Annotated in this window: 47 protein-coding genes and 2 other RNA genes; 18 read left to right on the forward strand and 31 right to left on the reverse strand. The window is 60.7% G+C overall.

Going from position 1 to position 57,671, the window contains the following annotated elements:
- Positions 1-649: 649 nt before the first annotated feature.
- Positions 650-734: signal recognition particle sRNA small type (gene ffs, locus BN1127_RS21810), an RNA gene on the reverse strand.
- A gap of 271 nt (positions 735-1,005) precedes the next feature.
- On the opposite strand from ffs (BN1127_RS21810), the gene BN1127_RS21815 reads away from it, so the two are divergent.
- On the forward strand, positions 1,006-1,188 hold the full coding sequence (locus BN1127_RS21815; protein ID WP_082030157.1) for a hypothetical protein: 183 nt from the start codon (positions 1,006-1,008) through the stop codon (positions 1,186-1,188).
- Positions 1,189-1,466: 278 nt separating this feature from the next.
- Here BN1127_RS21815 and BN1127_RS18010 read toward each other — a convergent pair whose 3' ends face one another.
- From BN1127_RS18010 to radC, 6 genes are all read right to left on the reverse strand, one after another.
- Complete coding sequence (locus BN1127_RS18010) at positions 1,467-2,210, reverse strand: hypothetical protein (protein ID WP_042650353.1); 744 nt, start codon at positions 2,208-2,210, stop codon at positions 1,467-1,469.
- A 26-nt stretch (positions 2,211-2,236) separates the two neighbouring features.
- The gene (locus BN1127_RS18015) at positions 2,237-2,788 is read right to left on the reverse strand and encodes a recombinase family protein (protein WP_042650354.1); all 552 of its coding nucleotides are present in this window, start codon (positions 2,786-2,788) and stop codon (positions 2,237-2,239) included.
- Between the two features lie 229 nt (positions 2,789-3,017).
- Entirely contained in the window at positions 3,018-3,155 is a 138-nt protein-coding gene (locus BN1127_RS22505) for a hypothetical protein (RefSeq protein ID WP_180345022.1), read from the reverse strand.
- Positions 3,152-3,292, reverse strand: a complete 141-nt coding sequence (locus tag BN1127_RS22510) for a hypothetical protein (RefSeq protein ID WP_180345021.1) — start codon at positions 3,290-3,292, stop codon at positions 3,152-3,154. Before BN1127_RS22510 ends, BN1127_RS22505 begins: the two co-directional genes overlap by 4 nt.
- Before the next feature lie 5 nt (positions 3,293-3,297).
- Positions 3,298-3,666 (reverse strand): DUF2787 family protein, encoded by a 369-nt coding sequence (locus tag BN1127_RS18020; RefSeq protein ID WP_042650355.1) that lies wholly within the window; start codon positions 3,664-3,666, stop codon positions 3,298-3,300.
- A complete protein-coding gene (gene radC / locus BN1127_RS18025; RefSeq protein ID WP_042650356.1) occupies positions 3,663-4,130 on the reverse strand; it encodes a RadC family protein in 468 nt (155 codons plus the stop codon). The genes BN1127_RS18020 and radC overlap by 4 nt, the downstream gene beginning before the upstream one ends.
- A gap of 260 nt (positions 4,131-4,390) precedes the next feature.
- On the opposite strand from radC, the gene BN1127_RS18030 reads away from it, so the two are divergent.
- Positions 4,391-4,768, forward strand: coding sequence for a hypothetical protein (locus BN1127_RS18030; protein WP_042650357.1), 378 nt, complete (start codon positions 4,391-4,393; stop codon positions 4,766-4,768).
- Between the two features lie 264 nt (positions 4,769-5,032).
- Here BN1127_RS18030 and BN1127_RS18035 read toward each other — a convergent pair whose 3' ends face one another.
- From BN1127_RS18035 to BN1127_RS18055, 5 genes are read right to left on the reverse strand one after another with little or no spacing between them, the layout of a single operon-like run.
- Positions 5,033-8,215 (reverse strand): type I restriction endonuclease subunit R, encoded by a 3,183-nt coding sequence (locus BN1127_RS18035; protein WP_082030158.1) that lies wholly within the window; start codon positions 8,213-8,215, stop codon positions 5,033-5,035.
- Complete coding sequence (locus BN1127_RS18040) at positions 8,212-8,601, reverse strand: HI0074 family nucleotidyltransferase substrate-binding subunit (protein ID WP_042650358.1); 390 nt, start codon at positions 8,599-8,601, stop codon at positions 8,212-8,214. The genes BN1127_RS18035 and BN1127_RS18040 overlap by 4 nt, the downstream gene beginning before the upstream one ends.
- Before the next feature lie 9 nt (positions 8,602-8,610).
- The gene (locus BN1127_RS18045) at positions 8,611-8,919 is read right to left on the reverse strand and encodes a nucleotidyltransferase family protein (protein WP_042650359.1); all 309 of its coding nucleotides are present in this window, start codon (positions 8,917-8,919) and stop codon (positions 8,611-8,613) included.
- Positions 8,916-10,271, reverse strand: coding sequence for a restriction endonuclease subunit S (locus BN1127_RS21825; RefSeq protein WP_197069662.1), 1,356 nt, complete (start codon positions 10,269-10,271; stop codon positions 8,916-8,918). Before BN1127_RS21825 ends, BN1127_RS18045 begins: the two co-directional genes overlap by 4 nt.
- Positions 10,268-12,229, reverse strand: coding sequence for a type I restriction-modification system subunit M (locus tag BN1127_RS18055; protein WP_042650361.1), 1,962 nt, complete (start codon positions 12,227-12,229; stop codon positions 10,268-10,270). The genes BN1127_RS21825 and BN1127_RS18055 overlap by 4 nt, the downstream gene beginning before the upstream one ends.
- Before the next feature lie 590 nt (positions 12,230-12,819).
- Between BN1127_RS18055 and BN1127_RS18060 the strand changes: the two genes are divergently transcribed.
- Positions 12,820-15,477, forward strand: coding sequence for a phage/plasmid primase, P4 family (locus BN1127_RS18060; RefSeq protein WP_042650362.1), 2,658 nt, complete (start codon positions 12,820-12,822; stop codon positions 15,475-15,477).
- 196 nt (positions 15,478-15,673) lie between these two features.
- Here the strand turns inward: BN1127_RS18060 and BN1127_RS18065 are convergent, their stop codons facing one another.
- The 10 genes from BN1127_RS18065 to BN1127_RS18105 all read right to left on the reverse strand — a co-directional run bounded on the left by BN1127_RS18065 (position 15,674) and on the right by BN1127_RS18105 (position 26,385).
- A complete protein-coding gene (locus tag BN1127_RS18065) occupies positions 15,674-16,813 on the reverse strand; it encodes a site-specific integrase (protein WP_042650363.1) in 1,140 nt (379 codons plus the stop codon).
- Between the two features lie 84 nt (positions 16,814-16,897).
- Positions 16,898-16,994, reverse strand: an RNA gene (ffs, locus tag BN1127_RS21830) — signal recognition particle sRNA small type.
- A 102-nt stretch (positions 16,995-17,096) separates the two neighbouring features.
- A complete protein-coding gene (locus BN1127_RS18070; protein WP_042650364.1) occupies positions 17,097-17,885 on the reverse strand; it encodes a sulfite exporter TauE/SafE family protein in 789 nt (262 codons plus the stop codon).
- Positions 17,886-17,977: 92 nt separating this feature from the next.
- Positions 17,978-19,414: an arginine-ornithine antiporter gene (gene arcD, locus BN1127_RS18075; protein ID WP_042650365.1), complete on the reverse strand. Its 1,437-nt coding sequence runs from the start codon at positions 19,412-19,414 to the stop codon at positions 17,978-17,980.
- A 387-nt stretch (positions 19,415-19,801) separates the two neighbouring features.
- On the reverse strand, positions 19,802-20,563 hold the full coding sequence (locus BN1127_RS18080) for an SDR family oxidoreductase (protein WP_005324164.1): 762 nt from the start codon (positions 20,561-20,563) through the stop codon (positions 19,802-19,804).
- 61 nt (positions 20,564-20,624) lie between these two features.
- Entirely contained in the window at positions 20,625-21,545 is a 921-nt protein-coding gene (gene mmsB, locus BN1127_RS18085; RefSeq protein ID WP_042650366.1) for a 3-hydroxyisobutyrate dehydrogenase, read from the reverse strand.
- A 72-nt stretch (positions 21,546-21,617) separates the two neighbouring features.
- On the reverse strand, positions 21,618-22,730 hold the full coding sequence (locus tag BN1127_RS18090; protein ID WP_042650367.1) for an enoyl-CoA hydratase/isomerase family protein: 1,113 nt from the start codon (positions 22,728-22,730) through the stop codon (positions 21,618-21,620).
- Positions 22,723-23,520, reverse strand: coding sequence for an enoyl-CoA hydratase (locus BN1127_RS18095; RefSeq protein WP_042650368.1), 798 nt, complete (start codon positions 23,518-23,520; stop codon positions 22,723-22,725). Before BN1127_RS18095 ends, BN1127_RS18090 begins: the two co-directional genes overlap by 8 nt.
- A 115-nt stretch (positions 23,521-23,635) precedes the next feature.
- Positions 23,636-24,793 (reverse strand): acyl-CoA dehydrogenase family protein, encoded by a 1,158-nt coding sequence (locus BN1127_RS18100; protein WP_042650369.1) that lies wholly within the window; start codon positions 24,791-24,793, stop codon positions 23,636-23,638.
- 80 nt (positions 24,794-24,873) lie between these two features.
- A complete protein-coding gene (locus tag BN1127_RS18105; protein ID WP_042650370.1) occupies positions 24,874-26,385 on the reverse strand; it encodes a CoA-acylating methylmalonate-semialdehyde dehydrogenase in 1,512 nt (503 codons plus the stop codon).
- 276 nt (positions 26,386-26,661) lie between these two features.
- Here BN1127_RS18105 and BN1127_RS18110 point away from each other — a divergent pair, with 276 nt between their 5' ends.
- From BN1127_RS18110 to BN1127_RS18145, 9 genes are all read left to right on the forward strand, one after another.
- The gene (locus tag BN1127_RS18110) at positions 26,662-27,810 is read left to right on the forward strand and encodes an isovaleryl-CoA dehydrogenase (protein WP_042650371.1); all 1,149 of its coding nucleotides are present in this window, start codon (positions 26,662-26,664) and stop codon (positions 27,808-27,810) included.
- Positions 27,811-27,865: 55 nt separating this feature from the next.
- Entirely contained in the window at positions 27,866-29,500 is a 1,635-nt protein-coding gene (locus BN1127_RS18115) for a carboxyl transferase domain-containing protein (protein ID WP_042650372.1), read from the forward strand.
- A 10-nt stretch (positions 29,501-29,510) separates the two neighbouring features.
- Positions 29,511-30,365 carry an enoyl-CoA hydratase-related protein gene (locus tag BN1127_RS18120; RefSeq protein WP_042650373.1) on the forward strand — a complete coding sequence of 285 codons (855 nt, stop codon included), beginning with the start codon at positions 29,511-29,513 and terminating at the stop codon, positions 30,363-30,365.
- Positions 30,362-30,496: a hypothetical protein gene (locus BN1127_RS23005; protein WP_263685432.1), complete on the forward strand. Its 135-nt coding sequence runs from the start codon at positions 30,362-30,364 to the stop codon at positions 30,494-30,496. The genes BN1127_RS18120 and BN1127_RS23005 overlap by 4 nt, the downstream gene beginning before the upstream one ends.
- The gene (locus tag BN1127_RS18125; protein ID WP_042650374.1) at positions 30,493-32,454 is read left to right on the forward strand and encodes an ATP-binding protein; all 1,962 of its coding nucleotides are present in this window, start codon (positions 30,493-30,495) and stop codon (positions 32,452-32,454) included. Before BN1127_RS23005 ends, BN1127_RS18125 begins: the two co-directional genes overlap by 4 nt.
- Positions 32,451-33,422, forward strand: coding sequence for a hydroxymethylglutaryl-CoA lyase (locus BN1127_RS18130; protein WP_042650375.1), 972 nt, complete (start codon positions 32,451-32,453; stop codon positions 33,420-33,422). Before BN1127_RS18125 ends, BN1127_RS18130 begins: the two co-directional genes overlap by 4 nt.
- Positions 33,423-33,479: 57 nt before the next feature.
- Positions 33,480-33,908 (forward strand): MerR family transcriptional regulator, encoded by a 429-nt coding sequence (locus BN1127_RS18135; RefSeq protein ID WP_005324139.1) that lies wholly within the window; start codon positions 33,480-33,482, stop codon positions 33,906-33,908.
- Between the two features lie 272 nt (positions 33,909-34,180).
- Positions 34,181-37,084, forward strand: a complete 2,904-nt coding sequence (locus BN1127_RS18140; protein WP_171268979.1) for a DUF748 domain-containing protein — start codon at positions 34,181-34,183, stop codon at positions 37,082-37,084.
- A gap of 764 nt (positions 37,085-37,848) precedes the next feature.
- Positions 37,849-38,445, forward strand: coding sequence for an acetate uptake transporter (locus BN1127_RS18145; RefSeq protein ID WP_005315399.1), 597 nt, complete (start codon positions 37,849-37,851; stop codon positions 38,443-38,445).
- Positions 38,446-38,523: 78 nt separating this feature from the next.
- Here the strand turns inward: BN1127_RS18145 and BN1127_RS18150 are convergent, their stop codons facing one another.
- On the reverse strand, positions 38,524-39,333 hold the full coding sequence (locus BN1127_RS18150; RefSeq protein WP_042650376.1) for a M90 family metallopeptidase: 810 nt from the start codon (positions 39,331-39,333) through the stop codon (positions 38,524-38,526).
- A gap of 19 nt (positions 39,334-39,352) precedes the next feature.
- On the reverse strand, positions 39,353-39,784 hold the full coding sequence (locus BN1127_RS18155) for a GNAT family N-acetyltransferase (RefSeq protein WP_042650377.1): 432 nt from the start codon (positions 39,782-39,784) through the stop codon (positions 39,353-39,355).
- Between the two features lie 306 nt (positions 39,785-40,090).
- Here BN1127_RS18155 and BN1127_RS18160 point away from each other — a divergent pair, with 306 nt between their 5' ends.
- Entirely contained in the window at positions 40,091-41,590 is a 1,500-nt protein-coding gene (locus BN1127_RS18160) for an alanine/glycine:cation symporter family protein (protein ID WP_041205868.1), read from the forward strand.
- 69 nt (positions 41,591-41,659) lie between these two features.
- Here the strand turns inward: BN1127_RS18160 and BN1127_RS18165 are convergent, their stop codons facing one another.
- Positions 41,660-42,466 carry a crotonase/enoyl-CoA hydratase family protein gene (locus tag BN1127_RS18165; RefSeq protein ID WP_042650378.1) on the reverse strand — a complete coding sequence of 269 codons (807 nt, stop codon included), beginning with the start codon at positions 42,464-42,466 and terminating at the stop codon, positions 41,660-41,662.
- A 158-nt stretch (positions 42,467-42,624) separates the two neighbouring features.
- Between BN1127_RS18165 and BN1127_RS18170 the strand changes: the two genes are divergently transcribed.
- The 5 genes from BN1127_RS18170 to BN1127_RS18190 all read left to right on the forward strand — a co-directional run bounded on the left by BN1127_RS18170 (position 42,625) and on the right by BN1127_RS18190 (position 48,916).
- On the forward strand, positions 42,625-44,412 hold the full coding sequence (locus tag BN1127_RS18170) for a putative nucleotidyltransferase substrate binding domain-containing protein (RefSeq protein ID WP_042650379.1): 1,788 nt from the start codon (positions 42,625-42,627) through the stop codon (positions 44,410-44,412).
- Between the two features lie 2 nt (positions 44,413-44,414).
- Positions 44,415-45,041, forward strand: coding sequence for a 3'-5' exonuclease (locus BN1127_RS18175; protein WP_042650380.1), 627 nt, complete (start codon positions 44,415-44,417; stop codon positions 45,039-45,041).
- 107 nt (positions 45,042-45,148) lie between these two features.
- On the forward strand, positions 45,149-45,460 hold the full coding sequence (locus tag BN1127_RS18180) for a DUF485 domain-containing protein (protein ID WP_005324119.1): 312 nt from the start codon (positions 45,149-45,151) through the stop codon (positions 45,458-45,460).
- Positions 45,457-47,112, forward strand: coding sequence for a cation acetate symporter (locus tag BN1127_RS18185; protein ID WP_042650381.1), 1,656 nt, complete (start codon positions 45,457-45,459; stop codon positions 47,110-47,112). The genes BN1127_RS18180 and BN1127_RS18185 overlap by 4 nt, the downstream gene beginning before the upstream one ends.
- 211 nt (positions 47,113-47,323) lie before the next feature.
- Entirely contained in the window at positions 47,324-48,916 is a 1,593-nt protein-coding gene (locus BN1127_RS18190; RefSeq protein ID WP_042650382.1) for an ABC-F family ATPase, read from the forward strand.
- A 297-nt stretch (positions 48,917-49,213) separates the two neighbouring features.
- Here the strand turns inward: BN1127_RS18190 and ppiD are convergent, their stop codons facing one another.
- From ppiD to tig, 6 genes are all read right to left on the reverse strand, one after another.
- Complete coding sequence (gene ppiD, locus BN1127_RS18195) at positions 49,214-51,127, reverse strand: peptidylprolyl isomerase (protein WP_042650383.1); 1,914 nt, start codon at positions 51,125-51,127, stop codon at positions 49,214-49,216.
- 149 nt (positions 51,128-51,276) lie between these two features.
- On the reverse strand, positions 51,277-51,549 hold the full coding sequence (gene hupB / locus BN1127_RS18200; RefSeq protein ID WP_005315375.1) for a nucleoid-associated protein HU-beta: 273 nt from the start codon (positions 51,547-51,549) through the stop codon (positions 51,277-51,279).
- Between the two features lie 240 nt (positions 51,550-51,789).
- Positions 51,790-54,144 (reverse strand): endopeptidase La, encoded by a 2,355-nt coding sequence (gene lon, locus BN1127_RS18205; protein WP_005324110.1) that lies wholly within the window; start codon positions 54,142-54,144, stop codon positions 51,790-51,792.
- A 140-nt stretch (positions 54,145-54,284) separates the two neighbouring features.
- Positions 54,285-55,559 (reverse strand): ATP-dependent protease ATP-binding subunit ClpX, encoded by a 1,275-nt coding sequence (gene clpX, locus BN1127_RS18210; RefSeq protein WP_005324108.1) that lies wholly within the window; start codon positions 55,557-55,559, stop codon positions 54,285-54,287.
- Positions 55,560-55,629: 70 nt separating this feature from the next.
- A complete protein-coding gene (clpP, locus tag BN1127_RS18215; protein ID WP_005324106.1) occupies positions 55,630-56,253 on the reverse strand; it encodes an ATP-dependent Clp endopeptidase proteolytic subunit ClpP in 624 nt (207 codons plus the stop codon).
- Between the two features lie 86 nt (positions 56,254-56,339).
- Positions 56,340-57,650, reverse strand: a complete 1,311-nt coding sequence (gene tig, locus BN1127_RS18220; RefSeq protein WP_042650384.1) for a trigger factor — start codon at positions 57,648-57,650, stop codon at positions 56,340-56,342.
- Positions 57,651-57,671: the final 21 nt, after the last annotated feature.

Raw genomic sequence — 57,671 nt, forward strand, 5'->3', positions numbered from 1 at the left:
ATAACGCCTTAAATGGCGAAGAAACGGTCTAAATAGGCTGATTCAAGGCATTTACGGGAGAAAAAATCGGCTCAAACATGAAGAAATGAAATGACTGAGTCAGCCGAGAAGAATTTCCCCGCTTATTCGCACCTTCCCTAGCGACTTGATGAAGTAGCCGATGTAGTTCTTCTGATTGCTGAGTTCTTTGGGGGCCCACGAGAGCGCCTTCTCTTTCAGATAACGCTCACTGAGTTCTGAGAGTGCAGGGGATGAAATGGCAGAAGGAGTCGCAGAGACTGCCTTAGGGACAGGGTTGGCCGCTGAGGGTGTCTGTTGCGATAGCTGCTGCTGAGGCTCCGGCGAGGAGCTTGATTGAAGTTCTGGCTGGGCAGCCACAGGCTTTACCCGAGAGCGCGCGCAGGCAAGCAACTGGACCACCTTGCTTCGTGCGACCAGCTTGTCCCGAGTACGGAGAGATTTTTGATGTCTTTGCGGCGACCACAGGGGAGCACTGTCACCTTGCGGTAGTACCAGATACCTTGCGGAGAGAGCCAGAGATTCACTATGAAGACTCCTGATTCATCCACACAAAGTGGATTACCAAGAGGTCTGAAGGGGGTTGTTAGTCGTAACTTATTGATTTTCAGAAACAGGTGGTGGCCCCACCAGCCACATCCCGGCACTCGAGTCCCCCGCCTTGGCTGCTACCTTCCGGTCCTGACCAGGTTGACGAGTTATCAATGCGAGCCCAAATAAATCAGGCACTTGGGGATGGAACTGATTGCCATCACAGTGTTCTGAAACCTCAACAAGCGAGAATCCGCCGCAAGTACGGTCATCCACATCAAGTGGACATGCTTAAATGGGTAACAAACAGGGCAATCCTACCCGCCCTCCCCCGTACACTGCAAGCACCTCATTAAAGACCCCATCCCCTCCCACAGCAGCTCAACAATCAACCCAATGTTGAGCAAAATGACATCCAATGATAACTTTGGGTCTCACTTAAACCCGAGGTGACATATGGCTACGAACACAGGCAAAGGCTATCGACAAGGTTCCGTCAACGACCGTACCCAGGTAAAAAATCCGGTGACTGGAAACTGGGTGAAACGGGACGCTGAAACTGGCCGCTTTATCGACCAGAAACAAGATGGAGAGCCCTTCAAAGGGGTAGCCAAAGAAACTGACAACCGCCGTAAGTGAGATCGCCGATGACCGACCAGTGTTCTTGTGGCCAGCCACTCAATCATTCTGTTGTGTTCCATCAAAACGGGCAGAAACTCAAAAGCTGCCCAAACTGTTCAGAACAGGCTGGCGTTCATGTGTTCTATCGAGCAGGAGAGTTTGGATTCAGGCGGATGGCTGGCGTAACCAGGATACAATCATGGTGCCGTGGTTGCCGAGCAAAACACCGCTACCGACTTGATGCCTTGCATACCTGCTAAAGAAAAGGAGCTCTGATATGAGCTCCTTGAAGTCTACTAGGCCAGAATCGCCACTGCTGGAAACAGCAGAAGCAAATGAAATAGCAACAGGATCGGGGTCGGATAACCCTGCACCTTCCCCAGCTCGTCTTTTACCCCCTCTGATAACGCATCGCTATTACGGTAGCAAGGCAGTACGAAGAGCATGGCAAAACCGAGATAGACCATACCGGCACCTATCTGGCCCACAGTTTCATACTGTGACATCGCTAAATCAATCAAGGGGTTCCCAGCCATGCCATCACGTTTAAAGCGGATAAACCATCCGAACATGATGCCTGCTGTTGTCATACCAACCGACGCCAGGGCAATGACTCGCAGCTTACTCTGAGCCATCCCTATCGCCCTCAGCCGCTTTTCGAGGCAGATGAAGCTGATCAGGGCCCAGTGGAATGACCAAAAGGCCGCGACCAACAGCATGATCGGCAAGCCTGGGAAGCGATTTGACCGAAAACCTGCCATTCCCAACCCAAAGTAGAACACGATGACTACCACAGCAGTTAACCATATCCCCCACAAGTGAGCCTTCAACATTCCAGAGAGGTAGGCGTTGTAACTGCATATGCCCCCCCGCTGGTAGGGATTATTGTTGACCTCACTCGAATCTAGCTCAGGGTCTCTACGCAGCGACTGCTTCAGCCACAGACGATAACGGGCCCATTTGCTCGCCATCTGTGTCGAAAACGTCTCCCGCTGCTCGAAGAACCGGCCGGACTCTTGTTTCGTCTTCTCTTGTTCCATGTCGTTATCCTTGTTGTCAAAACCACTCATTCGCCAGACAGTCCACGCAAGATCCGCTGCACGCTGGAGAGGCTGATCCCCGTCCGACGTGCGATTTCGGCCTTGGCAAGTCCTCTTGCTGCCAGCGCCTGCACCTCATCCCCCTTCGCCATGGCTGTCGGCTTGCGGCCCTTGTAGACCCCACGCCGCCTAGCCAGCTCAATCCCTTCTGCCTGACGCTCCAGCATCAGCTCCCGCTCAAACGTGGCGATGGCACCGATCATGGTTAACATCAGTTTTCCGGTAGGTGTCGAGGTATCGATACCCAGATTCAAAATCCTCAGAGCAACCCGCTTAGCGTGCAGGTACTCCGAGATCTCCAACAGGTGGCGAGTGTTGCGAGCCAAGCGATCCAGCTTGGTCACCATCACCACGTCTCCCTCACGAACAAAATCCAGCATCAACGAGAGCTGCGGGCGATCATCCTTGGCCCCGCTCACCTTCTCCTGAAATATCTTGCTGCACTCTGCCAGTGCCTGAAGCTGGGCATCCAGGCTCTGCCCCACAGTGCTGACACGTGCATATCCCACCAGTGCCATGGTCTCCTCCTGGTCAATAGGGCAAGGTACACTGACGCGACCAGTCAAAAGGTCCAAAGGAACCCATGTGACCGGCAAAAAGTACTGCTTTCGCTCGCGTCACATGGCCTTGGTCTATTGACCGATAGAAATGAAAACGGGCCGTTCTGTGATGAAGGCCCGTTGCGGTGTTCAGCCAGTTGACCTGGCTGGGTTTGCAGGTGACCAGCTCAGGCTGGCCGGGGGGATCTCAATGACGCGTAACAGGCATCCGTAAGACTTTGGCCAGCTCCTCAGCGTGAGCCTTATCGCGAGCCAGCAGGCGGATCACCAGCGTTCCCCCTGCAATGGCAACCAGTGTCACCGAGGTCAGGATCATCTTGTTCATGGGTATTCCTCTTCGTTCATGTTGTAGAAGTGTGGCGGCATGTAGCGGGCCATCATCGCGTTGACGATGACAGACGCGAACGCCGTCAGGGCTGCCTTCAAGGCATCCAGCAGCAGGGCTTTCGTGAAGTCGTTCATGGTGATTACTCAGGGGTGATGTCCAGTCGGTAGACCTCCATCCGGTGATAGGCGAGAAAGTTCCTCTCCCACAATCGGTAGAGGTCCATGGTGGTGGCCAACGGCCGTTCTCCACACCAGAGCTGGGAGGCCAGTCCGGCGTTGAAGTCGAAGTCAAGATCCTTGACCAGCTCACCGCCGATGTAGGTGAACTCGGTGACATAGGCCATCCCCCAGTTGCCCGTCTGCTTCTCCAGACGGATTTCGACCGGACGGTAACCGCCAGTGTCAGCGGAGTAATCGGGACTGCGGAAGTTGAGGGTCAGGGCAGTGGCATCGGGGTAGCTGCCGATGATCTTGGTGAACAAAGCCTGTAGCGGTTTGGATGGGGTCATAGCAACCCCCTGTCGGCAAACGAGACGATGTCGTGCTGTCCCACCACAAAGTGGTCGAGCACTCGCACGTCTACCACCTCAAGCAGATCCTTGAGACGAACTGTGACAGCCTTGTCAGCATCCGAGGGGTCCACCATACCGGAGGGGTGGTTGTGGGCCAGAATGACCGCGGCGGCGTTTCTGTTGAGGGCCGCCTTGACCACCTCACGGGGGTGAACGGTGCCCGCATTGATGGTGCCGAAGAACAACTCCTGGTAATCGAGCAGTCGGTGTTGATTGTCGAGCAGCATGACGGCGAACACTTCCCGCTCGTACTCCCCCATCTTGAGCCGAAGGAAGTCTGCTGCCGCTTTGGGTTGAGTGAAGGCATGGCCCAGATGCCGCTGTCGGCTCTCCAGGATGGCCAATGCCTGATTGATGATGTGATCGCCCAGTCCAGGGTGATCATCGTAGTGATGTGTCATAACAGTAACCTCGCGTCGTTTGGGTACACGAGTTACTTATGCCAGGAGGTCTGGCTGTTATTGAATCCGCACGAGGCTGGTATAAGGGGGATAGGGGCCCAACGTCACCTCTGGCCCCCCTTAAAAAATTATTAGCTGGATTTCGTAGATTTTCCGATTGCGACGCGATATGTTATCCACAACCCCACTGCGAGCCCGTAACAAGCTGGGGATAACTAAATGGACGAACACAGCAAGAGTCTGCTTTTTAAGGAAAAAACATGTCATCAACTCATTTTTCACCGGCGCTGCCTGGTGAGTACGGATACATCATTGTAGAACCAAATGACAACGGAGAAACGACCGTGCAGCGTTATCCGTTGCTCGGGTACGCCATCAAGATCACAGAAGGTGGGCCAGAGGATCTAAAGATACAGACACTGCCAGTCTGTACTACCGGTGAGAGCTTCACCCCAAACTTCATCCAGCGCCATGATGGCACCTTCAGTCGAGCTGATGGTGATCATCTCTGCGACTCCCTGTCAGAAATGATGAATCTTTTTGGTTTCGAACCTGATGACCCGCAGTGGTTGCCCCCCACGAATGTTAAGGAGCTGTCCGAATACGTCTGGCGGCCCTTGCGGAATCCGCAAGACTAACATCTGCTGATTTTGGATCGGGCCCTTTTCCCCGCAACCAAGAGGAAAGGGCCCATTTCTATGCTGAAATCTGCCGAAATTTCTGCATTTTATAGAACTTTTTCTGTATGAGACTTCGTAGAAAAAGTTCTTAAATCTGCCAAAATTTCAGCAGATCGGCAGACCTCCTCGACCTAGCCTAGGATGGTGTTCCCACTTCCTTTGCTCGGTCTCGTTGCCGGGTGAAGGAGCACGTCAGCCTTGACATGCTTCTCCAGCAAACGCCTACTGGCTCTGTGTCCGTAATGACTGATGGCCAGCCAACCCCTCGAGCAACAAGTCCAGCAGCATATTTTGCAATGCCCTGGCCTTATCGGGGTGAGAGAGGTACGTCAGCGACATGCCCTGCTGGGTTTCCATTCGTCCGATGACGGCTTCATCCACTGCATTCGGGAAATCGCCATGCAGAATCGATTCCCGTGGGTTATTGCGGACCTGTTCCATCAGGGGGCCGTTTTCACTCAGCTTGGTCACCATCCCCTGCACCCAGTCGAGCTTGTCCCCATCAGTCACTTCCAGGCCAAACAGATCGTTCATCCGAGCCAGCAGCTCGGAGAGGAAATCCTTCTTTTCCTCTTTCGGCTTGGCACTGCCAAGGGATGCGATACCCTCCAGCCCATAACCGGCAGCATTCTCTTTGAGTTGCAGATCCTGGGTCCGCTTGGCCTTGAGGTGGTAGTGGCTCAGCATCACCGAGGAAAGGTCTACTTGCTCTTCATCCAACACCTCTTCCCGCAGCAGGGGCAGCAGGTGGCGTGCAAAGACACACAGCCGCTCCATGTCGTAATCGTCGAAGGGGGTGATCTGGGAGACAAACTCGTAGAACCGCACATAACCGTTGAGGTTCTTCTTGAACAGCTCCAGCACCGAACGGGCTTCCCCGGCCTCCTTGAGGCGTCGTTCGGCATTAACCTGGTCGCTACCTGAACCACCCTGTTCCATCAGCCACTTGAGCTGGGTCCGGCACTCCCGAATAGCCTCGATGGCAAGCCGGTAACGCTTGGCGAAGCGATCTCTGGCCGGAACGGCGTGCCGCAAGAAGGCATCGGCACCCCGTTTGGGGTCGAAGTAGGCATCGGTAAAGGCCACCACCTCGGGCCAGGTGAAGATCCCTTCGCCCTTGAGCTTGTGAAACAGGTCGTAGATCAGGTTGGGATCCGACACTGAGTCCAGCGTGGCGGTTTCGTAATACTTCTGGAACTCTTCCAGTACATCCTGCGGGTCGTTCACGAAGTCGAGTACATAGGTACTCTCCTTGCCCGGATAGGTGCGATTGAGCCGCGAGAGGGTCTGGATGCAGTCCACCCCGGTTAAGCGTTTGTCCACATACATGGCACACAGCTTGGGCTGATCGAACCCAGTCTGGAACTTGTTGGCCACCAGCATCACCTGATAGTCAGCCGTATCGAACGCCTTACGCATGTCCCGCCCTTTCAGCTCCGGATTCATGTTCCGCTCGTTCCACGTCAGCCCCTCGTCCTCGATGTCGCCCGAGAAAGCCACCATGGCCCGGATCGCCGGATAGCCCTGCTCTTTGACGTACTTGTCGAACGCCAGCTTGTAGCGGACCGCCTCCATCCGGCTGCTGGTTACCACCATCGCCTTGGCTTGGCCCGCCAGGAGCGGGGCGACGTGCTGGCGGAAGTGCTCGACAATTACCTGCACCTTCTGGCCAATGTTGTGCGGGTGCAGCCGCACCCACTGGGAGAGCTTGCGTTTGGCCTTCTTGCTGTCGACCTCCGCGTCCGCAGCCTCACTGTCCATCGCCAGCTTGTAGGCCAGCTTGTAGTTGGTGTAGTTACGCAGCACGTCGAGGATGAACCCCTCCTCGATCGCCTGGCGCATGGTGTAGACATGGAATGGCTCGGGTTTGTTCTCATCCGAAATGGGCAAATGGGGCTTGGGCGGGCGACCGAACAGCTCCAGCGTCTTGGCCTTCGGGGTAGCAGTGAAGGCGAAGTAGCTGATGTTCTGACTGCCGCCACGGGCAGCCAAGGTCAGGTTCATCACATCCTCGGCCGAGAGCTCTTCCTCATCATTCAACTGCTCGGCCATCAACACCTCACGCAGCTGACGGGCAGTCTTGCCGGTCTGGCTGGAATGAGCCTCGTCGGCCACCACCGCAAAGCGGCTGGCCTTCAGGCTGGAGCTCTCTTGAATGGCCTTGAGCACATGGGGGAAGGTCTGAATGGTGACGATAATGATGGGAGTGCCGCTGGTCAGTGCCTCGGCCAACTGAGCAGATTTGCTGCCATCCCCCTCTTCCCGATTAATGCGGGAGATCACCCCGGATGCGTGATCGAACTGAGCGATGGTCTCCTGCAACTGGCTATCGAGCACAGTCCGGTCGGTGACGACAATGACGGAATTGAAAAGCTTATCCCCGTCACACCGCAGCGACGCAAGCTGATGGGTCAACCAGGCGATAGAGTTCGACTTGCCAGAGCCCGCCGAGTGCTGGATGAGGTACTTCTGGCCGCTCCCTTCTTGGCTCAGCGTCGCCAGCAGCGTCTCAACCACTTTCCACTGGTGATAGCGGGGGAAAATCATCGTCTCTTTCTTCTTGAGACGGCCCAGTGCGTCCTCTTCGTGCTTCACCTGCAGATGCAGATAGCGACCCAGAATATTGAGGAAGGTCTCGGGCGCGAAAATCTCCTGCCATAGGTACTCGCTGGCATAGCCTGTCTCAGGCTGATCGTTCCCGGCCCCGCCCTTGGCGGTGCCACGGTTGAACGGCAAGAAGAAGGTATCTGCTCCGGCCAGCCGCGTGGTCATCGCCACCTCAAACTGATTGACGGCAAAGTGCACCAGCGCCCCGCGACGGAAAGCCAGCAGCGGCTCACGCTTGCCCGCCGTCACCAGTGGGCGGTCGAAGCGGTACTGCTGCTTGGCGTTCTCCAGGCTCTGTTTGAAGCAAGACTTGAGCTCCAGCGTTGCCACCGGTATGCCGTTGAGAAACAGAGTGAGATCGAGTCGGCCCTCATAGCCGTGAGGGCTGTAGACCAGCTCTGGCACCACCCGCAGCCGGTTCTTGGCATAACGCTCGACGAGCTCTGGGTTAAGGTCATGGTCAGGCTTGAAAGTAGCCACTGCCAGCCGGTGCCCTCGGTCCTCTACCTGATGACGGAGTAACCACAAGGTGCCCCGCTCATCGCTCTCAAGGGATCGAGCAACGGCGTTGAGCAGATGACGCTCTGGCTCCTCACCGTAGGTCTTGCAGTATTTCTGCCACCCCTCTGGCTGGCTCTCCTGCACATAGGCGATCACATCTTCGGGGTAGAGGGCTCTCTCTTTGTCATAGTGGGCGGACTCCCCCACCAGCCAACCGGAGGCGGCCAATTGCTCGATGATATGGTCCTGAAATGCCTTCTCCCGAGCCCTATTTTCCAAACTGAGGTCCAGGCTCATGGCTGATCCTCTCGGGCCAGCAGTACCTGATAAAGCGACTGCATCGCCGCCAGATGCCCCGGCAGACGGCTATAGATCTCGACCGCAAGAGCTTCCTTGTAGGTATGCGAGGTCAGGTTGCGATCTTTGAGCATCGACAACCAGACCGTCTCATCGGCCAGCCAGTGGGCCGCATAGGCTTGGCTCATGCACTCACGGGGGGTATTGGCCTCAATCCCTTCCGCCGCCAGCGCCTTTTTCAGGGTCTTCCAGGTCAGTTCGATACAGAACTCGAAGCGTTGGATGCTGGCATCGACCACCAGCGGTTGGCTCGCGTCATAGCTCAGGGATTCGGCGAGGCGTTTGAGGGCGTTGCCAAGGGCAACCAGATTCAGATCCAGACTCATAACACATCCTTAAGGCGTCATTCGACGGTAGAGCGGCACCCTGTCACACAGGATGGCCTGATACAGCGGGCTCTGGGGCGACTCCTCATCGAGTCGCACACAATCGATAGGGAGCAGGGTATCGGCCTCATCGATGATCGCCAACACCTGCTGCCATTGCGCCTCGCAGGCACCGGGGCACTCGATGGCGAGATCGATATCGGAACGCTCACGGTGATCGCCACGGGCCCGTGAACCAAACAGCCAGATCGCCTCGACAAACGGTAAGGCTGCCAGTTGGCTGACAAAGTCGTAGCACGCCAGCCCCGTTAGCGTCATGCGGCCACCTCTTCGGCAGGCGGCGTCCAACCACGCAGATCGATCTTGCCGGTCACTGCGGCGGAAATCAGGGCGGTGCGGCGTTCTTGCATCAAACTGATAGCTTGGAAGGCTTTTGATTCAAGTTCTGAATAATGAGCCAACGTCGTTTCAAGATATCCACTAATTGCATCTTGTTCATATAAACTTGGGAAAACCCCAAATACTTTAAGTAGATTTTGAATTGAAAGACGTCTTAAAGCAGCCCCTTTAACAAAGCTCTCTACTTGCTCCTTTGTAGCACAACTTTGAAGCAAGAAATTAAGGAAAGATGGACGAACCACACTTCGATTTGGTCGTATTATTATCAGCGAAGACGCAACCACAAACGAGATACCATCGGGAGTAACTGCTGTTTGCCCAATTGTTCCATCCTTGCTAAATAAAATATCCCCTGCAAATGGCTGACAACCAGACTTTACTAGATGCTGATAGCTTTCAGATGAAGTCAGCAACGCTCGTTCGAATTCAATTACTCCATCTTTAATATCTTTTATTGAAACAAATAATTCTTGCCCCCCCTCTGTTTCAGGTGAAGTATGGGCACCATCCGTAATATCATCACACTTATACTTTATTAAACATACATCCCAATGCTCCGGCACTTGGCCGAGCCACTCAATGCCGGAGTTTTTCATGGGGGCATTGGGGTTGAGGCCCTTGGTGACGGCGTGGGAGATCACCGCCTGCCGCTTTTCTTTAAGCAGTTCGATCAGCCGCTGCTGCTGGGCAATCAGCCGATCAATCCGGGCAGTTTCGTAGTCGAGGAAGGCCACTATGTTGGAAAGTTCCTCGCCTTGAGGCAAGGCAAATATTGTCTTCTTTATATCCTCAAGTGAGAGGTGCTTAACTGTTGTGTAATAAGTTAAGTCGTTTACCACTTTGAGACTAAAGGGAAGCGTATAGAATAACAATGTCGTTAATTCATCCGAGTAAGTTCGAACACATGCGACTCGTTGATTTAGAGCTGCTTTGCCCCCTTTCCATCGAGCAACATTGAACTCACCATCCATCCCAATCAGCACATCATTATTTTCAACAATAGCTTCTTGCGGTACATCACCGTCAAAATAAACTGCCGTAAGCTCAGTGTTAATATCACGAATTCTTATCAATGGTACACCAACGTCAGGACTAAATCTCTGAGAATCAAAAGGATATCCCCCAAAGACAACGGCAACATCTTTAACCCGAGAAAGTACCCAATGCTCTGGCACATCCCCCAACCACTCCACTCCGGAATCCTTATATTCAGGATAGGGTTGATATTTTCCTGTCAGCCCTTGCTGAGCAGCAGCAACAACTTCACTCATGAATGGACCTCCGCCAGCAGTTGCATGATCTCCTTGGCGACCGCATCGAGATCGGCATCGATAGCTGCCAAGTCGCGGGGCGGCTGGTACTGGTAGAAGTGGCGGTTAAAGGGGATCTCGTAGCCCACGATGCCCACCTGACCATCGAGTGGATCGGTCTTGCTGGTGTCGATCCAGGCATCCGGCACATGGGGCAGTACCTCGCGCTTGAGATAGTCATGGATATCCTCCCCCAGCGGCACATTTTCGTTATCCCGCAGATCCGCATTAGCCTCCTGCTCGCCCTTGGTTTTACACACTTCGGCGGCGTCGTCCTGCTCACCCAGATGGCTCACCAACAGCTTAAAGGCCGGGGCTGGCAGCTTGACCTCCCCCAGCAACTTGGTCAGCTGCTTTTTGAATTTGTCGCGAGAGAGCAACTTGGCCTCAGCGAACTGGCCCAAGGCAGTCAGGATGGCAGACTGCAGGGTGCCATCAAGCTTGACCCATCCCTTGTCGGCGGTGAGACTGGCGAGCCGCTCGGCATCCTGTGGGTAGAACGCCAGTTTCAGCGGCCGCTCCACTGTGATACGGCGATAACCGAAGGCGGTGGTGGGGAAGATCTTGGCGATCGGGCTCGCCTCGAAACGGCTGGCGAGACGCACTACTTCCTCGATGGCCTCGTCGCTCAATTGCTTACGCTTGGAGCCCAACGACTTACGCATTGGGCTGTGCATGTCGCTGGCGTTGATCAGCAGCACCTTGCCCTTACGCTCGGTCGGTTTGTGGTTCGACAGCACCCAGATATAGGTGGCGATACCGGTGTTGTAGAACATGTCGGTGGGCAGGGCCACCAGGGTATCGAGCAGGTCGTGCTCGAGGATGTAGCGGCGGATCTCGCTCTCGCCGCTACCTGCCCCACCGGTAAAGAGCGGGGAGCCGTTGAGGATGATGCCGATACGAGCACCCTCCGGCTTCATCTTGGCGATAAGATGTTGCAGGAACAAGAGTGAGCCGTCAGAGACACGGGGCAGACCCGCCCCGAAGCGGCCGCTGTGGCCCTTTAGCAGGTGTTCGTCCCTTACTTGCTTCTCGACCTTCTTCCAGTCCACCCCGAATGGTGGGTTGGAGAGGCAGTAGTCGAACTTCTCCTGCGGTAACTGATCATCGGAGAGGGTGTTGCCGAGCTTGATGTTGCTGATATCCTGCCCCTTGATCAGCATGTCGGCCTTGCAGATGGCAAACGACTCGGGGTTGAGCTCTTGCCCAAAGGTGGCAAGTCGTGCCGCCGGGTTCAGCTCGTGCAGATACTCCATGCCGCAGGAGAGGAAGCCGCCGGTGCCAGCGGTGGGATCATAGATGGTTCGCACCACGCCCGCGGTGGTCAGAGCCTCGTCATCGGCCGCAAACACCAGCGAGGTGGTGAGCCTCACGATATCACGGGGGGTGAAGTGCTCACCGGCGGTCTCGTTAGAGCTTTCGGCAAACTTGCGGATCAGCTCCTCGAACACCAGACCCATGTGGTAGTTATCGACGGTCTCGGGGGAGAGATCGACGTTGGCGAAGTTGCGAACCACCTTGTAGAGGAGATCGGCATCTTCCAGCAGATCGATGCTGGCGGCGAAGTTGAAGTGCTCGAACACCTCGAATGCCTCACGGGAAAAGCCCCGCACATAGGCATCCAGGTTGTCACCAATCTGCTTCTCGCCAAGGTTGTCGAGGGTGAGCTTAGCGGTGTTGTAGAAGCTCTGCCCGGCGGCATTGAGCAGCAGCTTATGGCGGGCCAGCTCGGGCATGGCCTTGGTGCTCTCGGCGGTGGCCAACACTTTTTCACGGGTAGGGGCCAGCACGCACTCAAGACGACGCAGGACGGTGAAGGGCAGGATGATGCGGCCATACTGGGACTGTTTGAAATCACCTCGCAGGAGGTCAGCCACCGACCAGATAAGGTTGGCAAGGGATGAGATATTGGTAGTCATGGAAACCCCGTGGGACGCTCGAAATAGCGTGATCCTATCACAGCATCTGGCCTCCAGTCGTGGCCTCGGTGCTGGCTGTGAAAATCTGCCGTTTTTGATTTTCCCGTTTGGCCCGCCAACAAGGGCAAAGGGGCCAATTAGGGTGCTCAATCTGCCGAAATTTCAGCATTTTATAGAACTTTTTCTGTATGAGACTTCGTAGAAAAAGTTCTTAAATCTGCCAAAATTTCAGCAGTTCGGCAGACCTCATATCCCACCTGTTTGGCTGGGCCGGATGGAGGCTATCGACTTAGCAAGGGATGTCACTACATCACCTGTTGTCAATCATTAGAATATTTCATGAATAGCCGTTTTTGCGTTGTTCACAACGAAAACTCGAAATGGGACCTTGGGGAGGAAAAAAGAGGGGTTGTATTGCTTCTGCCGATCCGTATAGTCGGGGTTGTCGGCGGGCAGACGCCCCCGCACATCGCACCTTGGCTCACGCCATAAGCCCTCGGGGGGCGCCAATTACCCGACCTGATTACCGCCGCTTGGAACGCACTCAACCTGATTTTAGTTCCAGCTACGGTCATCGAAGGAGAGACTCCATGTCTCAAACACAACAAGTTGACCTTGAATTTGCCCTGGCCGATGCAGGCCACTCTCTGAATATCGACTTTGCTGCTGTCAAAGAGCAGTTCCCTATTATGGATGTCGCCTCGGCCCTGACCGGGCAAGACGTCAAGAAAGTCGGCTCCAACACCTATCGACTGGATGATGCCAGTTGCCCACTGTGCGGCCATAATGATTGCTTCACCCTCTACCCTGACGACGATAGGTTTAAGTGCTTTAGCTGTGATGAACATGGGGATGTGCTCGATCTAGTCGTCAAGTGCGACAAAGCCCGTAGCCCTGCTGATGCAGCCCGCTTGCTCCTGCTGGGCGAGCTGTCAGTCGCCCCGACCATTCGCAAGGTGGTGAAGCTGGAGCAACCGATCTACACGGCCCCACCTGCTCGCCTGCAAGAGCTCTTCAAGCTCGCCGCCAACCACTATCAGGCTCGCCTAGATTTAGACGAACTGATGGAGCGGCGTGGCCACTCTGAGGAGGTGCTGGTGGGGCTGGATATCGGCTTCTCAGGTGGCCTGAACAAGGCACTTAAGGATGCAGGATTCAGCCAAGAGGAGCGACTGGCCTCCGGTCTGGTCAAGCTTCGCAACAATGCCCCAGATCTGCTTCGTGACTTCTTCCCGAGCGGTGTCTATGTGTTCCCGCACTTCGACCGCAACGGACAAGTCAGCCGCTTCACTTTCAAGGACCCAAACAAGCAGTATCAGTTCCAGTTGCCGAGCCAGCACTGGCTTAACGGGGTGCAGTTCTACGGAGAAGAGAGCCTGAATGCCCCCGGCCCTGTCGCCCTGGTAGAGGGGGAAAATGACCGCCTGTCGCTGGTGGATGCAGGTTGGCCGGGCCCTGTGCTGGCCACCATCGGGACACTGTCACAGACACAGTTAGAGTGGCTGGGGCGTGAGCTGGCTGACAGTGATGTTGTCACCTTCTTCGACACTGATGACGCGGGCGACAAGTACCGCTCAAAGGTGGCCCAACTCGGTCTCAAACTGACCCAAGTAAAGCTGCCGGATAGCGTCAAGGACATCGACGAATACTTGCATGGCGACAACCCCTTGCCTCTGACCGAGCTGGTGGCGGCATTCACCCTAGTTGAGCCTGTGGCCGAAGCCGAAGCCGAAGCCGAAGCCGAAGCCGAAGCCGAAGCCGAAGCCGTTCAGGACGATGATCAGCAGCCGGAAGTAGTCAAGGTCATGCCACGTACTGCCATCTTTGAAAACGAGCTCAACGATTCAGCCAACGCTGAACGGTTCGTGCAGATGCACGGGCATAACCTGAAGTTCGTCCCTGAGTTAGGTGGCTTCATCCACTTCGATGGTACGCACTGGACCCAGAATGACTTGACGCCCATGATCCTTGCTCAAACCGTGGGCAAAGAGATCCAGGAAATCGGACAGATGTTGATCAAGCAGGCGTGCAAGAAAGAGGAGCTGTCTTGGGCCTATGCAGTACTCAGACACGGCTCAAGCAGCCTTAACCGAGCAGGCATTCAGAACATGCTGGAGCTGGCCAAGCCGATGATGACGGCAAGACTGCACGAGCTGAACGCCAATCCGATGCTGTTGGGCACGGCGAACGGTGTCATCGACCTGAAGTCGGGTCGCCTGTTGGCACCGAGACGGGCATTCATGATGACCCACCATAGCCCAGTGGCCTATGACCCGACCGCCACCTGCCCACGATGGGAGCAGTTCATCGACGAGATCTGCTGTGGTAATGCCGAGTACGCTGCCTTCCTGCAACGTTGTGTGGGCTACTGGATCACCGGCCGTACCGACGAACAGCTCCTGTTCTTCCTCCACGGGGGCGGCTGCAACGGCAAGAGTACCTTCATGTCGGTCATTCAGCAGCTGCTGGGAGAGTTCAGTCGGCAGATCAACAGTAACGTCTTGCTGTTCAACCGCAACGGCAATACCGGTCCGAATCCATCACTGACCAAGCTGGTGGATGCACGTCTGGTGGTCGCCAACGAGCTGCCAGAGGGGGCCCGTATGGATGAGAACTTGGTGAAGGCCATGACGGGGGATGACGTGATTGTCGCTCGTGCTCCCTACGCCAAGAAGGAGATGGAGTTCCGCCCATCCTTCTCTCTGGTGATGGTGGGTAACCACAAGCCCGAGATCCGCGATACCAGCAATGGCATGTGGCGTCGGATGCTGATGCTGCCCTTCAATGCCTCCTTCACGAAGGAACAGCTGGACCCAATGCTGATGGAGAAGCTGCGGGCCGAGATGCCCGGCATTCTGAATTGGGCCATCCAGGGCTGCCAGATGTGGCAAGAGCAGAGGCTCAAGGCATCGATTCCTGCTCGTCTCAAGCAGGATGTCGAGACCTACCGTGCCGAGTCAGATATGGTTGGCTGCTTCCTTGAAGAGTGCACCCAGGCCAGAGCAGGGGCCAAAGTGCCCATGAGCGAGGTCTATGCGGCCTACAGCCGCTGGGCACAGCAGAACGGTGAATGGGCCATGAAGAAACATGCCCTCAAGAAGAAGCTGTTAGAAAAGGGCTATCTGATCCCCCGCTATAACAGCAAGGACACCATCATCGGGTTGACCCTGCTCGATAGCGAGATGGCGGACATGACGGTCTCAACCCACCGGGAGCAGCCGGAGCCAGGAGCGAACTACACTGTGTGACGAATGGGGGGCCTGCGGGCCCCTCTGCTGTTTTTGATTTCCCCGTTTTGCCCGCCAACAAAGGCAAAGGGCACAAAACGAGCAGTCAATCTGCTGAAAATTCAGCATTTTATAGAACTTTTCCTGTATGAGGCTTCGTAGAAAAAGTTCTTAAAAATGCCAAAATTTCAGCATCTCGGCAGACCCACCCTTCCCATTATCCGGCATCAGCAAAGGATGAGAGAGCCGCCTCTATCACCTCATGGAGCTTATCCAGCGAGACATCCCCTCCGTATCGGTCATAGCTGATCGCCCCGTTGGTGTGACCCAAGATCGCCGCCGCATACTGCAATGGCACACCGTGATCTTTGAGGGCTGTCCCCACGGTATGCCGCAGGCTGTGGAAATCCTTGTCGACGGGGCGATGGCGGCTAAACCACTGCACCCACAGGTGGCTGTATCCATCCTGGCGATGTGGCAGTTCAGGGAAGAGTCGCCCTCCTGCTCGCCCCTTCACAAACTCGATGAAACCGCTCTGGAGCAGATACCGATGGAGAGGAACAAGGCGTGCACTGTTGGCCGTCTTGAGTTTCTGGTCTGGCCGTCCACTGCGAATATTCAGGCACCATATACCGTCAACCTGTTGCACATCATCGGCATAGAGCTGGCAGATCTCGTTGGCTCGAGCCCCGGTGAACAGCCCCAGCAGAGCAATCCACCTGCGGTGGGGCTCCTGCTGCTTAGTCCACCCGATAAACTTGCGACGTTCTTCCGCTGTGTACCCACTTCGTGAGTTCACCTCCTTGGCTCGCTGCAGCTTCAATCCGGCGAAGTGGTTGATGACCCCATCCTGATGGTTAGCCAGCCAGTTAAACAGCAGGGAGAGCTTCTGGAGATACTTGTTGATGGTGGTCGGACTCTTGCCGGAGTTCAGCAGGCCCTCCTTGAACTTGACCACATCAGCCTTGCTATAGCCTGCCGCTGGCTTGTCGCCGAGTGCCTCGATAAAGGAGCCAATGTAGTTCTTCTGGTTACTGAGCTCTTTCGGTGCCCAGGAGAGGGCCTTCTCTTTCAGATAGCGGTCACACGAGACCGACAGCAGCGGAGCAAGCGGTTTGGCCGCCGGAGTCATCGGCTGGGCTACTGATTGCTCATGTGGGGCAACATTGACGTCTGCAGGCAACTGAATGGGCTTGGGTCTGGAACGCACACAGGCAAGCAGCTTCGCAACAGCTGCACGGGCCGTCAGCTTGTCTCGGGTATGCAGGGATTTTTTGATCTCTTTACGACGACCACAGGGGAGCGTGGTGACTTTCCGGTAATACCAGATGCCGTGGGGACTGAGCCAGAGATTCATCGATGAGCTCCTTGTCGTCCACACAAAGTGGATGACCAAGGGCTTTAGGAGGCTAACTTATTGATTTTCAGAAACAGGTGGTGGCCCCACCAGCCACATCCCGGCACTCGAGTCCCCCGCCTTGGCTGCTACCTTCCGGTCCTGACCAGGTTGACGAGTTATCAATGCGAGAGGACCAATGGGACCACCGGCGAGGAGAATAGGCAAACTGGCCTGCCAATGCAATGGCTTTCTGCCAGGAGACGAACCGTTCGCCTTATTTTTCAACAATCTGCCGAATGGATCAGCTAAACAGCATGAATTTGGCCCCCACCACCAACATCAGCAGGGCGAACGCCTGCTTGAGCCGCTTGGGAGAGAGGCGATGGGCCAGCTTGGCGCCGACGCGGGCAAACTGGGTGCTGGTGAGCACTATGCCAAGCAGGGCCGGCAGATAGATGTAGCCGACACTCCACTCGGGCAGATCGGCGTGACCCCAGCCGGCATAGAGGTAGCTCAGGCTGCCCGCCAGGGCGATGGGCATGCTGCAGGCGGCGGAGGCCGCCACGGCGTTGCGCATGGGCACCGAGTTCCAGCTGAGGTAAGGCACCGTCATGGAGCCACCCCCTATGCCAAACAGCGCCGAGAGCCAGCCGATGACGGTGCCCGCAATGCTGGTGCCGACCGGCCCTGGCATCTGGCGCTCCGCCTTGGGCTTGAGGTTCAGTCCCATCTGCAGGGCCATGGTCCAGGCGAAGCAGCCGATGATGATGTTGAGGGTGCTGGCGCTGAGCTGGCTGGCGGTCAGGCCACCGAGCCAGGCGCCGATGAACATGCCCGCCCCCAGGCGTCGGATCATCACCCAGTCGACGGCCCCCGCCTCCTGATGTGCCCGCAGGGAACTGAAGCCGGTGAAGATCATGGTTGGCAGGGAGGTACCAAGCGCGAGGTGGGTAATGATCTCCGGGGCCACCCCCTGGGCATGAAAGCTGAGTACCAGCACAGGCACTATGATGAGCCCGCCACCGATCCCGAACAGTCCCGCCAGCATGCCCGCGAAGGCCCCCAACACCAGATAACCCACAAACAGCATAAAAATTCCTTATATAGCTAAATGGCGGTCTAGTTGACCGCCATTTCCCATAAAAAAAGAGATGGCGTCATGCCATCTCTTTATTGTGCCGATTAATGCAGGGGAATGGTACCGTCCATCACCTTGTAGAAGGCCAGCACGGCGCAGCCGAGCAGGGCTGCCGTCATCCCGCGTTCCAGCCGGTTGAGGCTGCGCAGGCCATGGTGCTGGCGCGCCTTCCAGTAGATGAAGATGCCGGGGCTGTAGAGTAGCGCCACCAGCAGCAGGTACTCCACCCCGGCGGCATAGACCAGCCAGCAGCCGTAGACGGTGGCCACCAGGGCCAGCAGCAGATCACGCTTGCGCTGATGGGGCTGGTGCTCGTAGGTGGTGCCCTGCAGCGCCAGCTTGAGGCCATAGGCGCCGGAGAAGACGTAAGGCACCAGAGCCGCCGAGGTGGCGATGTTGACCAGCGCCAGGTAGGTGCTGCTCTGGAAGTAGATGATGATGAGGAAGGCCTGCACCAGACAGGTGGAGCACCACAGCGACACCTGGGGCGAGCCGTTCTTGTTCTCCTTGGCGAACCAGGCCGGGAAGACCCCTGTCTTGCCTGCGATATAGGGTACTTCCGCCGCCAGTACTGTCCAGCTCAGCAGGGCCCCCATCACGGAAATCACCAGACCGATGTTGATGAGCCAGGCGCCCCAGGGACCGACCACGGCTTCCAGGATCATGGCGGTGGAGGGATTCTTCAGGGCCGCCAGCTGCGGCTGGTTCATCACGCCGAGGGAGAACAGGGTCACCATGACGTAGAGCGCCAGGGCGCCGAGCAGCGCCAGTACGGTGGCACGGCCTACATCCTTGCGATGACGGGCACGGGCGGAGACCACCACGGCCCCCTCGATGCCGATGAAGACCCAGAGCGTCACCTTCATGGTGGACTTGACCTGATCCATCACGGAGCCAAGTTCGGTGTTGCCCTGCCCCCAGATGTCCAGGGTGAAGGTCTCCATGTTGAATGCGAGCAACACGGCGACGCAGAAGACGATGAGGGGCACCATCTTGGCGATGGTGGTGACTATGTTCACCAGGGCCGCCACCTGGATGCCGCGCAGCACCAGGGCGTGCACCGACCAGATGAGGAGGGAGGCGAGCGTGATGGCGACCGGGGTGTTGCCGTCGCCGAAGATGACGTTGTCCGGGGTGTCGAAGAAGTAACTCAGGGCGCTGAATACCACGATGGCGTAGGAGACGTTGGCCAGCAGCTGGCAGAGCCAGTAGCCCCAGGCGGCGTTGAAGCCGACGAAATCACCGAAACCGGCTTTGGCGTAACTGAAGATGCCCCCGTCGAGATCCGGGCGACGCATGGAGAGGTTCTGGTAGACCAGGGCGAGGCAGATCATGCCGATCCCGGTGATGGCCCACCCCAGGGCGACGGCCCCGGCGCTGGCGTGCGCTGCGATGTTTTGTGGCAGACTGAAGACCCCGGCACCGACCATGGAGCCGATCACCAGCGAAATGAGGGCGCCGAGCCCTAGTTTCTTGTCCATCTCAAACCTGTTTTATTAAGCGGCGACTGAGCATCCGTATTCATACAGCGCGCGATATGGGAGGGGTGATAAATCCGTACCCCGTGAAAAAGGCGGCAACTATATTGCATGACTATTCCGACCGCAATCCTTCGCAGTGCCAATCACACACCGCCTTGACCGCGCGCAATTCTACAGCACTCACTCACCCGGCCTGTGAGCTGGTTCAAATTCAGAAAGACCCGTTGATCTTTCATGTTTTTCCATGATGTCAGCCCTGTTTTTCAAAGAAGCCCTGCATGCCCATGCAGTGTGCCACCTTGGGCGTCAGGCAGGTCTTTTGGGTCAAACTGCAATAAAAATGCCCCTGTGCCAGTGGCAAGGGGCAGTCGCGGATCACCGCCGGGGTTAGAGTCGCAGGCCACCGTCGAGATCGATGATCCGGCCGGACAGGTAGTCGTTGGCGAGGATGAATTGCACGGTCTGGGCCAGTTGCTCCCCCTGCCCCAGGGCGCCAACCGGAATGGCCTGCTGCATCCGGGCCATGGCTTCGGGCTTCATGGCCGCCGTCATGTCGGTGGCAAAGACCCCGGGGGCTATGCCCATCACCCGGATGCCGTGGCGGGCCAGTTCGCGCCCCCAGGTCACCACCAGGGAGGCGACCCCCGCCTTGCTGGCGGCATAGTTGCTCTGACCTATATTGCCGGCGCGGGCGATGGAGGAGATGTTGATGATGACGCCCCCCTGCCCCCCTTTCGCCATCAAGGCCGCTCCCTCGCGTCCACAGAGGAAGGTACCGGTGAGATTGACGTCGATGACAGCCTGCCACTGGGACAGGCTCATCTTCTCCACCAGTTCCCCCTCTTTCATCTTGATGAGCATGCCATCCCGCAATATGCCGGCGCAATTGACGAGGCCATGCAGGGCGCCCAATTGCTCCTCCATGGCGGCAAAGGTCGCCTCCACCTCGGGTTCATCCGCCACGTTGCAGACGAACAGGGCGCAGCGACCATCCCGGCTGCGCACCTCGGCCTCGGTCACCTCCAGATCGGCACGGTTGACGTCAATCAGCGCCAGCACGGCACCCTGACTGGCCAGACGCAGGGCGATGGCGCGACCGAGCCCCCGCCCGGCCCCCGTGATGGCGATGACTTTTTCTGTGATATCCATAAATGCTCCTTATTGCCTGGACCCGGATGACGGGATGACGAATGAAAGGCAGGATCCCGCGTCACATCGCGCCGGACTTGTCCTGGGATTTATCCAGATAGAGCTCGAGAATGCTGGAGAAATCCTTGCTCTCCCGGCTTTGGCTTGCGTGCAGGTTGAACAGGTTGCGGGCCAGTGCCCCCATGGGCACGGCGCTGTGGGCGTGCTCGGCCAGCGCCATGGCAAGCCCCAGATCCTTGACCATCAGCCGGGTCATGAAGCCCCCCTCATACCCGCGCGACGCGGGGGCGTTCTCCATCACCCCGGGCCAGGGGTTGTAGCGTTCCAGGCTCCAGTTGTTGCCCGAGCTCTTGCCCATGATGATGGAGAGGACGCCCGGATCCAGCCCCTCCTTGACCCCGAGCGCCAGCGCCTCGGCGGTGCCCGCCATGTGGATGGCGAGCAGCATGTTGTTGCACATCTTGGCGATCTGGCCCGCCCCGAGCGCCCCGGCATGGAACAGGTTCTGCCCCATGCAGGCCAGGATGGGCCTGGCCGCTTCAAAATCGGCGGACTCGCCACCGACGATAAAGGTAAGGGTGCCCGCCGCGGCGCCGGTCACACCGCCCGAGACGGGGGCATCGAGGAAGCGGATGCCGCGCGCCTTCGCCGCGTCTCCCACCGCGCGGGCCGAGGCCACGTCTATGGTGGAGCAGTCGATCACCTGCGCCCCCGCCGGCAGCGCTCCCAGCAGATCCTGGCCGCCCCCCTCCGACAGCCAGAGTCCGCGCACATGCTCACCAGCCGGCAGCATGCTGATGGCCAGATCGCAGCCGGTGACCGCCTCGCGGGCATCCCCGGCAGCGATACAGCCAGCGGCGATCGCCTTGGCGACACTCTCCGGCATCAAGTCAAACACGCGCACGGCGTGGCCCGCCCTGGCCAGGTTCGCGGCCATGGGCCCCCCCATGTTGCCGAGCCCGATAAATCCAATCCTTGTCATCAGTTTGCTCCTTGCTCCGTTCGTAATCCGGCCTCTCGGCCAGTGCATCCCTTGCCTGGCAGCGCTGGCCCCTCAGCAGGCCAGGGGATTTTTCCCCTCGGGCCAGCGATAGAAATCGTCGAGCCAGTCGGCACCGGGCCGGGGCGGCTGCCAGCGGGGGGATTTGTCCTTGTCGATGAGCAGTGCCCGCACCCCTTCCACGAAATCCCCCTTGAGCACGCAGTTGACCGAGAGCGCCAGTTCGTCGGCAAACACCTCGGCCAGCGACTGGCGACGTGCCGCCCAGTACTGGCGCCACAGGATGGCGCGACTGATGGGGCTGCCGGTGCGACAGGTGTCGCGAGCCTGCGTCAGGCTCCCTTCGCCAAGGGCGGGATCGAAGACGGCATGGTTCAACCTGTCCAGCACCCCTTGCAGGGAGCGTCCGGCCAGCAGGTCATGGATCCTGGCCTGATGAGGCAGGATCACGGGGGCTGGTAACTGCTCGCGGGCCTCGGCGTGCAACCCGCCCAGCAGTTGATCTATCTGCTCACGTGGATCCTCTTTGGCAGCCCAGTCGAGGGTGGCGAGCCGTGGCAGCAGCTCGGCCCGCTCGCGGCTGGCCATGGCGTGATCCGCCAGCCCCAGCCCCAGAGCATCCGTCCCGTTGAAGCGGGCGCCGGTGAGCCCGAGCCAGAGTCCGAGTCGCCCCGGCATCCGGCTCAAGAACCAGCTGGCGCCCACGTCCGGGTAGAGACCTATGGTCACCTCCGGCATGGCAAACAGGCTCTTCTCGGTCACCACCCGAAAATCGGCACCGGCGAACAGGCCTATGCCGCCCCCCATGCAGATGCCATCCGCCACGCAGACAAGGGGCTTGGTGTAACGGTGGATGTGGTGATCGAGCCGGTATTCCTGCTCAAAAAAATCGCGGGCATAGGCAAAGAGCGCCTGTTCGCTCTCTTCCTGCCGGCGGTAATAGAAGGAGCGAATGTCGCCCCCGGCGCAAAACGCCTTCTCCCCGGCCCCCTGCAACAGCACGCAGACGATGGCAGGATCTTGCTCCCACGCCGTGAGTGCCTCTTGCAGGCGCTGGATCATCGGCAGGCTCAGGGCATTGAGAGAGGCGGGGCTGTCGAGCGTCAAGACACCGATGAGGTACCCGTCCGCCGTGGGATGGGTTGCGACGCGCACGGGGTCAGTCATGGGACTCTCCACTGGGTTTGTCATAGTGCCAGCAGGGGGCCCGCTTCTCCAGGAAGGCGACCACCCCTTCGCGCTGGTTGGCATCGTCAAACAACGCGAGGAACAGGCTGCGCTCCAGCGGCAACGCCGCATCTCTATGGCCGCTGCGCCCCTGGTTGATGAGGCGCTTGCAGGCACGCAGGGCGCTCGGGCTCTGGCGCTCCACCCGCTGCGCCATCTGCTGCGCCGCCGTCCAGGCGTGTCCTTCGGTCACCACCTCCTCCACCAGCCCCATCTCGTAGGCCAGGGTGGCACTCACCTTCTCGCCGCACAGGATCATCCGCTTGGCCCAACCCGGGCCCACCAGCTCGGTGAGACGCTGGGTACCGCCGGCGCAAGGCAGCAAGCCCACCGACGCCTCCGGCAGTCCCAGCAGCGCCTGCTGCTCGGCGATGCGAATGTCGCAGGCCAGCGCCACTTCCAGCCCGCCTCCCATGGCAAAGCCATTGATGGCGGCGATGCTGACGCCGTGGAAGCGGGCCAGCGCCTCGAAGGCACGACCAAAGGCTTCTGCCACTTCGCGAGCGTGCTCCAGGTCGCCGTCGGCAAACATCTTGAGATCGGCGCCAGCGCAGAAGAACTTGTCCCCCGCCCCGCGGATCACCAGCGCCACCACGTCGGGGCGACCATCCAGCTCCACCATCATCTGCAGGAAGGCCTGCAGGCTGGCCAGAGTCCAGGTGTTGGCAGGCGGGTGGTCGAGGGTGATGTAGGCCACGTGACCGTGATATTCGAGCCTGATCCTTGTCATTGCATTGTCCTTGTCAATAAACCTGCTGCCATGATGACAGGGTTGAATGGCGCCTAAATTCGGCTGGTTCACAAAGCCTGACGACGGCACTGCATCCGTCAGAGAGAATGCCCCCCTACTCCAGCGACAGACCCGGGTCTCCCAGCAGGCGGCGGGCGATGATCAGCCGCATCACTTCGTTTGTGCCTTCCAGAATACGGTGTACCCGGGTGTCGCGCAGGTAACGCTCGAGGGGGTATTCGCGGATATAACCATAGCCACCAAAGAGTTGCAGAGCCTCATCGCAGACGCGATAGCCCACGTCGGTGGCAAAGCGCTTGGCCATGGCGCACCAGGCGCTCTTGTCCGGGCTGCCGCTGTCGAGCTTGGCGGCGGCCTGGCGCACCAGCAGGCGGGCGGCGGCGAGCTCGGTGGCCATGTCGGCGAGGCGGAACTGCACGCTCTGGAATTCGCTGATCGGGTGTCCGAATTGCTGGCGCTGCTGCACATGGGCCAGGGCGTCGTCGAGGGCCTGCTGGGCCGTTCCCACCGAGCAGGTGGCGATGTTGATGCGCCCGCCGTCCAGCGCCTGCATGGCAAACCTGAAGCCCTCCCCCTCCTGCCCCAGGCGGTAGCGGGCGGGAATGCGAACCCCGTTGAAGGCGACCTCCCGGGTGGGCTGGCTGTTCCAGCCCATCTTCTTCTCCGCCTTGCCGTAGACAACCCCCTGGCTGTCGGCGGGCACCATAAAGGCAGAGATCCCTTTCGCCCCCTCGCCACCGGTGCGAGCCATCACCACCAGCACGTCGGTACTGCCGGCCCCCGAGATGAAGACCTTGCTGCCCTCGATTAGATAATCATCGCCATCGCGCACGGCGCGGGTCTTGAGGGCGGCGGCATCCGATCCCGCCCCCGGCTCGGTGAGGCAGTAAGAGCCCAGCAGCTCGCCGCTGGCAAGCTTCGGCACCCACTCTGCCGCCACCTCGGCCGGCAGCCAGGTGCCCAGCATCCAGCTCACCATGTTGTGGATGGTCAGATACGCCGTGGTGGAGGTGCAGCCCATGGCCAGACGCTCGAAGACCAGACTGGCGTCGAGCCGCGGCAGGGCCAGCCCGCCGTACTGCTCCGGGGTGTAAAGGCCGCAAAAGCCGAGCGCAGCCGCCTCCTTGATGGTGGCAACGGGGAACTCGTGCTCTTTGTCCCAGCGGGCGGCGTGAGGTTTGAGCGCCTCGTTGGCAAAGGCGGTGGCGGCCTCCATGTAGGCCTGCTGATCCTCGGTCAGGGTAAAGTCCATCTTGTTCGCTTCCTTGTGCTTGTTCGTTCAATCCGAGTGCCCGGTGCCATGGCCCGGACATCATTTGCTGCATCCCGCCGTCAACGCAGGTGGATAGTCATGTTGGGGCCGCTGGGAATGTCCTCGTCGAACCAGCGCTCGGTCACCGTCTTGGTCTCGGTGTAGAAGCGCACCGCCTGCTTGCCGTAGGCGTGCAGATCCCCGTAGAAGGAGCCACGCCAGCCGGTGAAGGAGAAGAACGGCAGCGGCACCGGGATGGGCACGTTGATCCCCACCTGGCCCACCGCCACCTCGTGACGGAACTTGCGGGCCGCGGCGCCGCAGCCGGTGAAGATCGAGGTGCCATTGCCGTAGGGGTTGGTGTTGATGAGGGTCAGCGCCTCGTCCAGGCTCTCCACCTCCAGGCAGGCAAGCACGGGGCCGAAGATCTCCTCCTGGTAGATGCGCATCCTGGGGGTCACGCCGCGAAACAGGGTGGGTCCCACCCAGTTGCCCACCGGGTAGCCGGGCACGTCACAGAAGCGGCCGTCCAGCAGGCACTCGGCCCCTTCCTCAATGCCTGCTTCGATCAGCCCCTCGACTCGTACCTTGGCTTCCGGGCTGATAAGAGGGCCGTAGGCCGCCTGTGGATCGTGCCAGACCCCGGGTTTCACCTTGGCAAACTCGGTGGCAAGCTCCGGGATCCAGTCGCGGGCACTGCCCACGAAGACCGCCACGCTGATGGCCATGCAGCGCTGACCGGCGGCGCCCACCCCTGCTCCCACCAGATTGCTCAGCACCTGCGCCTTGTTGGCATCCGGCATGATCACCATGTGGTTCTTGGCACCGACGAAGCACTGGGCGCGCTTGAGGTGTTCGGTGGCGGTGCGATAGACGTGCGCCCCGACCCGGGCCGAGCCGACGAAGCTGACCGCCTTCACATCCGGATGACTCAGCAGCGCATCCACCTGCTCGGCGCCGCCGTGCACCACCGAGAGGATGCCCGCTGGTGCCCCCGCCTCGGTGAACAGCTCGGCCAGGCGCATGGGGGTCAGGGGATCCTGCTCGGAAGGCTTGAGTACAAAGCCGTTGCCGCAAGCCACCGCCAAAGGGAACATCCACAGCGGTATCATGGCCGGGAAGTTGAACGGCGTGATGCCGACACAGACCCCCAGCGGCTGCACCCAGGAGTGGCCATCCACCCGGCGCGCCACGTTGCCCATGGTCTCCCCCATGGTCTGGCTGGCAATGCCGCAGGCCTGCTCCACCACCTCGATGCCGCGCCAGACGTCCCCCTTGGCATCCGCCAGGTTCTTGCCGGTCTCCCGGGCCAGCAGGGTCGCCAACTCGTCATGATGGACTTTCAGCAGATGCTGATAGTTGAACATGACCCGGGCCCGCTCGGGGGCCGGTACCTCTCGCCACAGCAGGTAGGCCTGCTGGGCGCGGCGCACCGCCAGCTCCACTTCCTCGGCGGTGGCCCTCGGCACCCGCGCCAGCAGGCTCTGATCCGCCGGGTTGGTCACCTCGATCCAGGCCTCGCTCGCGGAGGAGTACGCCTCGCCGCCAATATAGAGCGGCAGATCGCCGTACTGGGTGTGGTATTGGCTCATGCCGCACTCTCCTTGGCTGCACACTGGCTGGCACTACGCCAGGCCCCCTCAGGCAGACCGGCAGGCCGGATGCACTCGCTGCTCATCTTGCTCACTCCTTGTGTTTGCCCGCACGGGGAATGCCCCTTGCAGTCGGCACTCAACGAATTTACCTTAGACTAACAATTCATTTACGTTTACGCTAACGTAAACTTAAATCACAAATGGACTGACCAGTTAACCCTCCTTTTTCGGGAGCGTGGCACCGGTGAGCACCACAAACCAAGGAGAGCAAGGATGCATGCCCTGATGGATGAAACCCTCCGCGCCCTGACCGAGCAGGTCGAGGCCTTCTGCCAGCAAGTCATAGCGCCGCGCGCCGCCGAGATTGACCAGAGCAACGCCTTCCCGCGCGACCTCTGGCCACAGATGGGTGAGCTCGGGTTGCACGGCATTACGGTGGCGGAAGAGTATGACGGGGTGGGCCTCGGCTATCTGGCCCATGTGCTGGTGATGGAGCAGGTGAGCCGCGCCAGCGCCTCGGTCGGCCTCTCCTACGGCGCCCACTCCAACCTCTGCATCAACCAGATCCACCGCCACGGCACCCCTGATCAGAAGGCCCGCTATTTACCTGATCTGGTCAGTGGCAAGCACGTGGGGGCCCTTGCCATGAGCGAACCGGGGGCCGGCTCCGACGTGGTCAGCATGCGCCTGACCGCCGTGCGCGAGGGCGATCACTTCGTGCTCAATGGCAACAAGATGTGGATCACCAACGGTCCGGATGCCGACACCTTCGTCATCTATGCCAAGACCGATCCGGCCGCCGGGGCCAAGGGGATCTCCGCCTTCATCGTCGAGGCGGGCACCCCGGGATTCACCACGGCCCAGAAGCTCGACAAGCTCGGCATGCGCGGCTCCAGCACCTGCGAGCTGGTGTTCGACCACTGCGCCGTGCCGGCAGAGAACCTGCTCGGCGCCCTGCACGGCGGGGCCCGGGTGCTGATGAGCGGTCTCGACTACGAGCGGGTGGTGCTGGCCGCCGGCCCCCTTGGCATCATGCAGGCCTGCATGGACGTGGTGCTGCCCTATGTGCGCGAGCGCAAGCAGTTCGGCCAGGCCATAGGGGACTTCCAGCTGGTGCAGGGCAAGCTCGCCGACATGTATACCCGGCTCGCCAGCAGCCGCGCCCTGGTCTATTCGGTGGCAAGCGCCTGCGACCAGGACCACACCAGCCGCAAGGATTGCGCCGCCGCCATCCTCTTTGCCGCCGAGAACGCCACCCAGATGGCGCTCGATGCCATCCAGTTGCTCGGCGGTAATGGCTATATCAACGAATACCCCACCGGTCGTCTGCTGCGGGACGCCAAGCTCTACGAGATAGGCGCCGGCACCTCCGAGATCCGCCGCTGGCTCATCGGCCGCGAGCTGATGGGAGATAACGCATGATGCTGCTCCCTTTGTCACCTGCCATCGGCAACAACAACCAGATGGGAGAGATCGCATGAGCCAGATCCACTCCCGCCTGGATACCACCAGCGCCGAGTTTGCCGCCAACAGGGCAGCGATGCAGGGGCTGGTCGAGGATCTCAACGCCCGCCTCGCCGAGATAGCCCTGGGCGGTGGCGTGGCCAACAACGCCCGCCATCAGGGGCGTGGCAAGCTGTTGCCCCGCGAGCGCATCAACCAGCTGCTGGACCCTGGCTCCCCCTTCCTCGAGCTCTCGGCGCTGGCCGCCTGGCAGGTCTATGACGAGCCGGTGCCCGCCGCCGGCATCATCACCGGATTGGGCCAGATTGCGGGCCGGCTCTGCCTGCTGGTGGTGAACGACGCCACCGTCAAGGGAGGCACCTATTACCCGCTCACGGTGAAAAAGCACCTGCGCGCCCAGGCTATCGCCGAGCGGCTGCGCCTGCCCTGCCTCTATCTGGTGGATTCCGGCGGTGCCTTCTTGCCAATGCAGGATGAGGTGTTCCCCGACCGGGACCATTTTGGCCGCATCTTCTATAACCAGGCCCGCATGTCGGCCCAGAACATCCCCCAGCTGGCCGTGGTGATGGGGCTGTGTACCGCAGGCGGCGCCTACGTGCCCGCCATGGCGGACGAGTCAATCATGGTCAGGGAACAGGCCACCATCTTTCTGGCGGGCCCGCCGCTGGTCAAGGCCGCCACCGGCGAGGAGATCAGCGCCGAGGCCCTGGGGGGCGCCCTGGTGCACTGCGCCCACTCCGGGGTGGCCGATCACCTGGCCGAGGACGATGCCCATGCCCTGGCCATCGCCCGCACCCTGGTTGGCAATCTTGGGGATCCCCCCTCGCAATCGAGAGATGTTCCGGTGTTGGACTTCGCAAGCTCAGCACCAACCTACGACGAACCGCTCTATCCCATCGAGGAGCTCTACGGCCTGGTGGGCACCAGCCTCAAGCGCCCCTACGACGCCCGGGAACTCATCGCCCGCCTGGTGGATGGATCCGTGTTCGATGAATTCAAGTCGCTGTTCGGCACCACGCTGGTCACTGGGTTTGCCCGCATCCAGGGCATGCCCGTGGGGATCCTCGCCAACAACGGCGTGCTCCACAGCGACAGCGCCCAGAAAGGGGCCCACTTCATCCAGCTGTGCAACAAGCGCGCCATTCCCCTGCTGTTCCTGCAGAACATCACCGGCTTCATGGTGGGCAGCCAGGCGGAAAAGGAGGGGATCGCCAAGCACGGTGCCAAGCTGGTCACCGCCGTGGCCTGCAGCCGGGTGCCCAAAATAACCCTGATCGTCGGGGGCAGCTTCGGCGCCGGCAACTACGGCATGTGCGGCCGCGCCTATGAGCCCGATTTTCTGTTCAGCTGGCCCAACAGCCGCATCTCCGTCATGGGGGGCGAGCAGGCGGCCAACGTGCTGGTGCAGGTGCGTCGGGACAAGCTGGCGGCCGACGGCAAGACCCTGGACGAGCAGGAGGCGGATGCCATCCGCGCCCCGGTCATCGCACAGTATGAATGCCAGGGTCACCCCTACTACGCCAGTGCCCGTCTCTGGGACGATGGCGTGATCGATCCTGCCCAGAGCCGCACCGTGCTGGCCCTGGCGCTGGCCGCTTGCCAGGGAGCCAATCCCGGGCCCGAGCAATACGGCATCTTCCGGATGTAAGGAGTTCGACATGTCCGACCCACTGTACAATGACCCCCTGGCAGGCTGTCGGCTGGAGCGCCACGGTCCGCTGGTTGAGCTGGTGTTGGCACGCCCCGCCCGCCACAACGCCCTCGACGCCGATCTGATGCAGGAACTGCTCGATTGCCTCGATGATCTGGCCCATCGCCACGGCCAGCCGCTGGCAGAACGTCCCCACGTCCTGCTGCTGCGGGCAGAGGGCCGGCACTTTTGTGCTGGCGCCGACCTCAACTGGATGCGCAACCAGCTTCAGGGCGACTTCGATCCCACCTCGTTTGAAAAGAACCGGGAAGATGCCCGGGTACTGGCCAGGCTGATGCAAGCCCTGGACGAGCTCCCCTTCCCCACCGTGGCGCTGGTGCAGGGGGCGGCCTATGGCGGTGCCCTCGGTCTGCTCTGTGCCTGTGACATCGTACTGGCCAGCGACGACGCCCGCTTCTGTCTCTCAGAGGTGAGCCTGGGGCTGGTACCTGCGGTGATCAGCCCCTATGTGGTACGCGCCATGGGAATGCGTCAGGCCCGCCGCTACATGCTGAGTGCCGAGCCCTTCGATGCCATCACTGCCTGCCGCCTCAACGTGGCGCACCGGCTCTGCACGCCGGATCAGCTGCTCTCGGAGGGCCGGGCCTTGGGCATGCGGCTGTGCCGCAACGGCCCGGAGGCGATGAAGGAGACCAAGCGGCTGCTGGCCGCCATCGAACACCAGCCCGGTCATCAGCACGAAGAGATCACCGTCGAGACCATAGCCCGGGTACGGGTCGGACTCGAAGCCCAGGAGGGGATGCAGGCCTTCTTCGACAAGCGCCCCCCCAGCTGGCGCCCCCGTTTCAAGGATGAAACATGACTCAATACCAGCCCATCAAACGCCTTCTTGTCGCCAACCGCGGCGAGGATAACCGGGGGGCGGAGCAACGCCTTGCCCCCCTCGATCTCTTCATGAACGAGTTTGCCTTTATTCACCAGGAGCAGACATGACACATCAGGCTCCCATCAAACGCCTGCTGATCGCCAATAGAGGCGAAATCGCCGTGCGCATCATCCAGACCGCCCGCCGCCTCGGTATTCACACCATAGCCCTCTACTCGGACGCCGACGCTCGCGCCATGCATGTGCGGGAAGCGGACGAGGCCTGGCACCTGGGGCCCGCCCCCGCACGGGAAAGCTACCTCGACGCGGCCAAGGTGCTGAAGATTGCCAACGCGGCCGAGGCCGACGCCGTGCACCCCGGCTACGGTTTTCTGTCGGAGAACAGCAACTTTGCCAGCGCCTGCACCAGCCAGGGGCTGCGCTTTATCGGCCCAAGTGGCGCCGCCATCCTCGCCATGGGGGACAAGTCCGGCGCAAAGGCGCTGATGCAGGCGGCCGGCGTCCCCGTGCTGCTCGGCTATCACGGCGCAGATCAAGGAGCGGCGCTGCTGCGTGATCAGGCACACCTGGTCGGCTTCCCGCTCCTTATCAAGGCCGCCAGCGGTGGCGGCGGCAAGGGGATGCGCCGGGTCGAACAGCCAGGCGAGTTTGACGCCGCGTTGGCGGCGGTGAAACGGGAAGCCCTGGCCGCCTTCGGGGATGACAGGGTGCTGCTCGAGCGCTACCTCCCCCGGGCCCGCCATGTGGAGGTGCAGATCTTCGCCGATACCCTCGGCAACGCCATCTATCTGGGGGACAGGGACTGCTCCTTGCAGCGCCGCCATCAGAAAGTAATAGAAGAAGCCCCCGCGCCGGATATAGCACCCACGCTTCGCCGCGCCATGGGCGAGGCCGCCGTGGCCGCCGCCCGGGCCATCGACTATGTAGGGGCCGGTACCATCGAATTTCTGCTGTGCGGGGACGAGTTCTTCTTCATGGAGATGAACACACGGTTGCAGGTGGAGCACCCGGTCACCGAGGCCGTCACCGGCCAGGATCTGGTGGCCTGGCAGTTGGCGGTCGCCGAGGGCAAGCCGCTGCCGCTGACTCAGGAAGAGGTAGTGCTGCGCGGCCATGCGGTGGAGGCGCGCCTCTACGCCGAGGACGTCGGGGCAGGCTTCTTGCCCGCCAGCGGTCCCATCCAGTGGCTGCACTGGCCACAGGGGGTGCGCATCGACACCGGCGTCGCCGCTGGCGATGAAGTCAGCCCCTATTACGATCCCATGATCGCCAAGCTGGTCGCCCACGGCCAGAGCCGGGCCGAGGCCTTCGCCAGGCTGGCCGATGCCCTGGCGGCCCTGAGTCTCGGCCCCCTGGTGCACAACGGCCCGCTGCTGCTGCGCCTGTGCGAGGAGCCGGACGTACTGGCCATGGCACACCACACCCAGTGGCCCATTCCGACCGAATCGCTGGCCACCCCGACCCTCGCCTGGCCGCTCGCCACCCTCTGGCTCGCCAGCCGCACCGGCCCCTCCCCCTGGCAGCAGGCCCCCGGTTTTCGGCTGGGCGACCTCAGAAGCCTGACGGCGGCGGTGCGGATCGGCGAAGAGGCCCGGGTGCTGACCCTTGCCGAGCGCGCCGGTCGGCTCACATGGCAAGGGGAAACCTACCCTTATGAGCTGGGCACTGATTTTGTCCGCCTGCAGCGGGCGGGCCGCTGGGTACGCTGCCCCGTCATCCCGGCGGCAGAGGGCGCTTTCGTGCTGCAGCTGGATGGCCGGCGCATTCCGTTCGCCGCCGATGATCAACGCCACAGACCGCATCATGATCACGACGCGGCCCAGGGCGCCGTGGCCCCCATGCACGGCATGGTGGTGGCACTGCTGGTCGAGGTCGGGCAATCCGTCAGCAAGGGGCAATCCCTGCTGGTGCTGGAGGCGATGAAGATGGAACACGTCCTGAAAGCAGACAAGGAGGGGGTGATCACCGCCCTCTCCTGCCGCCAGGGGGATCAGGTGAGCCAGGGCGCCGTCCTGGTGCACTTTGCCGACCCGAGCACAGAGAACGCCGAGGGAGGTGCAGCATGAGCAAGGAGCATGGCACCCCCATCGACAGGGTCAGCCTGGTGGAGGTGGGGCCGCGGGATGGCCTGCAGAACGAACCCCGCCTGTTGTCGCTGGCGCAGCGGCTTCTGCTTATCAACCGCCTCGCAGAGAGCGGCCTGCAGCGGATCGAGGTGGGGGCCTTCGTCTCCCCGAAACGAGTGCCGCAGATGGCGGACTCCGCCGAACTGTTCAAGGCCCTGCCGCGCAAGGGAGCGACCCGCTATGGTGCCCTGGTGCCCAATTTGCAGGGCCTGCAGGCCGCGATCCAGGCCAGGGTCGACGAGATTGGCCTCTTCACCGCCTGCTCAGACGGCTTCACCCGCGCCAACATCGGCATCGGCGTCGAAGAGTCACTGATCCGCTTCGCCCCTCTGGTAGCTGAGGCTCGCCGCCTCGGCATCAAGGTGCGGGGTTACCTCTCCACCGTCATCGCCTGTCCCTATGACGGCCCGACCCGCCCGAAACGGGTCGCCGCCCTGGCCGAGCGGCTGCTGGATCTCGGCTGCCACGAGATATCCCTCGGCGACACCATAGGAACAGGCACCCCGGGCACCGTCGCCCCCATGCTGGATGCGGTGCTGCACGAAGTCCCGGCCGGCCGGCTCGCGGTGCATTTTCACGACACCTATGGCCAGGGGCTCGCCAACCTGTTGCCGGCACTCGAGCGCGGCATCCGCACCATAGACTGCTCGGTGGCAGGGCTGGGTGGCTGCCCCTATGCCCCTGGGGCCTCCGGCAACGTCGCCTCGGAGGAGGTGGTCTATCTGCTGCACGGCCTTGGCATGAGTACGGGGGTAAACCTCGACAAGCTGGCCGCCACCGGTCAGTGGGTGAGCGAGCAGCTCGGCCGTCCCAACGGCTCGCGAGTCGGGCAGGCGCTCCATGCCAGGGCCAGAGAGCTGCAGCCAGGACTCGATGAGATAGCACAAGGAGAGTGCCATGACCCCTGAAAGCGCCCCCGCCGGGGAGAAGAGCGGCAGCATGTCGTCATGTCAGGAGGTTGACCCATGCAGGATCAGGCCATGAGAGGCGGCAGTTTCTGCGGCAAGGAGAGAACCTACAGCATCTCCGAGCTGGCTCAGGAGTTCGACATCACCCCGCGCACCATCCGCTACTACGAGGACGAGGGGCTGATCACCCCGGCCCGGGAGGGGCAGACCCGCATCTACAGCCACAAGGACAGGATCCGCCTGAAATTGACCCTGCGTGGCAAGCGGCTCGGCTTCAGCCTGGCGGAGATCCGCGAGCTGTTCGACATGTATGACACCGACCGCTCGAGCCGGATGCAGCTGCACTCCATGATCCAGCTCATCGAGGCCAGGCGTCACTCCCTGCGCCAGCAGCTCGAAGATATCCAGATGGTGATGGCAGAGCTCGACGCCGCGGAGCAGCGCTGCATCCAGTCACTGAGCGGCTTGAAAACCGACGGGGATTGACTGAATCTGGGGGCATCTCGCCCCCGGAGTCCCCTATGTCGCAAAGGTGCATCCCATATGGCAAGCCCCGGCCCAGATCTTGGCAAAATACCCCCATGACCCCACCACGCCAGTCAGTCAGTCGCGGCATGCCTGGGTACCCTTGGTGCTTGCCAACGGGCGAAACCTGGCCTGGATCGCGCAATATTTCCCCAAGGCGGTCAGAGTGCGGCGCACCTCATGAGTCCTTTCCATGAACAGGGCCCGATTTATTGCTACCATGTGCGCATCCAATGGAGACCATCATGCTCAAGCCTCTGCCCGCTCGCCTGTTGCGTTACGCCCTCTATCTCTGCGCCGCCCTGCTCGTCTCCCTCTCCATCTTGCTCTGGCAAGCCCCCAACCTCATCCAGCGCCACCTGCCGGGCTGGCTCGCCACCCATTATGGTCTGCAGCTCACCCTGGGGAAGATAGAGGTCGGGCTGCGTTCCCCCTCCCTCACCCTGGGGCCCAGCGCCCTGCTCGATGAGCGGCAGCAGCCCCTGGTGTCGTTCGAAGAGCTGCGACTCATCCCCAGGCTGAAGGAGAGCTGGCACCAGCGCGTCCTGGTGCTGGAGGAGCTGACCCTGACCACCCCCAAGGTGAGTCTGGTACGCCTGGCGGATAACAAGGGAGAGGTTCGCTTCAATCTGACCGAGGCCCTAGCCCCCCTGCTCGACTCCCTGCAAACCAGGGAGCAGGCAGCATCGACCGGCGAGCCCCTGGTGGTGAGCATCAGCAAGCTGGCCCTGGCCCAGGGGCAATTTCACTATAGGGATAGCCGCAAGCAGCGCAGTCCGGGCTGGGTGCCGCCCCTCACCCTTGGCAAGCTCGCCCTGCAGCTGCCCGATTTTTCCAGCGCGCCGTCGGCCCTCAACCGCTATCAGCTGAGTGCGACCCTCAATGAGAAGAGCCCACTCAAGGCCGACGGCGAGTTCAACATCATCACGGGGACTGGCAAGGGGCAGCTCAGCCTCGGCAAGCTGGCGATCGCTCCCTTCGCTCCTCTCTGGGCACCCTATGTCAAGGCCACACTGGCCAGGGGAGAGGCCAGCGCCGAGCTGGCGTATCGGCTCACATCCGGCAAGCAGGGTCTGGCATGGCAGATCGCCAAGGGCAGGCTGACCCTGGCCAACTGGCAGCTCAAGGGTGCCAAGGGCGGCGAATTTGCCCGCTTCAACCAGTTGGCCCTGACCGGGATCCGGGTCGATGGCAGCAAGCAGAGCCTTGAGCTGGATACCGCCACTCTCAAGGCCCCCGCCGTCACCGCCGTGCTCGATGAGAAGCAGCAACTGGACTTGGCCGCGCTGCTGATCTCGCCGCCCGGCACCAAAGCGGCGACCAAACAGCCGACAGCGAGCAAGCCCTGGCGCTGGCAACTCAGACAGGCCCGCATCAGTCAAGGGGCACTCAAGCTGACCGAGTCCAGTAGCGGCAAGCCCCTGCTGCGGGAGCTCTCCGGGTTGGATCTCACCCTGGGCCCCCTCGGCAGCCAGACCGGCCAACCCAGCCCCCTCACCCTGGCCGGCACACTCCCTCCCCAGGCGACGGTGGCCTTTGATGGCACCCTGGATCTTGGCCCCTTCGCCCTGAACGGCACCCTCAAGCAGCAGGGCCTGCCGCTCACCCTGGCGCAGCCCTACCTGCAGGATCTGCTGCGCATCAGCGTGCGGGACGGCATGCTTGCCAGCCGCACCCGACTGGACCTGGCCACCAACGACAAGGGGGCCCTCAGCAAGCTGGACGTCAGTGGCGGACTCGACATCGAGGGGCTCGATGTGCTGGATCGGGCCGACAACCAGCGCCTGCTGCAGATAGACAAGCTGCAACTGAGCGGGCTGCACTATGACGGCATCGGCCAGCAGCTGAAGATTGCCGACATCCTGCTGAGCAAGCCCTTCGCCCGCATCGAGATAAGCGAAACGGGCGTCACCAACGTCCAGCAGTTGCTGCTGCCGCAACCGGCCAGCAAGCAGAGCGCGCCCGCACCGCATATCCTCATCGACCAGGTCCGCACCACCCAGGGCAACCTGCGTTTCGCCGACCGCAGCCTGAGCCCGGAATTCGTGGTGGACATCGCCTCCCTTGAGGGCCAGAACCGCCACATCAGCAACACACCGGGCCAACGCTCCGAGCTCGCCTTTCATGGCAAGGTGGACAGATACGCCCCGGTGACCATCCGGGGGGGCGCCAACCTGCTGATCGACGATCCCGTGCTCGATGTCGCCGTGGCCTTCAACAACCTGGAGCTCACCACCTTCACCCCTTACTCCAGCACCTATGCCGGCTACGCCATCGACAAGGGGCAGCTCTCCATGAAGCTCAACTACAAGTTGCAAGGCAACCGGCTGGAGGGAGACAACGACATCACCATCAAGAAGCTGCAACTCGGCGAGAAGGTCAAAAGCGAGCAGGCTAGGGATCTGCCGCTGGGGCTCGCCATCGCCCTGCTGAGCGACGCCAGCGGCGTCATCAAGATGAACCTCAAGGTGAAGGGCAACCTGGATCAGCCGGATTTCAGCCTGGGCAACATCTTCTGGGACGTGCTCGGCAACACCTTGAGCAAGGCCATCACCTCCCCCTTCTCCCTGCTGGCTTCCCTGACAGGGGGCACCAAGGATCTCGATGAGCTCCCCTTCCTGCCCGGTGATCCCGCCCTCACCCCTAGCCAGCAGAGCAAGCTGACCACCCTGGCTCAGGCACTGAAAGACAGACCCAGGCTCAGCATGAACATCCGCGGCAAGGTCAACTTCAACGAGGAGCGCCCCATCTTGCAGCGCCAGAAGCTGGAGCGGGTGCTGGCCAAGCTGACCGGCAACCCGGTGGATCTCGCCCTGCTGGAGCAGGACCCCGCCCTGCAGAGTGCCCTGGCCGAGGCCTATGAGGCCAAGTTCAACGAAGATCTCGGCACCCTGGCCGACCGGCTGCAACTCGATGAAGGGAGCGGTGCCCTGCGCACCCAGGCGGTGATCCTGCTGCGGGACCAGCAGCTGATCACCGCCAAGTCCCTGCGCAACCTCGCCATGCGCCGGGCCCAGAACACCAAGGAGTACCTGGTGGATACTCAGGGCATCACGCCGGATCGCCTGTTCGTGCTCGACAGTCAGGTCAAGGAGAGCGACAAGGAGGCCAAGGTAGTCCTCACCCTGGATAATTGAGCCGCGATGATGGCCCCGCGAAGGGGGGATTCCCCCTTCTGGCTCGCGCTCTCAGCCCCTCTTTCTGCTCCCTTCTCTGCTCGCCTCTTTGCTTGCTTCCTTGCTGGCCACACGCCCTTGGCCCTGCACCATCCTTTGCGCATAAGCACCAACCCACCCCATGGGCGGGTGGAAAATCCGGCGCTCCCACACAGGCCAGCTTCCAGGTGGTGAGCAGACCGCCTCTGTAAACCTGCGCTCCCCTCAAGCCGGTTGGCAGCAGATATGCACGCCTTCCTTTTCCTCGAGCTTCCTGAAGGAAGATTCCAGGCTCCGCTGGCCGGTCTCCTGGGTCGGACCCAGCACCACGCCCCTGCCCGGTCCTGAGGGCGCCTCTGCCTGGCGTCGGGGCTATGCCGTCAATCAGCAGAGGGTTCCAGAGGATCAAGTGGTGCTGAACACCTCTTGTCTGATGGCATATGAGATTAATTTTCAACCCAGGCGTCGCTTGTTCCAGCGCGCGGTGGGCCCGCAAACCGGTCATCGCGGCAGACGCTCCTTTTGTTACCCGTTTTCATTTCGGGAGCCTTTCATACAAAAAAGCAACATTGAAAACGTTATCCATTCACCCGTCGTCTACCTGAATGACACGAATGGTTGGTCACTTAAAATTTCCTGTCATTTTTTTACCATTTAGCCTCCTCACCCCCTTGCTCGGGGCCGAGAGCCTGCCTAAAATCGCGCGTCTTTTATCAACCCCCACCTCTATTTTTGGAGAACGCCACGTGAGCGAAAAATTGGCCAACCCTGCCCCTCTGGGTCTGATGGGTTTCGGTATGACCACCATTCTGCTGAACATCCATAACGCAGGTTTCTTCCCCATCAGCGCCATGATCCTGGCCATGGGTCTGTGCTATGGCGGTCTGGCCCAGATCATCGCCGGCATCATGGAGTTCAAGCGTGGCAACACCTTCGGTGTCACCGCCTTCATCTCCTACGGCACCTTCTGGTGGAGCCTGGTGTTCCTGCTGGTGATGCCGACCATGGGTCTGGCCGAAGCCACTCCCCACGCCTACATGGGCTGGTACCTGCTGATGTGGGGCATGTTCACCCTCTTCATGCTGGTGGGCACCGTCAACTTCCCGCGCGTGAAGCAGTTCGTGTTCGCCTCCTTGACCGTGCTGTTCTTCCTGCTGGCCGCCCGTGACTTCACCGGCAGCACCCTGATCGGCACCATCGCCGGTTTTGAAGGGATCATCTGCGGCGCCAGCGCCATCTACCTGGCCATGGCCACCGTGATCAACGAGCAGTTCGGCCGCACCGTGCTGCCCATCGGCGATCACAAGAAGGCCGCCGCAGTCCAGCTCAAGGCTGCCGCATAATCTGCCGCGCCCCGGCGCTCGCGCCCATGCAAAAGGCACCCTCGGGTGCCTTTTGTTTTTCTGTCGCCGGGACGCCAGTCAGCTGTGCAGCTCACCATCTCCCGCCAGCAATCGGGTGGCCGGAAAACGGGCGGCAGGCTGCTGACCGTAGAAGCGGGTGAACTGCTCATATACCGCCGGATAGGTGTCGCGCAGGCGCAGGGGCTCGGTGAAGAAGCTCTCGCTGCACACCGCGAAGAACTCGGCGGGGTGCGTGGCGGCATAGGGGTCTATCTGCGTTACCTCTCCCCTGGCCAGCGCTGCATTCATCTCATCGAACGCGCTCTGCAGCGCCTGGGTCCATTGCCGCTGATCCATGCTGCTCGGGAGCGGCGGCCCCCCGTCGGCATCCCCTCCCAGCATGTCGAGCTTGTGGGCCAGCTCGTGGATCACCAGGTTGAAGCCATCCCAGTCCCCATCCTGCTGCAACTCGCTCCAGGCCAGCACCAGGGGTCCCTGGGGCCAGGACTCGCCGGCGTTCTCCTCTTCAAACTCGCTCACCAGCCCGAACTCGTCCTGCACCTCCTGACGGCGGGTCACGGGTTCGGGGATGATGATCACCTCGTGAAAACCGCGATACCACTCCAGCCCCAGGTGCAGGATGGGCAGCACCGCCTGCAGGGCCAGCACTCCCTGCTGACGGGGTGTAAGCTCGACCCCGAGCTGGGTCAGCGTCTTGCGGGAGAGGAAGTGGCGAGCCAGTTCAATCAGTTGCTCCTCCTCCTCCCCGGAGAAGCCCTGCAAGATGGGCACGGCCGCCAAGGCCTGCTGCCACTCCAGCGCTCCCAAGGCATGACTCTCAGCAGGGGATGCAAGACCGAATACCGCTTTCAACCTGGACCAGAACACACAGACTCCTCATGCCGCATCAGAATAATTTCACGAACCGTTTCGGTCGCTCGCCATACCCTTGCGCCAGGTAGAAGCGATGAGCCCCCTCGCGCTTGAGGCTGCTGGAAAGCTCCAGTTGGCTGCAACCCGAGGCCAGCGCTCGCGCCTCGGCCGCCGCCAGCAGCCGGGCCCCCATGCCGCCGCCCCTTGCACCTTCATCGATAACCAGCGCCGAGATCAGGCCCCAGGCTGGTGCAAGGTGCATGGGCTGCAACCTATGCCATACCAGCACCCCGACCATCTCCCCATGATAGAGGGCCACCAGCACCTCCCGGGCCGGATCGGGTTCAGCCAGCCGCCCGTCCACCGTATCGCCCGGGGTCGGATACCCCAGTTGTGCGAACAGCGCTGACAGCAGGGCGCCATCCCCCTGCTCGGCGAGACGAATGGTGTAGTCATTTTCTTTCATTGTCACTCCTGGCCTCCCATTTGCATTATCCCCTCTGAACCCTGGATACGACAAACATGCACCTGCAAGTTCCGAATCTTGTCCAGTTCCATTCACCATTTGTTAATGTCAATTCACAAATTAACAAAGTGACAACACTTTTCACTAGGAAGGGTCGATACAAACCGATATGTTAAATCCCGCGGACTAACCAGTCGAAAGTCCCGCACAATACTGAGTGACCCCCTTGGTCACCGCATATTTCAATATTAAGGGAGCGAGGCATATAGACCTCGCCAAGACAGCGCAACAAAGGAGTTGTTGTACATGAATGAGATCGTCAATGCCATCAATGGCGTGATTTGGAGCCCAGCGCTCATCTATCTGTGCCTGGGGGTGGGCCTCTACTTCTCCCTGCGCAGCCGTTTCCTGCAACTGCGTCACTTGAAGGGCATGATACGCCTGATGTTCCAGGGCAAGGGCAACGATGCCGGTGTCTCCTCCTTCCAGGCGCTCTCCATGACCCTGGCCGGTCGGGTCGGTACCGGCAACATCGCCGGTGTCGCCACCGCCATCACCTTCGGGGGCCCGGGCGCCCTGTTCTGGATGTGGATGGTCGCCTTCCTCGGCGCCAGCTCCGCCTTCGTGGAGTCCACCCTGGGTCAGGTCTACAAGGAGAAGATCAACGGCGAGTACCGCGGCGGCCCGGCCTTCTACATCGAGAAAGGGCTCGGCATGAAGTGGTACGCCTGGACCTTCGCCATCGCCACCATCTTCGCCTGCGGCGTGTTACTGCCAGGGGTGCAAGCGAACTCCATCGGCTCCAGCCTGCAGACCGCCTTTGACATCGATCCGAACGTCACCGCCGCCGGTCTGGCGCTGCTGCTCGGCTTCATCATCTTCGGCGGCGTGAAACGCATCGCCAACTTCGCCAGTACTGTGGTGCCCTTCATGGCGCTCGGCTACATCATCGTCGCCTGCGTCATCATCGCCCTCAACATCGGCCAACTGCCCGGTGTGATCCTGCTGATCTGGAAGAGCGCCTTCGGGATGGAAGCCGGTTTCGGTGCCATTCTGGGTCTGGCCATCATGTGGGGTGTCAAACGTGGCGTTTACTCCAACGAAGCGGCACAGGGCACGGGGCCACACGCCTCTTCCGCCGCAGCGGTAAGCCACCCCGCCAAACAGGGCCTGGTGCAGGCGTTCTCCGTCTACATCGACACCCTGTTCGTCTGCTCCGCCACCGGTTTCATGCTGCTGATTACCGGGCTTTATAACGTACAGGGTCCGGACGGTGCCGCCATCTATACCGGCATCGCCGGCATCGCGGCCGGCCCCGGCTATGTGCAGACCGCCATGGAGAGCATGATGCCCGGCTTTGGCAACTACTTCGTCGCCATCGCCCTGTTCTTCTTCGCATTCACCACCATAGTGGCCTACTACTACATCGCCGAAACCAACATCGCCTTTATCAACCGCAAGATAAACCGCCCCTGGCTCACCTTCCTGTTGAAGATCGCGCTGATGGCTGCCACCGTCTACGGCACCGTCAAGACTGCCGATCTGGCCTGGGGCCTCGGTGACATCGGAGTCGGTCTGATGGCCTGGCTCAACATCGGTGCCATCCTGATGTTGCAAAAACCGGCCTTTGCTTGCCTCAAGGATTACGAGGCACAGCTGGCGCAGGGAATTGATCCCGTATTCCACCCGGAGAAACTCGGCATCAAGAACGCCGACTACTGGATTGACAACCGCGCCGAGGTCAACCTGATGCGCGAGCAAACCGGCCATCCCTTCGAGGCAGACCCGGATATCGTTGCCAAGTGATCAGAGGGCACAATGCAAAATGGCAGCCTCGGCTGCCATTTTCATTTGCGTTGCATTGATGATGCGAACTCAGAGCGCGTTGCGGCGGGGTCCAAACGGCAGGCGCCAGCGAAACAGGCTGTTGAGAGTTGCCCGCCACTGGTTGGGACGCCCCAGGATCTGCTGCTGCAAACGGGTCTCTTCTTTCAGCATCACCTCATCGCTGCGGGCCCAGGCCTGATGGTAGAGCTGCTTGATCCCCGCCAGCGCATCCGGTGACTTGGTGATCAGGGTACTGGCGAACTCCCGCGCCGCGTCGAGGGGATCCTCGCAGACCCGGCTCACCAGCCCGAGCGCCCTGGCCTCCTGGGCATCCAGCTCGCGGCCACTCATGGCCAGCTCCATGGCCACGTCCACCCCCATCAGATTGCGCAGGGTGACGCTGCCACTCATGTCGGGGATGATGCCCCACTTGATCTCCATCACCGAGAAGCGGCAATCCGGGGTGCTGAAGCGAAAATCGGCCCCGAGCGCGATCTGCAGGCCGCCGCCAAAACAGACCCCCTGAGTCACCGCGATCACCGGCACCGGCAACTGGTGCCAGCCGTAGGCGACCCGCTGGGCCAGGTTGGTCGCCTCATCCGCCTCGCGCCTCAATATTTCCAGGGCCGCCACCGGCTGCCTCAGCATGGATTTCACATCCAGTCCGGCGCAGAACGCCCGCCCCTCGCCGTGCAGGATCACCGCCCGCAGCCCCTTCTGCCGCGCCAACTGGTTCAGCGTCTCGTCGATGGCGCCAAACATGGCCCTGTCCAGCGCATTGAGCTTGTCCCCCCGGGTCAGCATCACCTCGGCGATGCCGTCCCGGATCTCGCACCTGATCCTTGGCTTGTCCATTTTCTTCCTCTTCCTTGTGCCGACACTGGTCATACCACAAGTTACCAGAGTGTGATCGACAGGTACAGGGAGGCCAGCCCCGCTCTGCGACTAAAGTCGGCTGGCCCCGCGCCGGCCCCTTTGCCAGACTGGCCCCATGCTCACGGCCGAGAATAGCCATGTCACTCCTGTTCGATTTTGCCCGCCCGCCGTTTGACTGCCTGGACGTGGCTGCCCGTGAACGACTCGGCCAGCGCCTCAGCATCTGCTACTTTCGCGCCGGTCAGACGGTGCTGCACCCCGGGGACGAGCCCGCCGGCCTCTATCTCGTCATTAAGGGCGCGGTGGAGGAGTCGGCGCCCCACCAGCCCTTCGGCGACTATGGCGTGGGAGACATGTTCGACGTGCGCGCCCAGTTCGACGGCCGCTGCCGCCATCGCTTCAGCGCCCTGGAAGACACCCTCTGCCAACTGATCCCCCGCGACACCTTCCAGGCGCTGTGCGACGCGCACCCCCCCTTCGCACACTATTTCACCGCAACCCTGGCCGAGCGCCAACGAGAGCAGGAGCGGCGCGGCCAGCTCGGGCAACAGAACCTGGCGGAATTCATTCTGACTCGCATCGACCCCGGTCATCTGCAGCCAGCCCTGCAACTGGACAGCCAGACCAGCCTGCTGGCCGCGAGCGAAGCCATGGCCAGCCGGGGCACCGACTGCCTGCTCTATCCCGCCTTTGACGGCAGTCTGAGCCTCGCCACCCGCAAGACCCTGCTCCATGCCCTGACCCTCAAGGGACTGCCCCTGACGGCGCCGCTGGCGGTGCTGACCCCGGCCCCCCTGATCGGCCTGGTGCAAGGCAGCTATCTGTTCGATGCCCTGCTGCTGATGACCCGCCACCGCATCAAGCGGCTGGTCATCTGGCAGGGGCAGGAAGTGGTGGGGATCCTTCACCTGACCCAGGTGCTGGGGCTCTTCTCCACCCACTCCCATGTGCTGACCCTGCGCATCGCTCGAGCCGACAGCTTGCCAGCACTGGAGGCGGTGGCACGGGAGCAGCAACAGCTGACCCGCTCCCTGTTTGCCCAGGGGATCCATACCCTATTTCTGATGAAGCTCATCGCCACCATCAACGAGCAGTTGATCGCCAAGGCCTTCGCCCTGGTGATCCCCCCCGAGGTGCAGGAGCAGGTGTGCCTGCTGATGCTGGGCTCGGAGGGACGCGGCGAGCAGATCCAGAAGACCGATCAGGACAATGCCCTGATCCTGCGAGATGACCTGGATTGGCCCGCTCGACAGGCCGATCTGGCCGCCTTCAGCACCCTGCTCGAGCGCCTGGGCTATCCCCCCTGCCCGGGGCGGGTGATGGTCAGCAACCCGGAGTGGGTGAAGGGCGCACAACAGTGGCAGGACGAGATAGAGCAGGCGTGCGTGCGTGCCAGCGAGGCCGATCTGCTGTGGCTCGCCACCCTGGCCGATGCCCAGGCCATCATGGGGGATCGTCCTCTGCTTACTCCCCTCGCCCGCCACCTGAGACAGTGCCTGGCCGACAGACCGGATCTGCTGGCGGAGATGGCCCGGGCGGCGGTCGCCTTCCACACCCCCCTCACCCTCTTTGGCCGGCTGGAACAGGCCCCCGAGGGGCTGGATCTCAAGCGGGGCGGCCTCTTCCCTTTGGTGCACGGCCTGCGGGTGCTGGCCCTGGAGGCAGAAGTGCTGGAGACCTCGACCCTGGGACGGATCGATGCCCTGGTGGCCATGGGGCGCCTCAGCCCCGACTATGGGGCCAACCTAGCGGAAGCCTTCCGGCTGTTTGTGCGGCTGCGGCTGCGCAGCCAGCTCAAGGATGGCGACAGCCGGGTACTGGTCACCGAACTCGCGCACGGGGAGCGGGATCTGCTGCGCCATGCCCTGCATCAGGTGAAGAAGTTCCAGCAGTGGCTCACCTTGCACTTTCGTCTTAGGCAATAGCCATGTTGCGCCGCTGGCGACGTCATTGGCTGGGTAGAGCCTTCCGGGACGGGGAGTTTGCCCCGCTCTTTGCAACCCCCCCAGGAGAGGAGTGGGTGGCGCTGGATTTCGAGACCACCAGCCTGGATCCTGCCAAGGCGGAGATCGTCTCCATCGGCGCGGTGCGCATCCAGGGCAACCGGGTGTTGACCGGAGAGGCCCTCAGCATCAGGGTGCAGCCACCGGCCAGTCTGAGCGCGCAGTCGGTGGTGATCCACGGCCTGCGCCATCAGGATCTGCAACAGGGCATGACGCTGGAAGCCTCGCTGCGCCTGCTGCTTGCCTTCATCGGGCCCCGTGAACTGGTGGGTTACCACATCGCCTATGACCTGCACATTCTCAACCTGGCCTGCCAGCGGCTCTGGGGGCTGACCCTGCCCCAGCGCGGCCTGGAGGTGAGCCGGCTCTATCATGACCGCCTCTACCGACGCTACCCTGACGCCGTCATCGATCTGCATCTGGCCGCCATCTGCCAGCATCTGGGACTGCCGGCCCTGCCCCTGCACGACGCCCTGAGTGACGCCACCGCCGCCGCCCTCATCTTTCTGCGCCTGCATCAGGGTGGCCCTCTGGCTTATCCCAAAGTCTAATTGTTCGAAAATAACATTTGCTTCACATTTTGATTACATGAGCAGGTCTGCTGCTCGGTAGGGACACCCTTCAATCACAGCTGACACAACCGTCACGGAGAACTGCAATGGAACAGCAACGTTATCTGAGGATCCAGCAAGATCCCAACTTCCAGGAGCTGGTCAGCAAACGCCAGCGCTTCGCCTGGACCCTCTCCATTCTGATGCTGGGGCTCTACCTGGCGTTCATCCTGCTCATCGCCTTTGCCCCGGGCTGGCTCGGCACTCCGCTCAGCGAAGGCTCCAGCATCACCCGCGGCATCCCGGTTGGCGTAGGCCTCATCGTCTCCTCCTTCGTGCTGACCGGCATCTATGTGCTGCGGGCCAACGGCGAGTTTGACGAGCTGAACCAGAAGATCCTCAAGGGAGTGCAATCATGAAAGGCAAGTCTCTGCTGCTGCTCACCGGCCTGGTCTCCACCCCCCTGCTGGCGGCCGATGCGCTGACCGGCGAGGTGCAACGCCAGCCCCTCAACATCTCGGCCATCGTGATGTTCGTGGTCTTCGTGACCGCCACCCTGTTCATCACCTACTGGGCCTCCAAGCGCAACCGCTCGGCCTCCGACTACTATGCCGCCGGCGGGCGCATCACCGGCTTCCAGAACGGGCTGGCCATCGCCGGTGACTACATGTCCGCCGCCTCCTTCCTCGGCATCTCCGCCCTGGTCTACACCTCGGGCTATGACGGTCTCATTTACTCCATCGGCTTCCTGGTGGGCTGGCCCATCATCCTGTTCCTGATAGCGGAAAGGCTGCGCAACCTCGGCAAGTACACCTTCGCCGATGTGGCTTCCTACCGCCTCAAGCAGACCTCGGTGCGCAGCCTCTCCGCCAGCGGCTCTCTGGTGGTGGTGGCCCTCTACCTCATCGCCCAGATGGTGGGTGCCGGCAAGCTCATCGAGCTGCTGTTCGGCCTGCAATACCATGTGGCCGTGGTGCTGGTCGGCATCCTGATGGTGCTCTACGTGCTGTTCGGCGGCATGCTGGCCACCACCTGGGTCCAGATCATCAAGGCGGTCATGCTGCTCTCCGGCGCCTCCTTCATGGCCATCATGGTGATGAAGTCCGTCAACTTCGACATCGGCGCCCTGTTCAGCGAGGCCGTCAAGGTTCATGCCAATGGCGCCGCCATCATGAGCCCGGGCGGTCTGGTGGCCGACCCTATCTCCGCCATCTCCCTCGGCCTGGCGCTGATGTTCGGCACCGCCGGCCTGCCCCACATCCTGATGCGTTTCTTCACCGTGAGCGACGCCAAGGAAGCCCGTAAATCGGTGTTCTATGCCACCGGCTTCATCGGCTACTTCTACATCCTGACCTTCATCATCGGCTTCGGTGCCATCCTGCTGGTCAGCACCAACCCGGACTTCAAGGACGCCACCGGCGCCCTGCTGGGAGGCACCAACATGGCAGCCATCCATCTGGCCGATGCCGTGGGGGGCAGCCTGTTCCTCGGCTTCATCTCCGCCGTGGCCTTCGCCACCATCCTCGCCGTAGTCGCCGGGTTGACCCTGGCGGGCGCCTCTGCGGTCTCCCACGACCTCTATGCCTGCGTCATCAAGGAAGGCAAGGCCAACGAAGCCGACGAGCTGCGCGTCTCCAAGATGACCACGCTAGTGCTGGGAGTGGTGGCCATCGGCCTGGGCATCCTGTTCGAGAAGCAGAACATCGCCTTCATGGTGGGTCTGGCCTTCTCCATCGCGGCAAGCTGCAACTTCCCGGTGCTCTTCCTCTCCATGTTCTGGTCCCGTCTCACTACCCGCGGCGCCGTCTATGGTGGCTGGCTGGGGCTCATCAGTGCCGTGACCCTGATGATCCTGGGCCCGACCGTGTGGGTGAAGGTACTGGGCCATGCACAGGCGATCTTCCCCTACGAATACCCGGCGCTCTTCTCCATGGCGCTGGCCTTCATCGGGATCTGGTTCTTCTCGGTCACCGACAAGTCCCAGAACGCCTCCGAGGAACACCAGAAGTTCTTCCCGCAGTTCGTCCGCTCCCAGACCGGGCTCGGTGCCTCCGGCGCCTCCGCCCACTAAGGTTGTCTGACCGCCCCCAAGCCGGCCCAGTGCCGGCTTTTTTCATTCAGGGCATTCCCCCTCGCCGCCTCTTTCCCGGCCCACCAGCGAGTGGCGCCTTTCCCGTCACATTCCCCCCTTGCAATGGGTCTCGATCACAGTTCTTGCTAAAACTTTCGGGGGATCTGTGCCATAATGCGCGCCATTTGACAGACAACCCGGGACATCTCCTTTGTTAAGCAGCAACAACATCACCATGCAGTTCGGCGCCAAGCCGCTGTTTGAGAACATCAGCGTCAAGTTTGGCGGCGGCAACCGCTACGGCCTCATCGGCGCAAACGGCTGTGGCAAGTCCACCTTCATGAAGATCCTCGGCGGCGATCTGGAGCCCACTGGCGGTAATGTGAGCCTGGACGTCAACGAGCGCATCGGTAAGTTGCGCCAGGATCAGTTCGCCTACGAAGAGATGCGCGTGCTGGACGTGGTCATGATGGGTCATAACGAGCTGTGGGCCGCCATCGCCGAGCGCGATGCCATCTATGCCAACCTCGACGCCACCGACGACGACTACATGAAGGCCGCCGAGCTGGAAGGCCTGGTCGCAGAATACGACGGCTATACCGCCGAATCCCGCGCCGGCGAGCTGCTGCTGGGTGCCGGCATCCCCATCGAGCTGCACAACGGCCCCATGAGCGAAGTGGCTCCTGGCTGGAAACTGCGGGTGCTGCTGGCACAGGCGCTGTTCTCCAACCCCGACATCCTGCTGCTGGACGAACCGACCAACAACCTGGACATCAACACCATTCGCTGGCTGGAGCAGGTGCTCAACGATCGTGAAAGTACCATGATCATCATCTCTCACGACCGTCACTTCCTGAACTCCGTCTGCACCCACATGGCGGATCTGGATTACGGCGAGCTGCGCGTCTACCCGGGCAACTACGACGAGTACATGACGGCGGCCACCCAGGCCCGCGAGCGTCTGATCTCCGACAACGCCAAGAAGAAGGCCCAGATTGCAGACCTGCAATCCTTCGTCTCCCGTTTCAGTGCCAACGCCTCCAAGTCGAGCCAGGCGACCTCACGCCTCAAGCAGATCGACAAGATCAAGATCGAGGAAGTGAAGGTCTCCAGCCGTCAGAACCCCTTCATCCGCTTCGAGCAAGACAAAAAGCTCTACCGCAACATCCTGGAAGTGGAAGGGGTGTCCAAGGGTTATGGTGAGGCGCCGCTGTTCAAGGGCCTGAGCATGATGCTGGAAGTGGGCGAGAAGGTCGCCATTCTGGGTACCAACGGTATCGGTAAATCCACCCTGATCAAGACCCTCATGGGTGAGCTGGCGCCGGACAGCGGCACCATCAAGTGGTCCGAGAATGCCCAGATCGGCTACTACGCCCAGGATCACGCCGACGATTTCGACACCGACCTCAACGTGTTCGACTGGATGGCCCAGTGGAAACAGGCCAACGAAGACGAGCAGGCGGTACGCTCTGTGCTGGGTCGTCTGCTGTTCACCCAGGACGACATCAAGAAGCCGGTCAAGGTGCTCTCCGGTGGCGAACAGGGTCGCATGCTGTTTGGCAAGCTGATGATGCAGCGCCCCAACATCCTGATCATGGATGAGCCGACCAACCACCTGGACATGGAATCCATCGAATCCTTGAACCTGGCGCTGGAGATGTATCAGGGCACCCTGATCTTCGTCTCTCACGACCGTGAGTTCGTGTCGTCCCTGGCGACCCGCATCATGGAACTGACCGAGAACGGCATCCGCGACTTCGGCGGCACCTACGAGGATTACCTGCGCAGCCAGGGCGTGGTGTAACCCCCGGGGTTTTCCATCGTAAAACCGGCGCCAATGGCGCCGGTTTTTTTATGCCTCCTTGTTCCCTTCTCCCCTGCGTCTCCCACTGCGAGAGCTGGGTTAGGAGAGCAAGAGCGCTGTGCAGGAGCCGCACGCTTGTCATACAACTATCCGGCTTATTCTCTGCCAGGATAGACAGCACAAGCCGGTACCCGGCCCTTCCCTCTTCAACCCGCCCGAGCTTGCCGAGCGGAGCATGGTCGGGACATAAAAAAACGGCTCCATCAGGGAGCCGTTTTCAATGAGGGCGTGTGTCGATTACTCGACGGTTGCCTCCACATCGGTGAAGTACTCGATCTTGGCCGCTTTGCGCAGCTCGTCGATCAGCGACTTGTAGTCGGCCTGAGCCTTGCCCTGACCGAGCTGGCCTTGCAGCAGGCTCACCATCTGGGATGGCTCCTTGGTCACATTGACCTTGTCGAGCGCCACCACTACGCGATCGCCATTGGCTTCGGCCACCAGCTCGACGCTCGGCTTGCCATCCTTCGGATGGGGCATGCGGAACACCTGGGCCAGCAGGTTCTGATCCATCTCCTGGGCGAAGCGGGAGACATCCTTGTGGCTCTCCACCTTCAGCCCGAGGGCGGTCAGAACGGCCTGGATGTCCTCGCCGGCGTGCAGCTTGTCGAGCAGGCCCTGGGCCTTGCCACGGGCTACTTCGCTGGCCTTCTCATGCTTGATGGCCGCAATCACCTGATCCTTGATCTCCGCCAGCGGCTTGGCCGCTTTCGGCTGGTGACCCATGATGTGCAGCACCAGCGCCTTGCCATCGGAGAGCTCGATCACGTCGGAGTTGGTGTTCTCGTCGCGCAGTTGCTCGGAGAAGGCAGCCGCAAGCACCTTGGGATCATTGAGGGGTGCCTGGGCATCGGCCTGGCTGAAGTAATCAGACGAGATCACCTTCAGACCCATGGCTTCGGCAGTCAGATCCAGCGAGTCCGGGTTCTCGAAGCTGCTGTCGGCCATCTTCTGCTGCTCGGCGAAGAACAGCTCCTTGGCCTTGTCCGCTTGCAGACGGCTGATGGTTTCGCTCATCACATCGGCGAACATCTTGGTCTTGGCGGGCTCGACGGCCAGCAGCTTGATGATGTGGAAACCAAACGGGCTCTTCACCACTGCGGAAAGATCCCCAGTCTTGGCCAGCGCAAAAGCCGCCTGCTCGAAGGCAGGATCCATCACCCCTTTCTCGAACCAGTCCAGTTCGCCGCCCTTCTTGGCGGAGAAGGTATCGCTGGAGTTGGCTTTGGCCAGGGTAGCGAAGTCTTCACCGCCCTTGACCTTGGCCAGCAGCTCGTCAGCCTTCTGCTGGGCCGCCTTCTCATCCTTGCCGAAGGGGATCAGGATGTGTGCCACGCGGCGACGCTCGGCACGCTGGAACAGGTCCTGGTGCTGATCGTAGTAATCCTGGGCATCCTGTTCGGTGACCTTGATGTTCTTGCCGAGGTTGGCGGCATCAAGCAGCAGGTAGTCAACCTTGACCTTCTCGTCGTTCATGAAGCGGCCGCTGTTGGCCTTGTAGAACTGATCCACCTCGGCGTCGCTCACCTCGACCTCACCCATGTAGGCGGAGGCAGCCAGGCGCACCAGGCGCAGGTCCCGGGTCTGGTTGTAGAGTTTGTCGAGCTGCTCGGCCTCGCCCTTGAGGGCGAACTCGGAGCCCAGCAGGGCGCCCATCAGTTGCTGGCGTACCATGTCCTGACGCAGGGAGTCGCGGAACATCTCAGGCGTCATGCCGGCGCGGCGGATCAGCTGCAGGTAGCGATCGTTGCTGAACTTGCCGTCCTCGGCAAACTCCGGCATCTCCACGATGGCCTGCTTGATCTGCTCGTCGCTGACGCGCAGGCCGAGGGAGCGGGCCTTGTCATCGATCAGCGCCTGATCGATCAGTCGGTCCAGCACGCCGCGGCGGAACTGTTTCATGTAGTCGGGGTTGGCGGTCAGCTGATTGAAGGCCTCACCCATTTGGGATTCCATGCGGGCCCGCTCGTTGCGATAGGCATTCTCCAGTGCGGGGGCACTGATCTCATTGCCGTTGACGGTAGCGGGGGCGGTACGTGCCGGGCCATTGAGGTAGCTGCCTACACCGGCCAAGGCAAAGGAGAGGATGATCAGGCCCAAGATAACCTTGGCTACCTTGCCCTGCGCCCCTTCGCGTAGTTTATCCAACATCATGTTTGTACTTATGCTCCCGAACTCGATGGGCGTAAATAATGAAAAGGCGCACCGATTGCGATGCGCCTTGGTCAATCAGTATGAGGGAGAGCCCTCTCACTTGTCTGGTCAGCGACCAAGGTCGGAGCCGATGAACATCAGCGCCCGGCTTAGTTGACCGCGTCTTTCAGGGCCTTGCCGGCTTTGAAGGCAGGAACTTTACCGGCGGCGATTTCGATGGTCGCACCAGTTTGCGGGTTACGGCCAGAACGAGCGGCACGCTCGCGAACGGCGAAAGTACCGAAGCCAACCAGAGCAACCTGGTCACCCTCTTTCAGGGCTTCACCCACGGCGTCAATGAAAGCATCCAGCGCACGGCCAGCGGCAGCTTTGGAGATATCAGCACCGTCTGCAATCTTGTCAATCAGTTGAGATTTATTCACTCTTATATTCCCCTTTTATCGAACATCGCTGCGGCACTGATTTCCCTGGCCACAACAAGTGGAGGTTTTATAACAAGCCTCCTGATCAGTTGCAAGTGACAATCTGGCGCAAACCCGCGCCACATCACGCATTGCGACTCATCATGAGTACCCGATCGGTGGTCAAGGCTACTTCCGTTATCCGGTGCATGCAAGCCTTAACCACCCCCCGAATGCGCCAAATTTGCGGCGCATCAACATTTACACGACAGAAACGCGTTCGAAACCCTGCGGATTGTCCTGCAACGCCAGTGCAAGCACCTCATCAATCCAGCGAACCGGATAAATTTCAAGGTCTTGTTTGACATTGTCCGGGATCTCCTCGAGATCGCGTTCGTTCTCTTTCGGGATGAGCACCCGCTTGATGCCGCCACGGTGAGCCGCCAGCAGTTTCTCCTTGAGACCCCCGATGGGCAGCACCTCGCCGCGCAGGGTGATCTCGCCGGTCATGGCCACGTCGGCACGCACCGGGTTGCCGGTGAGGCTGGAAACCAGGGCGGTACACATGGCGATACCGGCACTCGGGCCGTCTTTCGGGGTCGCCCCTTCCGGCACGTGCACGTGGATGTCGCGCTTCTCGTAGAAGTCCGCGTTGATGCGCAGCTTCTCGGCACGGGCCCGCACCACCGTCATGGCAGCCTGGATGGACTCCTGCATCACATCACCAAGGGAACCGGTATAGGTGAGCTTGCCCTTGCCCGGCATGTTGGTGGTCTCGATGGTGAGCAGATCGCCCCCCACTTCGGTCCATGCCAGCCCGCACACCTGGCCTACCTGATTCTGATCGGTGGCCTTGCCGTAGTCGAAACGCTGTACCCCGAGGAACTCCTTGAGGTTCTCCTGATTGACCAGAACATGCTTGATGCTCTTGTCCAGCAGGATGCGTTTGACTGCCTTGCGACAGATCTTGGAGATCTCGCGCTCCAGGCTACGCACCCCCGCCTCGCGGGTGTAATAGCGGATGACGCCGATCAGGGCAGAGTCTTCGATGGTGATCTCGGACTCTTTCAGACCGTTGCGCTGTATCTGCTTGGCCAGCAGATGCTGCTTGGCAATGTTGAGCTTCTCGTCCTCGGTGTAACCGGACAGACGGATCACTTCCATCCGGTCCAGCAGCGGACCCGGGATGTTCATGGAGTTGGAAGTGGCCACGAACATCACGTCCGACAGGTCATAATCCACTTCCAGATAGTGATCGTTGAAGCTGCTGTTCTGTTCGGGATCCAGCACTTCCAGCAGGGCGGACGCGGGATCGCCGCGCATGTCCGAGCTCATCTTGTCGATTTCGTCGAGCAGGAACAGCGGGTTCTTCACGCCGACTTTTGCCATCTTCTGGATGAGCTTGCCGGGCATGGAGCCGATATAGGTGCGGCGGTGACCGCGGATCTCCGCCTCGTCACGCACCCCACCGAGCGCCATGCGCACGTACTTGCGACCGGTCGCCTTGGCAATGGACTGACCGAGCGAGGTCTTGCCCACACCGGGAGGTCCAACCAGACAGAGGATGGGGCCCTTGAGCTTGTTCACCCGCGCCTGCACCGCCAGGTACTCGAGGATGCGATCCTTGACCTTGTCCAGGCCATAGTGATCCGAATCCAGCACCTCTTGTGCCTTGGCGAGATCCTTCTTGACCTTGGAGCGGGCCTTCCACGGCACCTGTACCATCCAGTCCACATAACTGCGCACCACTGTGGCTTCGGCAGACATGGGGGACATCATCTTCAGCTTGGCAAGCTCGGCCAGGGCCTTCTCACGGGCATCGTCCGGCATCCCCGCCTCGTCAATCTTGCGATTGAGGGCTTCGAATTCGTCCGGGCTGTCTTCCAGCTCACCCAGCTCTTTCTGGATGGCCTTCATCTGCTCGTTGAGGTAGTACTCCCGCTGGCTCTTCTCCATCTGTTTCTTGACCCGGGAGCGGATGCGCTTCTCGACCTGCAAAAGGTCGATCTCCGACTCCATCATGGCCATCAGAAACTCGATGCGCTCGGACACAGAGGCGATTTCCAGCACCTTCTGCTTGTCTTCGAGCTTGAGCGGCATGTGGGCAGCCATGGTGTCAGCCAGTCGCGCCGCATCGTCGATCGCCGAAATCGAGGTCAGCACCTCGGGCGGGATCTTCTTGTTGAGCTTGATGTAGCCTTCAAACTGGCCGATGGCGGAGCGCACCAGCACATCCTGATCCTTCTCCTCGATGGGGGCAGACGCTATGTACTGCGCCTCACCGACGAAGAAGTCCTTGTCATCGATCATCCGCTCAAGACGGGCACGCTGGCCCCCTTCCACCAGCACCTTGACGGTGCCGTCAGGCAGCTTGAGCATCTGCAAAATGTTGGCCACTGTCCCGACGGAGAAGATCTCCTCCACCGTAGGCTCGTCAGTCGACGCATCCTTCTGGGCCACCAGCAGGACTTTTTTGTCCTGCTCCATGGCCGCTTCCAGACAGCGAATGGATTTTTCCCGCCCCACAAAGAGTGGAATGACCATGTGGGGGTAAACCACCACGTCACGAAGAGGCAGGACGGGAATCTCGATGCGTTCTGAACGCTCTAGGTTCATATATGTCCTCTCGGCTTGTTATACCGTTGGCAAAGCGCTTGGCTGAGTATATGGGGGCGCAAAGATGAGATTCAATCGCCTTGGCCGTAAAAAGCATGAAAGGGGCAAAATGCCCCTTTATGTGATTAAAAATCAGTCAGTTACTCTGACGCGGCGGCCTGTGTCTCGGGATTGTCGTAGATCATCAGGGGCGCAGAGTCCCCCTTGATCACCGTCTCGTCGATCACCACCTTGCTGACCCCTTCCAGGGAGGGCAGGTCATACATGGTGTCGAGCAACACAGCTTCGACGATGGATCTCAGGCCACGGGCACCGGTCTTGCGCTCCATTGCCTTGCGGGCGATGGCGTTCAGGGCGTCGTCACGAAACTCCAGCTCCACCTCTTCCAGGGCAAACAACGCAGCGTATTGCTTGGTCAGTGCGTTCTTCGGCTCTTTCAGGATCTGGATGAGGGCCGCTTCGTCCAGCTCGGTGAGGGTCGCCACCACCGGCAGACGACCGATGAACTCGGGGATAAGACCGTACTTGATCAGATCCTCCGGCTCCACCTTGGCAAAGTTCTCGCTTAAGGTCGCCTTGGCATTCTTGGATTTGACGTCAGCGCCAAACCCGATGCCGGTTCCCTTGACGGAACGCTGCTCGATCACCTTGTCCAGGCCGGCGAAGGCGCCACCACAGATGAAGAGGATCTTGGAGGTATCGACCTGCAGGAACTCCTGCTGCGGATGCTTGCGGCCACCTTGCGGCGGCACTGAGGCGATGGTGCCTTCGATCAGCTTCAGCAGTGCCTGCTGCACCCCTTCCCCGGAGACATCGCGGGTGATGGAAGGGTTGTCTGACTTGCGGGAGATCTTGTCGATCTCGTCGATGTAGACGATGCCGCGCTGGGCCTTCTCCACGTCATAGTCGCACTTTTGCAGCAACTTCTGAATGATGTTCTCCACGTCCTCGCCCACATAACCGGCTTCGGTCAATGTGGTGGCATCAGCCATGGTGAAGGGCACATCCAGCAGACGGGCGAGCGTCTCGGCCAGCAGGGTCTTGCCGCTGCCGGTCGGGCCAATCAGCAGGATGTTGGACTTGCCAAGCTCCACACCACCGGACTCGCTGCCGCTGCGCAGACGCTTGTAGTGGTTATAGACGGCAACTGCCAGCACCTTCTTGGCGTACTCCTGCCCGATCACGTAGTCGTCCAGATGGGCGCGGATTTCATGAGGGGTCGGCAGCTCGCTACCATCGCGCTTGGGAGAGATCTCGCGGATCTCCTCGCGGATGATGTCGTTGCACAGCTCGACACACTCATCACATACGTAGACGGAAGGGCCAGCGATCAGCTTACGCACTTCATGCTGGCTTTTGCCGCAGAAAGAGCAATAAAGCAGCTTGTCGCCCTCACCCTTGCGTTTCTCTGTCATTCAGCGACCTCGTTTTATCAATAGAGGATGGATCGTCCTGTTGAGTTTACAACAGGACGGGATACCCTGCTCAGCCGCGCTGGCTCAGGATGCCGTCAACCAGACCATAGGCCACAGCCTGCTCGGCCGACATGAAATTGTCACGGTCGGTGTCGCGTTCTATGGTGGCCATGTCCTGTCCGGTATGGAAAGCCAGACGATCGTTCAGGGTATTCTTGATTTTCAGGATCTCCTGGGCATGGATCTGGATGTCAGATGCCTGGCCCTGGAAGCCGCCCAGCGGCTGGTGGATCATCACCCGAGCGTTAGGCAGGCAGAAACGCTTGCCCTTGGCACCGCCGGCCAGCAGGAAGGCGCCCATGGAGCAGGCCTGCCCCATGCAGACGGTGCTGACGTCCGGCTTAATGAACTGCATGGTGTCATAGATGGACATCCCTGCAGTGACGGCACCACCCGGCGAGTTGATGTAGATGCTGATGTCCTGATCCGGGTTCTCGGACTCCAGGAACAGCAGCTGAGCCACCACCAGATTCGCCATGTGATCCTCAACCTGACCGGTCAGGAAGATCACCCGCTCCTTGAGCAGACGGGAATAGATATCGTAGGAACGCTCACCCTTAGCCGTCTGCTCGACCACCATAGGGATGAGCGCATTGCGTGGGGATTCAGTCACATCGTTATAGTTCTTGTACATAAGGCATTGTCCCTAAAATAAAATGGCCCGAGTGGAGATCACACGAGCCATTATACTTAACAGTTTTGACCTTAAGTCAAATGTTCTTAGGCAGCGGCACCGGACTTGTTGATCACGTCGTCGAAGGCAACTTCTTTCTCGGTCACTTGCGCCTTGGACAAGATCAGGTCGATGGCTTGATCTTCAACTGCCAGGTTACGAACGCCGTTCAGCATCTGCTCGTTCTTCTGGTAGTACTCGATCACTTCCTTCGGATCTTCGTAGGCAGTGGCCATGGACTCGATGATGCTGGTCACACGGGCGTCGTCAGCCTTGATCTCGTTGGTGCGGATGACGTCACCCAGCAGCAGACCGACGCGTACGCGGCGCTCGGCTTGCGCCTGGAACAGCTCGGCCGGCAGTTCAGGAGCGTTGCCGCCCTGGAAGCCACCGAAACGCTGCAGGGCTTGCTGACGCAGGGCGTCGATTTCCTGGGCAACGGCAGCCTTCGGCAGATCGATCTGGTTGGCTTCAACCAGGCCGTTCAGCACTTGCTCTTTCACGCTGTTTTTCAGGGCTTGAGCCAGTTCGCGCTCCATGTTCTTGCGCACTTCGGCCTTCAGCTCTTCAACGCTGCCGCTCTCGATGCCAAAACGCTTGACGAACTCTTCAGTCAGCTCAGGCAGCACCTGCTCTTCAACCTTGATCAGCTTGGAGGCAAACTTGGCCGCTTTGCCTTTCAGGGCTTCGGCGTGGTAGTCAGCCGGGAAAGTCACCTCGATGGTGAACTCGTCACCCGCTTTCTTGCCCAGGATGGCGTCTTCGAAGCCAGGGATCATGCGACCGGCGCCCAGTTCCAGAGTGAAACCTTCGGCCTTGCCACCGTCGAACTCTTCACCGTCGATGGAACCGACGAAGTCCAGGGTGACACGCATGCCATTGGCGGCAGCGGCATCGACGTCAGACCAGGTGGCGTGCTGCTTGCGCAGGGTGTCGATCATGTTGGCCAGGTCGGCATCCTTGACGGAGGCAACCGGCTTCTCAACCTTGATGCTCTCGAGACCGGCAACTTCAAACTCCGGGTACACTTCGAAAGTGGCGGTGAATTCGAAATCCTGGCCTTCCTTGATCTCTTTCGGATCCATGGTCGGGGCACCGGCCGGGCTCAGTTTGCTTTCGATGATGGCCTTGATGAAGTTGTTTTGCATCATTTCATCGGCAACGCGGGCATGGGCCATGGCGCCGAACATCTTCTTGATGATGGCAACCGGAGCCTTACCAGGACGGAAACCGTCGATGCGACGAGTCTTGGCCAGGCCATTCAATTCTTTACGCACGGCAGCGTCAACGGTAGCAGCCGGTACAGTGATGGTAAGACGGCGTTCCAGACCTTGGGTTGTCTCTACAGAAACTTGCATTCTTTTACCTCGTTCAACTCA

This window comes from Aeromonas media (assembly GCF_000819985.1).
In the GTDB taxonomy this organism is placed as follows: domain Bacteria; phylum Pseudomonadota; class Gammaproteobacteria; order Enterobacterales; family Aeromonadaceae; genus Aeromonas; species Aeromonas media.

What these genes read in the sequence shown, in the direction of transcription:
- BN1127_RS21815 (WP_082030157.1), top strand. Translation starts at nt 1,006, where the DNA reads ATGGCTACGAACACAGGCAAAGGCTATCGACAAGGTTCCGTCAACGAC.
- BN1127_RS18010 (WP_042650353.1), bottom strand. Translation starts at nt 2,210, where the DNA reads ATGGAACAAGAGAAGACGAAACAAGAGTCCGGCCGGTTCTTCGAGCAG.
- BN1127_RS18015 (WP_042650354.1), bottom strand. Translation starts at nt 2,788, where the DNA reads ATGGCACTGGTGGGATATGCACGTGTCAGCACTGTGGGGCAGAGCCTG.
- BN1127_RS22505 (WP_180345022.1), bottom strand. Translation starts at nt 3,155, where the DNA reads ATGAACAAGATGATCCTGACCTCGGTGACACTGGTTGCCATTGCAGGG.
- BN1127_RS22510 (WP_180345021.1), bottom strand. Translation starts at nt 3,292, where the DNA reads ATGAACGACTTCACGAAAGCCCTGCTGCTGGATGCCTTGAAGGCAGCC.
- BN1127_RS18020 (WP_042650355.1), bottom strand. Translation starts at nt 3,666, where the DNA reads ATGACCCCATCCAAACCGCTACAGGCTTTGTTCACCAAGATCATCGGC.
- radC (WP_042650356.1), bottom strand. Translation starts at nt 4,130, where the DNA reads ATGACACATCACTACGATGATCACCCTGGACTGGGCGATCACATCATC.
- BN1127_RS18030 (WP_042650357.1), top strand. Translation starts at nt 4,391, where the DNA reads ATGTCATCAACTCATTTTTCACCGGCGCTGCCTGGTGAGTACGGATAC.
- BN1127_RS18035 (WP_082030158.1), bottom strand. Translation starts at nt 8,215, where the DNA reads ATGAGCCTGGACCTCAGTTTGGAAAATAGGGCTCGGGAGAAGGCATTT.
- BN1127_RS18040 (WP_042650358.1), bottom strand. Translation starts at nt 8,601, where the DNA reads ATGAGTCTGGATCTGAATCTGGTTGCCCTTGGCAACGCCCTCAAACGC.
- BN1127_RS18045 (WP_042650359.1), bottom strand. Translation starts at nt 8,919, where the DNA reads ATGACGCTAACGGGGCTGGCGTGCTACGACTTTGTCAGCCAACTGGCA.
- BN1127_RS21825 (WP_197069662.1), bottom strand. Translation starts at nt 10,271, where the DNA reads ATGAGTGAAGTTGTTGCTGCTGCTCAGCAAGGGCTGACAGGAAAATAT.
- BN1127_RS18055 (WP_042650361.1), bottom strand. Translation starts at nt 12,229, where the DNA reads ATGACTACCAATATCTCATCCCTTGCCAACCTTATCTGGTCGGTGGCT.
- BN1127_RS18060 (WP_042650362.1), top strand. Translation starts at nt 12,820, where the DNA reads ATGTCTCAAACACAACAAGTTGACCTTGAATTTGCCCTGGCCGATGCA.
- BN1127_RS18065 (WP_042650363.1), bottom strand. Translation starts at nt 16,813, where the DNA reads ATGAATCTCTGGCTCAGTCCCCACGGCATCTGGTATTACCGGAAAGTC.
- BN1127_RS18070 (WP_042650364.1), bottom strand. Translation starts at nt 17,885, where the DNA reads ATGCTGTTTGTGGGTTATCTGGTGTTGGGGGCCTTCGCGGGCATGCTG.
- arcD (WP_042650365.1), bottom strand. Translation starts at nt 19,414, where the DNA reads ATGGACAAGAAACTAGGGCTCGGCGCCCTCATTTCGCTGGTGATCGGC.
- BN1127_RS18080 (WP_005324164.1), bottom strand. Translation starts at nt 20,563, where the DNA reads ATGGATATCACAGAAAAAGTCATCGCCATCACGGGGGCCGGGCGGGGG.
- mmsB (WP_042650366.1), bottom strand. Translation starts at nt 21,545, where the DNA reads ATGACAAGGATTGGATTTATCGGGCTCGGCAACATGGGGGGGCCCATG.
- BN1127_RS18090 (WP_042650367.1), bottom strand. Translation starts at nt 22,730, where the DNA reads ATGACTGACCCCGTGCGCGTCGCAACCCATCCCACGGCGGACGGGTAC.
- BN1127_RS18095 (WP_042650368.1), bottom strand. Translation starts at nt 23,520, where the DNA reads ATGACAAGGATCAGGCTCGAATATCACGGTCACGTGGCCTACATCACC.
- BN1127_RS18100 (WP_042650369.1), bottom strand. Translation starts at nt 24,793, where the DNA reads ATGGACTTTACCCTGACCGAGGATCAGCAGGCCTACATGGAGGCCGCC.
- BN1127_RS18105 (WP_042650370.1), bottom strand. Translation starts at nt 26,385, where the DNA reads ATGAGCCAATACCACACCCAGTACGGCGATCTGCCGCTCTATATTGGC.
- BN1127_RS18110 (WP_042650371.1), top strand. Translation starts at nt 26,662, where the DNA reads ATGCATGCCCTGATGGATGAAACCCTCCGCGCCCTGACCGAGCAGGTC.
- BN1127_RS18115 (WP_042650372.1), top strand. Translation starts at nt 27,866, where the DNA reads ATGAGCCAGATCCACTCCCGCCTGGATACCACCAGCGCCGAGTTTGCC.
- BN1127_RS18120 (WP_042650373.1), top strand. Translation starts at nt 29,511, where the DNA reads ATGTCCGACCCACTGTACAATGACCCCCTGGCAGGCTGTCGGCTGGAG.
- BN1127_RS23005 (WP_263685432.1), top strand. Translation starts at nt 30,362, where the DNA reads ATGACTCAATACCAGCCCATCAAACGCCTTCTTGTCGCCAACCGCGGC.
- BN1127_RS18125 (WP_042650374.1), top strand. Translation starts at nt 30,493, where the DNA reads ATGACACATCAGGCTCCCATCAAACGCCTGCTGATCGCCAATAGAGGC.
- BN1127_RS18130 (WP_042650375.1), top strand. Translation starts at nt 32,451, where the DNA reads ATGAGCAAGGAGCATGGCACCCCCATCGACAGGGTCAGCCTGGTGGAG.
- BN1127_RS18135 (WP_005324139.1), top strand. Translation starts at nt 33,480, where the DNA reads ATGCAGGATCAGGCCATGAGAGGCGGCAGTTTCTGCGGCAAGGAGAGA.
- BN1127_RS18140 (WP_171268979.1), top strand. Translation starts at nt 34,181, where the DNA reads ATGGAGACCATCATGCTCAAGCCTCTGCCCGCTCGCCTGTTGCGTTAC.
- BN1127_RS18155 (WP_042650377.1), bottom strand. Translation starts at nt 39,784, where the DNA reads ATGAAAGAAAATGACTACACCATTCGTCTCGCCGAGCAGGGGGATGGC.
- BN1127_RS18160 (WP_041205868.1), top strand. Translation starts at nt 40,091, where the DNA reads ATGAATGAGATCGTCAATGCCATCAATGGCGTGATTTGGAGCCCAGCG.
- BN1127_RS18165 (WP_042650378.1), bottom strand. Translation starts at nt 42,466, where the DNA reads ATGGACAAGCCAAGGATCAGGTGCGAGATCCGGGACGGCATCGCCGAG.
- BN1127_RS18170 (WP_042650379.1), top strand. Translation starts at nt 42,625, where the DNA reads ATGTCACTCCTGTTCGATTTTGCCCGCCCGCCGTTTGACTGCCTGGAC.
- BN1127_RS18175 (WP_042650380.1), top strand. Translation starts at nt 44,415, where the DNA reads ATGTTGCGCCGCTGGCGACGTCATTGGCTGGGTAGAGCCTTCCGGGAC.
- BN1127_RS18180 (WP_005324119.1), top strand. Translation starts at nt 45,149, where the DNA reads ATGGAACAGCAACGTTATCTGAGGATCCAGCAAGATCCCAACTTCCAG.
- BN1127_RS18185 (WP_042650381.1), top strand. Translation starts at nt 45,457, where the DNA reads ATGAAAGGCAAGTCTCTGCTGCTGCTCACCGGCCTGGTCTCCACCCCC.
- ppiD (WP_042650383.1), bottom strand. Translation starts at nt 51,127, where the DNA reads ATGATGTTGGATAAACTACGCGAAGGGGCGCAGGGCAAGGTAGCCAAG.
- lon (WP_005324110.1), bottom strand. Translation starts at nt 54,144, where the DNA reads ATGAACCTAGAGCGTTCAGAACGCATCGAGATTCCCGTCCTGCCTCTT.
- clpX (WP_005324108.1), bottom strand. Translation starts at nt 55,559, where the DNA reads ATGACAGAGAAACGCAAGGGTGAGGGCGACAAGCTGCTTTATTGCTCT.
- clpP (WP_005324106.1), bottom strand. Translation starts at nt 56,253, where the DNA reads ATGTACAAGAACTATAACGATGTGACTGAATCCCCACGCAATGCGCTC.
- tig (WP_042650384.1), bottom strand. Translation starts at nt 57,650, where the DNA reads ATGCAAGTTTCTGTAGAGACAACCCAAGGTCTGGAACGCCGTCTTACC.